Genomic DNA, 54,360 nt, shown 5'->3' with positions numbered 1-54,360 from the left:
GGCATGGGGCACGTGGGCCTCGAGCTCGCGCGCATCCTCGCGCGGCAGGAGCTCGAACTGCACCTCGTCGACTCGCGGGCCGAGATGCTCGCGCCCGAGCGCCTCGGCATGCCCGGCGTCTCGGGTGTGCTCGCCGACGCCGTCGCCGACGTCCGGGCGCACCACGAGCCCGTGCCCGAGGCGGGCCTCGTCGGGCTGCCGCCCGGCGCCCATGTGCTGATCATGACCCACGACCACCTCGAGGACCTCGCGATCACCGACAGCGCACTGCGCCGCGAGGGTCTCGGATCGATCGGACTCATCGGATCGAAGTCGAAGTGGGTGAGGTTCCAGGCGAAGCTCACCGAGCTCGGCCACGACGACGCGGCGCTCGCGCGGGTGACGACGCCGATCGGCATCCCCGAGGTGGCGGGCAAGGCGCCCGCGACGATCGCGGTGAGCGTGGCGGCCCGCATCCTGCAGCTCATCGAGGAGGCGCAGCCGGCCGAGGTCGACGATACCGACGCGCGCGCCGACGCGCGCGCCGACGCGGGGGCCGACGCGGCCGCAGGCGCCGACGCGGCCCGGGTCGCCGATGCCGACAAGGCGGAGGCCGATGTCGCCGACGCGGCCGAGGCCGATGTCGCCGTCGCGGCCGACGACCCTCGGGTTCCGGGCGCGGGATCCGCGGCATGACCGCGCCGACGCGCTCGGTCATCGTCACGGGAGCCGGCACGGGCATCGGGCGGGCGACCGCCCGGGCCCTGCTCGCCGCAGGCTTCTGCGTCACGCTCGCGGGGCGGCGCAGCGCTCCGCTCGAGGAGGCCGCCGCGACGGGCGACGACGGCACGAGGCATGCAGATGCGCTCGTCGTGCCGTGCGACGTCACCGACGCAGCCGAGGTCGACGCACTCGTCGCCGCCCATGTCGAGCGTTTCGGGCGGCTCGACGTGCTCGTGAACAACGCGGGCGTGCCCGGCCCCGTCGCCGACGTCGGCGAGCTGCGGCCCGACGACTGGGCGGCCGTCGTCGCCGTGAACCTGACGGGTGCGGTGCTGTGCGCCGGGGCGGCGTTCCGGCAGATGGCTGCCCAGCACCCGAGCGGCGGACGCATCATCGACAACGGGTCGATCTCGGCGCAGTCGCCGCGTCCGAGGTCGGTCGCCTATACGACCACGAAGCATGCGATCGCCGGACTCACGAAGTCGATCGAACTCGACGGCCGGCCGTACGGCATCAGCTGCACGCAGCTCGACGTCGGCAATGCTCGCACCGAGCTGCTCGACGGGTTCGTCGGCGAGGGTGCGCTGCAGGCCGACGGGCGCCGCGTCGTAGAACCGACCATGGACGTTGCGATCGTCGCCGGCCTCATCGTGCAGCTCGCCTCGCTGCCCTCAGAGGTGAGCGTGCCGCAGCTGACGGCGACCGCCGCGGGCATGCCGTTCATCGGCCGCGGCTGAACACCCCGTCGACGCCGGCGACCGTCGTCGCCGATCAGGGCGCGTCCATTCCACGGCGATGGGGTCATGGGGCCATGGGCCATGGGCCATGGGGCCATGGGGCCATGGGTCGCGCACGTTGTGGTCATGCGGTCGTCAACCGCCCGCTCTAGTGCAGGTCGCTCCGACTGCCGGCATCATGACCGCTCCCCCGCCTCCGGCATCGCGACCGCTCCCCCGCCCTCGGCATCGCGACCGCTCCCCGCCCCGGCTCTCCACCCACACAGCCTGTCGACAAGTGAACTTGTCGACAACCGACGTGTGCACTTGTCGACTTGTCGACATCCAACGTGTGCACATGTCGACTTGTGCACGTCCCTCCCGAGCGCGTATGCCCGACGGTGCCATCCAGAACGCATCGGAGCTGCACTCGATGCCCAGACCCGCGCGTCGACTGCACCCTCGATTGGTGCGGTCGACGTCCTCGTCACAGCGCGTGAGCGACATCACGACGGCCGCGGCGCGGAGCGGAGCCGGACGGCGGCGCTGCATGGCGGCGCAGCGGCGCAGCGGCGCAGCGGCCCAGCAGCCCAGCGACCCAGCAGCCCAGCGACCCAGCAGCCCAGCGACCCAGCAGCCCAGCGACCCAGCAGCCCAGCGACCTTGCGGCTACCCCGGGCGCATCAAGCTGCTGGCGCCTCCGGGCGGCGGCGGAGCGCGAGCGGCAGCGTCGCGAGCGAGATCGCGGCTGCCACCAGGAACGCGACGCTGAACGAGCTGCCGGTCGCGATGAGGCCGACGATGATCGCGCCGATGCCGCTGCCGGCGTCGAAGCCGATGTTCCACACGGCACTCGCGAACACCGACTGACTCGGCGGCACGACGGCGAATGCCTCACCCATCGTGAGGTTCTGCAGCGCGCCGTAGCTCACGCCGACGAAGGCGAGCCCGACGAGGAGCGGCACGGTCGAGGCATCCGCACCCGATGCCGCTGCGTCGCCCGTGCCCGCCGTCCCGGCACCCGCACCGATCGCGGCCCACGCGACGAGTCCGAGTCCGACCGTCGTCACCACGACGAACGGCCAGAGCAGCCGGTGCGTGCCGAAGCGGTCGGCCAGTCCGCCGACGAGCCAGCGGGTGAGCGCCGCCATCGCCGTGAGCAGGGCGAGCCCGATGGTGACCGTGACGGCGTCGCCGGTGAGCTGCGGGGTGAAGGTGATGAGCGCGCCACCCGCGAGCGTCACCCCGAGCAGCACGCCGACGGGCGCCGCGAGCGCGCGCAGCGCCGCCCACCGACCGGGTGCGGCGTGCACGTGCCCCGCCGCCTCGGCCTCGGCCGCCTGCTCGGCGTGCCTCACGTGCAGGCGTCGCGCGAGTCGCACGGCGGGTACGATGCCGACGAGCGGCAGCGCGCCGGCGACGAACACCCACTGGTATCCGAAGGCCTCGGCGACCCAAGGGGCGAGCGGCAGCAGCACGAGCTGGGGGCCTGCGATGGCGAGCCCGAACGCCCCGATCGCGCGGCCGCGCCGGGCGGGCTCGACGAGATCGGCGACCGCGCCCGATCCGGCGACGGTGAGCACGGCGAAGCCGGCCCCGCGCACCGCGGCGATCGCGAGCACCAGCCCGAGCTCGTTCGACGCGAGGTGGGCGAGCGACGGCGCGCCGAGCAGCACGAGCCCGGCGACGAGCACCGGGCCCCAGCCGAGGCGGCGCAGTGCGCCGGGCACGAAGGTCTGGAACAGCACGGTCGAGAGCATGAACACGCCGGTGACGAGTCCGGCGCCGGCGGCGTCCGCCCCGCCCGTGACCGCCCACTGCGGAGCGACGGGGAGCAGCACGGCATAGCCCGAGAACCCCGCGGCGACCATCGTCAGCAGCGCCGGCATGCCGGGTGCGCGCCAGACCGATCCCGTCACGTGCGTTCCTCTTCCTCTTGTCGACGATCGCGGGGTTGCCTCAGCCGATCGCCCGCCGGGCGCGATCGCCCGCGCCGCGCCCCGACGCACCGCGACGGCCTGACCCGTCGCACACGAGGTGCGCACGGGTCAGGCCGTCGACGCGGTGCCGGCTGCGTCTAGCCTGCCAGCATCGCCTCGATGGGGCCGCGCACGAAGTAGAGCGCGAAGCCCGCCGAGACCACCCACATGAGCCAGTGCACCTTGTTGGCGCGGCCCGAGAGGGCGTTGACGAGGGTCCAGGCGATGAAGCCGACGCCGATGCCGTTCGCGATCGAGTAGGTGAGCGGCATCGTCACGATCGTGAGGAACGCCGGCAGCGCGACCGCGAAGTTCGAGAACTTGATCTCCTTGATCTGCCCCATCATCATCGCGCCCACGACGACGAGGGCGGCCGAACCGACCTCGATCGGCACCACGAGGGTGAGCGGGGTGAGGAACATCGAGAGCAGGAAGAGCACGCCGACGACGAGCGACGCGACACCCGATCGGGCGCCCTCCCCGATGCCCGAGGCGCTGTCGACGTAGACGGTGTTCGACGACGTCGACGTCGCTCCTCCCGCGACCGCACCGAGGCCCTCGACGACGAACGCCGAGCGCAGGCGGGGGAACGTGCCGTCCTTGTAGGCGAGGCCGGCGTTCTTCGCGAGGCCGGTCATCGTGCCCATCGCGTCGAAGAAGTTCGAGAACACGAGGGTGAAGATGAGCATCGTCGCGCTCAGCGCCCCGATGCGGCCGAAGGCGCCGAAGAGGTCGAACTGCCCGACGAGGCCGAAGTCGGGAACCGTGACCCACGACGTCGGAAGCTCGGGGATCGTCATGTGCCAGCCGTTCGGATCCTCGTACGACGGGCCGAGGTTCAGGATGGCCTGCGCGATGATCGCGACGATCGTCGTCGCGACGATACCGATGAGGATGCCTCCGGGCACGCGCCGCGCGACCAGGATGCCGATCGTGATGAGGCCGAGCAGGAAGATGAGCGTCGGCACCGAGGTGATCGAGCCGGCGTCGCCGAGCTGCACGGGCGGGCCGCCCGGGGTGCGGTTGACGAAGCCCGAGTCGACGAAGCCGATGAACGCGATGAAGAGGCCGATGCCGACCGTGATCGCCGCCTTGAGCGCCTGCGGTACGGCCTTGAAGATCGCGGTGCGGGCGCCGGTGGCCCCGAGCAGCACGATGATGATGCCGTTGATCACGACGAGGCCCATCGCCTCGGGCCAGGTGACCTGTCCGACGACCGAGACCGCGAGGAACGAGTTGATGCCGAGTCCGGCCGCGATCGCGAACGGGAGTCGGGCGAAGACGCCGAACAGGATCGTCATGACGCCCGCGGTGAGGCCGGTGGCTGCGCCGACCATCGCGGGGTTCAGCACGTTGCCGTCGACGTCGGGCACGTTGCCGAGGATGAGCGGGTTGAGGATCACGATGTACGCCATCGTGACGAAGGTCACGATGCCGCCGCGGAACTCGCGGGCGAGCGTCGAGCCGCGCGCCGTGATCTCGAAGAACCGGTCGAAGGCGTTCTTGGGTGCGGCGTCGACGGTGGTCGTCGCACCGGTGGGCAGCGGGTTCGGGATGCTCGCGACCGCGAAGGTGTCGAGTGGCGGTTCGGTCGGGTCGGGGGTTTGGGAATCTGCGGTCCCGGCGGTGCCGTCGGACTGCGTCACGGCGGCGTCGTCGCCGGCGCGGGTGGTCGAATCCATGAGAGGGCTTCCTTGCTGTTCATCGCCGGCGCGGTGGACTCCCCGGGGTACCGGGTGGATCTCCGTTGATCCGACTCATGGGCGGCCGCTCGTTCAGCAGGGTTCCTGCGGCGGCCGGGTTCGAAGCTAGCAGCCGGGCAGGCGTGCGTCCAGACCTTTTCGGAATCCCGTTTCCACATTGTGGACATATGGATTGCGTTCCCGCAGATGCGGCGATATTCTCCTCATCATGACGCAGTATCGGATCAGCGAAGCCGCCGAGCTCCTCGGTGTGAGCGACGACACGGTGCGCCGATGGGTGCACGACGGCCTGTTGACCTCCGCGAAGGACGAGGCCGGCCTTCAGGTGGTGCCCGGCGCCGAGCTCGCCGAACGCGCGAAGGCGGTCGCCGCGACCGTGGCCGACCGCAGCCATGTGCGCCGCAGCGCGCGCAACCGGTTCGTCGGCCTCGTGACCGACGTGCAGATCGACGGCCTCATGGCCCAGGTCGAGCTGCAGTGCGGCCCGCACCGGGTGGTCTCGCTCATGTCGGCCGAGGCCGCGCGCGAGCTGCGCCTCGAGGTCGGCTCACGCGGCGTAGCCGTGGTCAAGGCGACCACGGTCATCATCGAGACCGAGAAGGATGCCTCGCCGTGACCCGCCTCCGCCGCTTCGCCGTGCCCGCCGTGATCGGCCTCGCCGCGCTCGCCCTCACCGCGTGCACCTCGGCCGACACCGCCGACGATGCGACGGCGGCCGCGACATCCTCGCCGGCTGAGCCGGAGGGCGACCTGACCATCTTCGCCGCCGCGTCACTCAGCGGGGCCTTCGACGAGCTCGCCGCGCAGTTCGAGGCGGCCCATCCGTCGGTCGACGTGGCGCCGATCACGTACGACGGCTCCTCGGTGCTCGCGACGCAGCTCATCGAGGGCGCGCACGCCGACGTGTTCGCCTCGGCCGACGAGAAGAACATGACGAAGGTCACCGGCGCACAGCTCGCCGGCGAGCCCGTCGACTTCGCGACCAACGTGCTCGAGATCGCGGTGGCCCCGGGCAACCCGCTCGGCATCGACGGGCTCGACGACCTCGCCGACGGCGCCACGACGTCCGCCGACGGCACCCCGCTCACCGTCGTGCTCTGCGCTCCCGAGGTGCCGTGCGGCAGCGCGGCGCAGACGCTCGTCGACGCCGCCGGCATCACGATCACGCCCGCGAGCGAGGAGCAGAACGTCTCGGCGGTGCTCACGAAGGTCAAGTCGGGCGAGGCCGACGCGGGCCTCGTCTACGTCACCGACGTGCAGGCCGCGGGCGACGCGGTCGCGGGCGTCGAGATCGACGACGCGGCTGCCGCGACCAACGTCTACCCGCTCGCGGCACTCACCGACGCCCCGAATCCCGACGCCGCTGCCGCGTTCGTCGAGTTCGTCGCGTCCGACGAGGGGCAGCTGGTGCTCGCGTCGTTCGGCTTCGGGGCGCCGTGACCCCGGCTGCGGCATCCCGCCCCGTGACCCCACCCGCGCGCCGGGAAGCGCACCGTGTCACGGTGGGCTTCCCGCTGTGGCTCTACGCGCCCGCCGCCGTCGGCGCGGGCGTGCTCGTGCTGCCGTTCGCGGCGCTGTTCGCGCGGCTCGACTGGCCCGGCGTGCCCGCGGCGATCACGTCGCCCGAGGCCCTCCAGGCCCTCGGCCTCTCGCTCGCGACGGCGTCGATCGCGACGATCGCGTGCGTCGTGCTCGGCGTGCCGTTGGCACTCGTCATCGCCCGCTCGGGGCCCGCGGTCGCCGCGGTGCTGCGCACGCTCACCACGCTGCCGCTCGTGCTGCCGCCCCTCGTCGGCGGCATCGCGCTGCTCTCGCTGCTCGGTCGCCAGGGGCTCTTCGGCGACGCGCTCGCCGTGCTGGGCCTCCGCATCCCGTTCACGACGACGGCCGTCGTCATCGCCCAGACCTTCGTCGCCCTGCCGTTCCTCGTGATCTCGGTCGAGGGGTCGCTGCGCACGGCGGGCACCCGCTACGAGCTCGTCGCGGCGGGACTCGGCGCGAGCCCGTTCACGGTGTTCCGCCGCATCACGCTGCCCCTCGTCGCTCCAGGGCTCGTCGCCGGCGTCGTGCTGTGCTTCGCACGGGCGCTCGGCGAGTTCGGCGCGACCGCGCTCTTCGCGGGCAACGCGGCCGGCACGACGCGCACGATGCCGCTCGCGATCTACACGGCGTTCAACGGCGCGGGCGTCGCGGAGGACACGGCCATCGCGCTCTCGCTCATGCTGATCCTCGTCGCCATCGGGGTGCTGCTGCTGATGCGCGGCTGGCGGGCGGACGCACCGCGATGAGCGCGCCGACTCCCCCTCGCACGGGCGCTCCGCGATCGGGCGATTCGATCGCGGCGACACCCGCAGGCGCCCTCGACGTCGACGTCCGCGTCGAGGCCGGCTCGTTCGTACTCGGCGCCCGACTCGTCGTCGAACCCGGCGACGTGCTCGCCGTGCTCGGTCCGAACGGCTCGGGCAAGTCGACGCTGCTCGGCACGATCGCCGGCCATGTCGTGCCGTCGCACGGCCATGTCCGCCTCGGGGCACGCGCGCTCACCGACCTCCCCGCCGACGACGGCGCAGACGGCCGGCGGCGCATCGCGCTGCCGCCCGCCGACCGCTGCGTCGGCCTGCTCGGCCAGCACGCCCTGGTCTTCCCGCACCTGAGCGCCCGCGAGAACATCGCGTTCGGGCCGCGCGCCCGGGGGGTTCCCGCCCGCACCGCTCGCGCCGCGGCCGACGACTGGCTCGCGCGCGTCGGCCTCGACGGACTCGGCGACCGCCGCCCGTCCGAGCTCTCGGGCGGGCAGCAGCAGCGCGTCGCCCTCGCGCGCACCCTCGCCGCCGAGCCCGACGTGCTGCTGCTCGACGAGCCGTTCGCCGCGCTCGATGTCGAGGCCGCCGCGTCGATGCGGCGGCTGGTCGCCGATGAGCTCGCCCGACTCGAGGCGCCCGCGGTGCTCGTGACGCACGACCCGCTCGACGCGATCGTGCTCGCCCGGCGCGCCGCCATCCTGCACGACGGCGCGATCGTCGACGAGGGACCGACGGGTGAGGTGCTCGGCCACCCGCGCACGCCGTTCATCGCGGCGCTCGCCGGGGTCAACCTCGTGACGGGCGTGGCCGCCACGGCCGACCGAATCGTGGCCGACGGGCTCGAACTGCGCGGCGTCGGTGCGTTGCGCCCCGGCTCGCCGGCTTCGGCGGTGTTCAGTCCGGCTGCCGTGCACGTCGGCCCCGAGGCATCCGTGAACCCAGCCGAGCCGAACCGATGGCTGGGCACCGTCTCGCTCGTCGAACCCGCCCCCGGCGGCGTGCGCATCCACGTCGCCGAGCACCCGGGGCTCGCGGTCGACGTGCCGTCGTCGCGGGCCGTCGCACTCGACCTCGGCACCGGATCGCGCCTCGCGTTCGCGGTCGCCGAGGCCGACGTCTCGCTGCGCGCCGAACGGTGACGCCGTTTGCGGAGGCGGCCCGCGGCGGTGTTACCGTAGTGGCCACCACGAGGGGGTGACCATGACGACGACCGTTCCGACGCGCGACGACGCGACGACGCGCACCCGCGCGCGCCGTCTTCCGTCGACCGGCCTGGTCGTCGACCGCCTCGCCCGGCCGATGCGCGACCTGCGCATCTCGATCACCGATCGCTGCAACTTCCGGTGCGTGTACTGCATGCCGAAGGCCGTGTTCGGGCGCGACTACGCGTTCCTCGATCGCGACGAGCTGCTGACCTTCGAGGAGATCACGCGCATCGCGCGGGTCGCGGCAGCGAACGGGGTCGAGAAGCTGCGCCTCACGGGCGGTGAACCGCTGCTGCGGCGCGGCGTCGACGGGCTCGTCGCGATGCTCGCGGAGCTGCGCACCCCCGACGGGCGGCCGCTCGAGATCGCCCTCACGACGAACGGCTCGGCGCTCGCAGTGAAGGCCGCGTCGCTCAAAGCGGCGGGGCTCACGCGCGTCACGGTGTCGCTCGACTCGCTCGACGACGCGCGCTTCCAGGCGATGAACGACGTGCGGTTCCCGGTGTCGCGCGTGCTCGACGGCATCGACGCCGCGCACGCGGCCGGGCTCGGCCCGATCAAGCTCAACATGGTCGTCAAGCGCGGCCTCAACGACGACGAGATCGTGCGGATGGCCAGGCATTTCAAGGGAACTCCGTACACCCTGCGCTTCATCGAGTACATGGACGTCGGCACCTCGAACGGCTGGTCGCTCGACGAGGTCGTGCCGTCGGCCGAGATCGTCGAGCGCATCGGCGCCGAGATGCCGCTCGAGCCGCTCGGCGCGACCGCACCCGGCGAGACGGCGACGCGCTGGCGCTACGCCGACGGCGGCGGCGAGATCGGCCTCATCTCGAGCGTGACGAACGCGTTCTGCGGCACGTGCAACCGGGCGCGCATCTCGACCGAGGGCAAGCTCTTCACGTGCCTGTTCGCCGACGAGGGGCACGACCTGCGGGCGCTGCTGCGCGGCGGCATCGACGACGAGGGACTCTCACGCGCGATGGCCGGCATCTGGGGCGCGCGCGACGACCGCTATAGCGAGATCCGCTCGACGCTCACGCCCGAGCTGCGGGCGTCGCGGCACAAGGTCGAAATGAGCTACATCGGGGGTTGAGACGAGGCTCCTACAGCCCGACCCACTCCGAGACGCCGTCGGCGAAGTGCTGCCGCTTCCAGATCGGCACAGTGCGCTTGATCTCCTCGACGAGCCGCTCGCACGCGTCGAACGCCTCGGCCCGGTGCGCCGCCGCGGTCGCCGCGTAGAGCGCGACATCGCCGATCTTCAGCTCGCCCACCCGGTGCACCGCGGCGATCGCGAGCCCCGTCTCGTCGGCGACCCGCTCGACGCACTCGGCGAGGAACCGCTCGGCCTCGGGGTGCGCACGGTAGTCGAGCGATCGCACGCCGCGGCCGCCGTCATGGTCGCGCACGACGCCGCAGAACAGCACGATCGCGCCGCTCTCGTCGGCCTCGACGGCAGCACGCACCGCCTGCTCGTCGATGGGCTCCGCCGTGATCGCGGCCAGGGTCGTGCTCATGCGTCTCGCTTCCGACTCGTCGGCACCGTCATCGGCGCACGAACTCCGAGGCGACGGCGGCGAAGCCGTCGATGCCGCCGGCGAGGTACGTCACGTCGACGTGGCCCCGTTCGGCGAGCGCCCGCACCGCGCGGCGCGAGCGGACGTCCCGTTCACAGTAGACGACGATCGCGCCGTCGCCCTCTGCCGGGTCGGAACCCATCAGCAGGTCGCCGAGCGGCACGAGCTCGGATCCCTCGATGCGGCGCAGCTCGGCCTCGGCCGGCTCGCGCACGTCGACGAGCCGCATGGAAGCGCCCTCGCGCAGGCGCCGCAGCAGCTCGGCGGCCGAGATGCGCGGGTCCGCGACATCCTGCATCGATCGAGCGGCGCCGTCCTGAGCCTGTCGAGGGGATGCCTCGGACCCGGCGCCGACCGCCGGCTCGAGTCCGCAGAACAGCTCGTAATCGATGAGCGAGGTGATCTCGGGCGCGTCGGCGATCGCCTCGTACGTGAGTTCGCGGCTGCGACCGGTGAGCGCATCGATGGTGGTGACCCGGCCGAGCAGCGGGGTGCCGACACCCGTCACGAGCTTCACGACCTCGCCCGCCATGAGCGCACCGACCGTCACGCACAGCGACGGCAGCACGCCGCCGAGCTCGCACGACAGCACCTCGTCGGGCGGCGGCGGCACCGGGAACAGGTCGCGGTACGTCGGCCCCTCGCGGTGCCAGGCGACGCTCACCTGCCCGTGGAACCGCAGGATCGACCCCCACACGAGCGGCACGCCCGCGAGGACGGCGGCGTCGTTCGAGAGGTAGCGGGTCGGGAAGTTGTCGCTGCCGTCGACGACGAGGTCGTAGTCGGCGAGGATGTCGCGGAGATTCGCCGCCGTCAACCGCTCGCGATGGCGCACGACGCGGATCTCGGGGTCGGTCGCCGCGACCGTGTCGGCGAGCGAGTCGACCTTCGGCCGGCCGACGTCGGCGAGGCCGTGCCCGAGCTGGCGGTGCAGGTTCGAGAGCTCGACGTCGTCGTCGTCGGCGATGCCGATCGTGCCGACGCCCGTCGCCGCGAGCAGCGGCACGACCGTCGCGCCCAGGCCGCCGGCGCCGATCACCAGCACCCGTGCCGCGGCGAGCCGGCGCTGCGCGAGCTCGCCGAAGCCCGGCAGCATGATCTGCCGGCTGTACCGGGCGATGCGCTCGGGGGTGAGCGGGGGGCCGGGCTCGACGAGCGGCGCCGGTCGGCTTGCAGGGCGACCGTACGCGCCGGGCAGCGTACTCTCGACCGGGCCGCCGTTCGGCTCGACTGCGGCGGACGTCGACGGAGGCATGTCGTCAGTCTAGTTCGTGACCAGAGGAGCGTTTCCGGTGTGCGGAGGTTTGTTTCCACCGACGTGCACACGCGCCCAAAACGACCGGGAAGCCGCGCGGTGCGGCGGGTGTACGGTGCGACGGTGTTGTCCGAACATGGCAGCCTCGGCCTCACCCGAAGATTGAACCGGACTCGGTCCGCACCGTGTTGACCCGGTGCCGTTCCATGCCCGGATACGGGTCCTCGGAGTGTTCCGGATCCTGTGGGCGTTCGACCCGGTTCCTCAGGGCGGTGTACCCGAACCGGTTCGCCGGCAGCGTCACGTCATCCGAGGTCGAGTCGGTGCCGCCCTTGCCGGTGTGCTGCACGGACTCGAGCCGCAGCATCACACCGAACGCGTCATCGACCCCGATGCCCGTCCCCTGCGGGACGAAACTCTGCTTCAACGCCCACGAATCGACCGGCTGGTACCCGGTCCCGTCGTACGTGAACGTCGCCACGCCTGCGAGGCGTGACCGGTCGAAGAACACCGGCGGACGGCCACTACGAGAAGTCGACCGGTAGGAGGGACAGTGGTATTCGCAAGGAGTCGACGTAGAAGGGCGGAGAACCTTCGAACAAAAGCAAAAAGACTGCCTCGTCGTGTTCGATTCGATAGGCATGCGAAAGGACCTTCAGCAAGGTGCCATCACGCAACCTGATCTCCCAAATATCCGGAGCCATCGCAAGTTCACGCGCGTTCTCCAAGTTCATCAGTTGACCCCCAGGATCTTTGCCCCTTGCTCAACAGCCCGTGTGACATTCTGGTCGCCTGAGATCCGCTGTTGGAGGGAACGCGGCATACCAATCCAGGACGCCGTCTCAAAGTCGTACAAGTACTTTTCACGTCCCTGTTGAAAGTGCAGATGGCCGGCTCGCACGCCGGGCGCCGGGTTTTCGACATCAATCCGATAGCCGAGGCCAGGTTTCGTCAATGTTGTGCTTGGCGTCTTGGTCCCTCCCTCCCCAAGCATTCCGGACTTGTCAGTCTCTCGTGACCCGCCCGCGGCATCACGGTTCATGACTTCGACGCGGCTGTCGCTTTGGGCATGCCCAATCAGGCTCGTCCCACTTACGATTGCGATCGCGGCGCCAGCGACGGCGAGTGCAGCAGCGCCAGCCGCTACGGGACACCCGACAACGCTTCCGATACCAGTCACGCACACCGCGCCGCCGCCAGCGGCAAAGTTGATACCTCCGCCCGTCAACGTCAGACCGAGGAGGAGACCCAGTGCTTCAAGCGGGTGCTGTTGCATCGCATTGCTAAACGAAGCCAAGCCGTTGACGATGTCCGCCGTTGTCTCATAGGCGCCGAGCCCCCGCGCAATACCAATCGTCGTGCCCACCACGACCGTCGTATCGATGAGATCGTCGATACTCCAGTCCGAGCCCGGATCGCTGACCGCGGCGGCCTGGTCGTGTTGATGGTCGACCCATTGCTTACCGGTCATCTCGTCAGGTCGCAGACCTGACGGGTCGGACAACGTGACGGGGTTGTTATTCGCGTAGGCGTAGCCGTTCCATTGCTGCGGGTCGGCAAGGTCGAGGATCGGGTCCACCGTGAGGAAGCGGCCGAGGGTTTCGTCGTAGTACCTGGCTCCGAGGAGGGTGTACCCGGTCGAGGCATCCCGGATCTTGCCCAGGAACTGGGTGTCGCCTGGCACGGTGGCCGCACCCGAGTTGCCGCGGACGGCACCGAACGGGTCGGTGTGGAACCGGTCGACCGGGTTCAGGTCGGGCTGCTCCTTGTTCGGAACCGCCGCGACCGGGGTGCAATGCGCATCGTTCACGAGCGACGTGACCCCGCCGAGGCCCCGCCCGGTACGGACAGCGACTGTCTGCCCCGCGAACTGGTAGTACCGGGTCGCGGTCAATGCTGCGCTCTGATCATGACAGCATCCTGCGACGCCCTGAGAAGGCGCGCATCGGCGCGTGCTACCCGATTTCGGGATCCCGGCCATTATCGGCGCCCCGCGTTGTACTCACATGCGATGAGCCCATTTGCGCAGCGCGTCTGCGGTGCTCTGGAGACGTTCGTCCCTCATCGGGAAGGAAGCGAGCGCACGCGTTTCATACGGCTGGAACGCTATCGGCTTCACCGAGGGACCCACGACCACCGCAATGGCGGGACGCGTTCCGTGGAAGAAGTCCGACGAGCTCGCAACGACATCAATAACGCTCTCGGCGGGAAGGCTGACAATCGGCACAGCGTCACCAAAAATCCGATAGAAGTCAAGCCGGTCGGGCAGGATCGACGCGATGAAGAACTCGTCGGAGGCTTTGGAAAGGATGTCCCGATCGAACTGAACATTGAGCGCCTCCGGCAAACTAAGCGCACGTCGACATACGAGCAATTCGGTGTCAAGGCTGCGCTTCAGCTGCCGGTAGCGAAGCACCCGTGGCAGGCCGAAGACGACCAGCAAGACGATGAGAATCCCACCGACTGCAACGACTCCCCACGCCGCAGCCGCGACCGCCTGCCAGCCTCGCGTCGGTGACTCGTCAAACGCTGCGATTATGCGCAGAATCTGTACGATCGCAAAAGGAACCGCGATGAAAAGCGAGAACAGCCAGATTCGGGTCGAGGTCAACCGACCTGGTCGTTTGTGATCAGGTTCGCGCGTCATCATCCAGCTCCGAAGTTCTTCCGCTGCCACCAGTCACCCCAAGACGCGATTCCACCAAGAACGTCGGCGTTCAGCCCCAGGATCGTCAGCGCTTTACCTGACGCCTCCGCAGCCACCGATAGGTGCTTTGGAGATTTGGCGAGTGAACTTCCAAACCCTCCGGCGACCGAGCCTACCGCCCCGATTATGCAGGACGGCGAACTCACCTCCGCAATGCAATCGATCCCAGTACTCGCGAGACCAGCGGCGGTGCCGATCAGAGCCCCCGCGAGTGCGCCGTACTCACCGCCGACCGTTCCTCCGAACCATGCCAAGAGAGGCGTCGCGAGTCCGATCGTCCCCAGCGCAAGACTCAGGTCCTGTCCGGCGTCGCTCGAGGCCCATTGACGAACGTCGGTCCACCAGTTGGCGATGTCGTCGCCAGTCACGTCAATTGGGTCTGATGGATTACCACAATGAGAAAGTGGGCCTTGCCGGCACCGGTACACTTGGGGCGCAGCCCCTCGACGCCGGAGTGGTTTCGATACGCGTCGATTTCGTCGGCGCTACTCGACCGACGAGAGGCATCCCGCGCCGGGGTACCATCGACGCATGCCTCCCGTGACCGTGCGGTACTTCGCGGCGGCCGCAGAGGCGGCCGGCGTCGAAGAGGAGCGCCTCGAGATCGCCGACGGCGCGAACCTCGGCGCCCTCCGCGACGAGCTCGTCGCCCGCTACGGCGTCGCGATGGAGCGGGTACTGCGAAGCGGCTCGTTCCTCGTCGACGGCACCGTGCGCCGCGACCCCGCGCACCCGGTCGGGGCGACGGTCGACATCCTGCCGCCGTTCGCCGGAGGGTGAGAGGGGCGACGTGACTGCGACGACCACGATGACCGCCGACGCGACCGCGGCCGACGTGCTGGCTCGCCTCGCCGAACTGGAAGACCCGAAGATGCGCGCCGTGAACGAGCGGCATGGCGACGACCACGGCGTCAACCTCACGAAGCTGCGCGGCGTGGCGAAGGAGCTCAAGACGCAGCACGAGCTCGCGCTCGAGCTCTGGGCGACCGACGACACCGCGGCGCGGCTCGTCGCGATCCTCGTCGCGAAGCCGAAGTCGTTCGACGCGGCCGAACTCGACGCGATGCTGCGCGAGGCCCGCGCCCCCAAGGTGCGCGACTGGCTCGTGAACTACGTCGTGAAGAAGAGCCCGCATCGCGAGGAGCTACGGCTCGCCTGGCTCGACGACGCCGACCCGCACGTCGCGGCAGCCGGCTGGGCGCTCACCGCTGACGTCGTCGCCAAGCGGCCCGAGCTCTTGGACCTCGACGCACTGCTCGACGAGATCGAACGCGAGATGAAGGGCGCCGCGGCGCCGCTGCAGTGGGAGATGAACACCTGCCTCGCGATGATCGGCATCCACCACGCCGACCGGCGCGATCGGGCGATCGCGATCGGCGAGCGGCTCGAGGTGCTGAAGGACTACCCGACGCCGCCGAACTGCACGTCGCCGTTCGCACCCGCCTGGATCGGCGAGATGGTCCGCCGGCAAGGTGCGACGGCGTAGCGAGCGGGCACCGCACCCGCGCCACCCCGCGACTACACTGCCCACTGGGCGACGACGTACCAGCAGGAGGCCGCATGCGCACCTACGCCGAACACCAGCGCGCCGTGCACGAACTGCTCGATCCGCTGGGCGCGCGACTCGGCGCCGGCGCCGAGGTCGTCGCGGTCGACGACGCGCTCGGCCGCGTGCTCGCCGACGACCTCCTCTCCCCCGCCGACCTGCCCGGCTTCGACAATTCGCAGATGGACGGCTACGCCGTGCGCGCGGTCGACCTCGCCGCAGCGAGCCCCGGTGCTCCGGTGCGCCTTCCGATCGGGCCGACGAGCGCGGCCGGCGACGCGATCTTCGACCTCGCGCCCGGCACCGCGTCGCCGGTCATGACCGGAGCACCGATTCCGCGCGGCGCCGACGCCGTCGTGCAGATCGAGGTCGCCGACCCGCCGGCGTTCATCGGGCTCGGCGGCGGACGGCACGACTCCCCCGCCGGCTCGGTCGTCACGTTCACCGCTCCCGTGGCGCGCGGCCTGTTCGTGCGACCGGCGGGCAGCGATGTCGCCGCGGGCGAGCTGCTGCTGCCGGCGGGGTCACGCCTCGGTCCGGCGCAGCTCGGCGTGATCTCGGCGGCCGGCCTCACGCACGTCGCGGTGCGCCGCCGGCTGCGCGTGCTGCTGCTCTCGACCGGGCACGAGCTGCGCCCGCCGGGGTCGGCGCTGCGGCCCGGGCAGATCCACGATGCGAACACGGCGATGCTCGCCGCCGCCCTCCGCGAGTGCGGCGCGAACGTCGTCGACGCCGTCGCTCCCGACGAGCCCGAGGCGGTGCGAGCGGCGATCGCCCGGGGCATCCACCCCGCCGACGGCGAGCCGGTCGACCTCGTCGTGACGACCGGCGGCGTGAGCGCCGGTGCGTTCGAGGTCGTGCGCGACGCGCTCGAGCCGCTCGGAGTCGAGTTCACGAAGGTCGCGATCCAGCCCGGCGGGCCGCAGGGACTCGGCACCGCGACGCTCGGGCCGGGCGACGCTGCCGGCCGCGCCGCCGCGCCCCGAGACGACCACACCGACGAGGATGCCTCGGCCGAGGCATCCGGCAGCACCGGCGCGGTGAGCGTGCCGGTCGTGTCGTTCCCCGGCAATCCGGTGTCGGCGCTCGTGTCGTTCGAACTGTTCCTGCGACCGGTGCTGCGCCATCTCGAGGGGCTCACGCCCGACCGCAACCGCGCCCGACTGCGCCTCGCGCACGACGTGGTCTCGCCCGCGCGCCGCCATCAGGTGCGTCGCGGCATCATCGACGGCGACGGTGCCGTCGAGGTCGGCGCCCCGAGCTCGCACCTGTTGCACGCCTATGCGAACGCCACCGTGCTCGTGCACCTGCCGATCGGGGTCGATGCGCTTCCCGCCGGCTCCCTCGTCGACGTCTGGAGGATCGATGACTGACACCCCGCCCCGCCTCACGCACCTGCGCGACGACGGATCCGCGCACATGGTCGACGTGACCGACAAGGCGATCACGAAGCGCACCGCGAGCGCGCAGGCGGTGCTCACCACCCGCCCCGAGGTCGTCGCGATGATCGCCGACGGCACCCTGCCGAAGGGCGAGGCGATCGGCACCGCGCGCATCGCCGGCATCATGGCGGCCAAGCAGACCTCGTCGCTCATTCCGCTCTGCCACCCGCTGCCGTTGACGAAGCTCGACGTCGACATCACGGCCGACGGCTCGCAGGTGCGCGTGGTCGCGACGGCGACGACGAAGGGCGTGACGGGCGTCGAGATGGAGGCGCTGACCGCCGCGAGCGTCGCCGCGCTCACGCTCTACGACATGATCAAGGCCGTCGACAACCGCGCGGTGATCACCGACATCATGGTGCTCGCGAAGGAGGGCGGCAAGAGCGGCGACTGGAGCCGGGAATGACCGCGCACGGTGCGACCGCCGATTCGTCGGCCGACGAGGGGATGCCTCGTGCCGCGACCGTGCTCGTCGCGTCGACGCGTGCCGCGGCGGGCGTCTACGAAGACACGACCGGGCCGGTGATCGCGTCGTGGTTCGCCGATCGCGGGTTCGACGTGCTGGGCCCCGTGGTGGTCGCCGACGGCGCCGAGTTCGCCGTTGCGCTCGGCCGGGCGCTCGACGCGTCGCCGTCGGTCATCGTGACGACCGGCGGCACGGGGCTCGCGCCCGCCGACCTCACCCCCGAGGCGACGGCCGCCGTGCTCGACCGCGAACTGCCGGGCTTCATGGAGGAGCTGCGTCGCCGCGGCACCGCGACGACCCCGACCGCACTGCTCACGCGCGGGGTGGCCGGCGTCGCCGGGACGACGTTCGTCGTGAACCTGCCCGGCTCGCGCGGCGGGGTGCGCGACGGGCTCGCGCTGCTCGGCGAGGTGCTCGACCACGTGCTCGACCAGCTCGCGGGCGGCGACCACTCGACTCCGGTCGAATAGCGACGTTCGCCTGTCCGGCGGTCGAGTAGCGACGAAGGAGCGTATCGAGACCTCGTGACCGGGTCTCGAGACGCGTGATCCTTCGTCGCCCGCTACTCGACACCGGAGTGGGCGCGTCAGGCGCGCGGCGCGCGCGGCGGGGTGACGTGCGCCTGGGCGCGCGCGGCGTTGCGTTCGGAGACGCGGGAGATCCACTCGAGGCGCTCTCGCTCGAGCGGCACGGCGAACACCGCCCACAGCACGAGTGCGACCCCGGCACCGACGAGCGCGCCGCCCACCGTGTCGCTCAGCCAGTGCGCACCGAGGTAGGTGCGGCTGATCGCCATGAGCACGGTGTACGCGACACCGAGCACCCAGACCCAGACGCGTGGCACGATGACCCCGATCGCCACCGCGATCGTCGCCGCGTTCGCGACATGCCCCGACGGGAATGAACCGTGGTCGGAGACCACGATCATGTCTTCGGGACGCGCCCTGCTGAACACGCTCTTCAGCACCTGCACGACGCCGGCACTCGCGGCCGAGGCGACGATGAAGTAGAACGCCCCCCATGGGCGGCGCAGCAGGAGCAGCACGATCGCCGTGCCGACGGGCACGATGAACACGCCGACGATGCCGCCGCCGAGCGCGTTCATGAAGTACGCGAAGATGTCGCCCACCGGGCCGCGGAGCGAGAGCATCTCCTCGACCCACTCCTCGTCGACGCCGAACGGCAGGCCGCCGTTGCGCCCCATGATGACGACTCCGAGGAGCGCCGCGGTCGCGATCGCGACGATGCCTCCGATGAGCGGCGCACGCCGCCGGATCGTCCGCACCGAGGCATCCCGTTGCTTCGCCTCGATGGTCTTCGCCGCCTGCATCCCCCAACGCTAACCCGAGGTGGTGGCGGGGCGGCGCAACGGCGCGACCCCGGTCAGTCGGTGAGCGGCGGCACCGTCTTCGGGCGCACGAGCGCCCAGAGGCCGATGATCGCGACCGCCGCGGCGCCCGTCATCACGACCGCCATCGGCAGGGCGCTGCCGACGCCCATGAGGCCGATGAGGGGCGAGATGAGCCCCGCGAGCCCGAAGTTCAGGGCGCCGAGCAGCGACGCCGCCGTGCCCGCCTCGCTGCCGTGCGACGCGAGCGCGAGGATCTGCACCGCAGGGAAGGAGAATCCGCACGCCGTGATGAACAGGAAGAGCGGCACGATCGTGCCCCAGAGCCCCGCACCTGTCACGTCGAGCACGCCGATCGCGATCGCCGAGCCGAAGAGCACCACGGTCGTGACCGCGAGGATCCACTGCGGCGCGACCCGCCCGCGCATGAGCCGCGAGCTCGTCTGCACACCGATGATGATGCCGACCGAGTTGACGCCGAAGAGCAGCCCGTACTGCTGGGCCGTGAACTCGTAGACCTCCTGGAACAGGAACGACGAGGTCGACAGGTAGCCGAACAGGCCCGTGAACACCATGCCGCCGACGAGGGCCGCACCGAGGTAGACGCGGTCGCGGAAGAGCGCCGCGTACCGGTCGCGCATCGTCGAGTGCCCCGACACGTGCCGGCGCGACGGGGGCAGCGTCTCGACGATGAGGAACGCGACGCACAGCACGACGACGACGCCGTAGCCGGCGAGCACCCAGAAGATGCCGCGCCAGTCCATGACCTGCAGCAGCTGCGAGCCGATCACGGGCGCGAGCACCGGCGCGAGGCCGTTCACGAGGGCCAGCCGCGACAGCATCTTCACGAGCGGCTTGCCGCCGAACAGGTCGCGCACCATCGCCATCGCGACGACGCCGCCCGCCGCCGCCCCGAAGCCCTGCAACAGGCGGAACGCCGCGAGCCACGCGATGTCGGGCGCGAGCGCCGCGCCGACCGATGCGGCGATGTGCAGTGCGGTCGAGAGCATGAGCGGAAGCCGCCGCCCGACCTTGTCGCTCCACGGGCCGACGATGAGCTGGCCGAAGCCGAACCCGATCATCGTGCCGGTCAGCGTGATCTGCACCGCGGCGGCCGAGACGCCGAACTCGTCTTGCAGCACCGGGAACGCGGGCAGGTAGAGGTCGACCGTGAACGGCCCGAGCGCCGTGAGCGCGCCGAGCACGAGCACGTAGACCAGCCGCTGACGGCTGGACAGCGCGTCGCCGGGGTGCGTCGAGACGACCGGCGTCGACCGCGTGTCGTCGGGGCGGATGATGGGGATGGGGCTCGTGGCGGACATGCGGTTCCTGGCGTGCTCGAGGCGGGAGGGAGAAAGGCTGGATGCGTCGGCGCACGCCGTCGGACGCCGAACTCGAATCGATTCGAAAGGATTCGAGAAGACACGATTCTACCCGACGCGGGTGCCTCGCCATCAAGCCCGAGACCTCCCCCGCCGCGGAGATCGTGCATCGATCGGCCCGACCGCGCGGTGCCCCACGTCGGTAGGCTGGATCGGTGCCGTTCGATCTCCGAGACATCCCGCTCGATCCGAAGGCCGAGGCCGCGCTCGCGGCGCGCGGCCTCGAGTACCGCGTCGTCCGTCCCGATGAACGCGAGGGCCTCGAGGCGTGGGTCGAGGCAGACCGACGCGGATTCAACGAGGGGCGAGCCGGTGCCGCCGAGTTCGCCCGCGAACTGTCGGTGATCGCCGACCGCCGCGTCACCGCCGTCTACGACCCGACGCTCGACGCGCCCGAGGTTCCCGTCGCCACGACCGCGAGCTGGCCGACCGGGCTCAGCGTGCCTGGCGGCCGCAGCGTCGACAGCTGGGCCGTCGCGTCGGTCACCGTCGCCCCGACGCACCGCCGTCGCGGCATCGCCCGCGCGATGATGGAGGCCGAGCTGCGCAACGCGCAGGCGGCCGGCGCCTCGCTCGCGATGCTCACGGCGTCGGAGGCCACGCTCTACGCCCGCTACGGGTACGCCCCCGCTGCGCGCATCTCGACCGTCGAGGTCGAGCGTCGTCGCGTCGAATGGATCACTCCGGCCGAGCCCGGTCGCGTGCAGTTCGTCGCGCCCGACGTCATGCGCACCGCCGCCGGCGCGATCGCCCGACGCGCCGTCGCCCGCACGCCCGGCGAGATTGACCGCTGGCCGGGCCTGCTCGACCGGGTGCTCGGCACGCATGACCCCGACAGCGAGCGATCGCGCGCCGTTCGGGTCGCCCGCTACGACGACCGCCACGACCAGCCGCAGGGGTTCGTCGTGTACCGGATCCGTCCGCAGCACGACGACCCTGCGGGCGTGCTCGAGTTCGACTTCCTCGCAGCGGCGACCGACGAGGCCGAGCGCGCGCTCTGGCGATTCCTCACCGAGCACGACCTCGTCTCCCGGGTGCGCGGCCGGTTGCGCTCGGTCGACGAGGCGCTGCCCTGGCTCATCGCCGATCGGCGCGCTATCACCGTGAGCGACGTCACCGACCACCTCTGGCTGCGCATCCTCGACCCGGTCGCCGCGCTCGAGGCGCGGCGCTACTCGGGCCCGGGGTCGCTCGTGCTCGACATCGACGACCCGCAGGGGTACGCGGCCGGCCGGTTCGAGATCGAGTTCTCAGCCAAGGGCCACGCCGAGGTGCGACGGGCCGAGTCGAACGGCGGGGATGCCTCGGCTCGCGCCGCGCGCCGGTCGAGGCCCGCACAGGGGTTGGGACTGCGCCTCGGCGTCGCCGAGCTCGGTGCGATCTACCTCGGCGACGTGGCGCCGTCGCTGCTCGCCCGCGCCGGACGCATCGTCGAGACGACGCCCGGCTCGCTGGCGCTGGCCGACCGCGTGTTCGCGTCGCCGCGCACCCCGCATCTCAGCATCTGGTTCTGAGGGTGTCAGCGCCCTCGTTCGTCGGCCGCTCCCGGGCCGGCTCGGGGCCGCCGGCTAGATCGAGTCCTGCCGCGGGAAGACGACCTTCTCCATGATGATGATGAGCGACGCCGCGACCGGAATGGCGACGAGCGCACCGAGCACGCCGCCGAGCGTGCCGCCCGCGACCGCCGCGATCACCACGAGGGCTCCGGGCACCGCGACCGCGCGGTTCATGATTCGGGGGCTCAGCACGTACGCCTCCACCTGCATGTAGATCAGGTAGTAGATCGCCGCGGCGAGCGCGGTGTACGGCCCGGCGGCGAGGCAGACGAGCGAGATGATGACCGCACCCGTGAGGGTTCCGACGAGGGGGACCAGCGAGAAGAGGAAGGCGATGAACGCGAGCAGGATCGGCGCGGGAGCCCCGATGATCGACAGGAAGAAGAGGCTCAGCACGCCGTTGACGGCGGCGAGGCTGACCTGCCCGATGACGTATCGGCCGACCGACCCGGTGATCTCCTCCGACACGTCCCGGTAGCCGGCACGCGACGACGCAGGAACGAACCGCGCCGCGTAGCGCTTCATCGAGTCGAGCGAGGCGAGGAAGTACAGGGTGAGGATCAGCACGATGGTCGCCCCGGTGAAACCGCCCGCGATGCCGGCGCCGACGGCGAGGATTCCGCCGCCGAGCGAGCCGAGGTTCGCCGGATCGGCGAGCCACTCGCCGGCCGACTCGATCGCTCCCTTGATCGCGTCCTCGGACCCGGTGATGCCGTTGAGCCAGATGACGAGGTCGCTGTGCTGGGCGTTCTCGACGATCGCGGGCCAGTTCTCGATGACGTAGGTCGTCTGCTCGACCACGATCGGCACGATCGTCGCGATCAGCCCGACGAACAGGCCGATCACGACGGCGAACACGATGAGGATCGCAGCCCAGCGGGGCAGCCCCCGTCGCTGCATCCAGCTCACGACCGGGTCGAGGCCGAGCGCGAGGAAGAGCGCGAGCGCGACGTAGAGGATGACCGTGCCCAGCTGCCCGACGATGCCGCCGAGCACGAGGGCGAGCAGCACGCCGATCGCGCCGACGAACCCGATGCGGAACGCACGGATCTTCACCTCGGGCGAGCGCGCATCGCCGTCGCTCGTCACCTCGGCCGCGGGCGGTGGCGCCGCCGGCGCACGCTTCGTACGGATTCGCATGGTGCCGACGCTACCGCCGCGCCGAGGCATCCCCCGGGAATGAAACGGATGCCGCGGCGATTGTGATCAACGGGGCGCCGCCGCGCGCCCGGGTGAGGAGTGGCGTGGGCGACGCAGCAGGTGTGGGTTTCCGATCCGAGCGCGGGCCGGTGCTCATCGCGGTCATGCTCGCGACGGGGCTCATCGCGATCGACTCGACCATCCTCGCGACGGCGGTGCCGTCGATCGTGCGCGACATCGGCGGGTTCGCGCAGTTCCCGTGGCTGTTCTCCATCTACCTGCTCGCGCAGGCGGTGTCGGTGCCCGTGTACGCGAAGCTCGCCGACACCGTCGGCCGCAAGCCGATCATGCTCGTCGGCATCGCGCTGTTCCTCGTCGGATCGGTGCTCTGCGGGTTCGCGTGGGACATGACGTCGCTCATCGTGTTCCGCGCGGTGCAGGGCCTCGGCGCCGGCGCCGTGCTGCCGGTCTCGATCACCATCACGGGCGACATCTACACGGTGCGCGAGCGCGCCAAGGTGCAGGGCTACATCGCGAGCGTGTGGGCGGCGTCATCGGTGCTCGGCCCGACCCTCGGCGGGGTGTTCGCCGAGTTCCTGTCGTGGCGCTGGATCTTCTTCATCAACATCCCGCTCTCCCTCATCGCGGCGCTCATGCTCTGGCGGGCCTACCACGAGTCGTTCGAGCGCAAGAAGCATCGCATCGACCTGACCGGCTCGATCGTGCTGACCGTCGGGCTCACGCTCGTGATCCTCGGCGTGCTCGAGGGCGGACAGGCCTGGGCGTGGCTCTCGTGGCAGAGTCTCGTCGCCTTCGGCGTCGGCGCCGTGCTGCTCGTCGCGTTCGTGTTCATCGAACTGCGCGCAGCCGAACCCGTGCTGCCGCTCTGGGTCTTCTCGCGCCGCCTCATCGTGACGACCTCGCTCATCTCGCTCGGCGTCGGCGCCGTGCTCATCGGGCTCACGTCGTACGTGCCGACGTTCCTCGAGATCACGGCCGACGCGACGCCGATCGTCTCGGGACTCGCGGTCGCCGCGCTCACCCTCGGCTGGCCGATCTCGGCGTCGAACTCGGGCCGGCTGTACCTGCGCATCGGGTTCAAGAACACGGCGCTCATCGGCATCACGATCGCGGTGCTCGGCAGCATCGCGCTGTTCGCGGTGTCGTTCGTGCCGAACGTCGTGACCACGGCGATCGCGTGCTTCATCGTCGGCCTCGGCCTGGGGCTCATCGCCTCGCCGACGCTCATCGCCGCCCAGTCGTCGGTGCCGTGGGAGGAGCGCGGCGTCGTGACCGGCGCCAACATGTTCCTGCGGTCGGTCGGCAGTGCCGTCGGCGTCGCGATCTTCGGCGCGATCGCGAACGGCGCGATCGCCCGGTCGGGACTCGGCGACCACTCCCCCGTCGCGATCCAGGCCGCGTCGGCCGCGGTGTTCTTCGCCGTCGCCGTCGCGGCGGTGCTCACGATCATCGCCGCCGTCGCGATGCCGCGCGCCCGCGTCGACGAGATCGAGCACCGCCCCGTGGAGGCCGCCGCCGCGAGCTGAGCCCAGCCGGTCTCAGTCCCAGCGGCCCGCGGGCGGCATGACCTCGCCCTCGAGGGTGCGCACCCAGCGATCGCCGGTCGCGCGGTGCTCGGCGCGAGTCGCGAAGCGGTAGTGGTAGGCCCGCACCCTGATCCAGCGCGGCGGCGCCCCGTCGAACGGGTCGTGCGCGAGCAGCGCGAGCGTCGCAGGATCGGCCGCAAGCAGCCGCTCGAGGAACACCGCGAACCACGGCTCCCACATGCGGCCGAGCGGCAGGAACCACATGAGCCAGTCGAGCCGCAGATGGTAGGGCGCCCACTGGCGCGGCAGCGCGCGCAGGTCGCCCGGCTTGCCCTTGAAGCCGTACTCCCGCCAGGAGGCATCCTCGTCGGGAACCTCGTCGTCGGTGCCCTCGACGACGATCTCGATGCGCCGCGTCGTGACGGTGCCGAACGCGCCGTAGGCGTTCACGAGCATCCACCGGTTGAAGCTCGCGTTCATGAGCTGGCGGTGCGCGAACAGGTTGCGCAGCGGCCACCAGCTGAGCACGACGATCAGCGCGCCCACCGCGAGCACCACGATCGTGAACCAGAGCGGCGAGCCCGAGGCATCCGAACCGAGGTCGGCCGGAATCGCGGGGATCAGCCAGTGCCACACCGGATCGGTGATCGCCGAGGCCGCGAGCACGACCGTGATCCAGTTGAGCCAGGCGAAGTTGCCGGTGACGATGAGCCACAGCTGCGTGAGGATGACGACCACCGCGGCCGCCGAGCCCACCGGCCCCGGCACGAACAGCAGGAACGGCACCACGAGCTGCGCGAAGTGGTTGCCGAGCACCTCGCCCCGATGGAACCACGGCGGCAGCAGGTGCGCCTGCCTGCTGAGCGGGCCGGGCATCGGCTGCGTCTCGTGGTGGTACATGAGCGCGGTGAGGTCGCGCCACTCGCGCCCGCCGCGGATCTTGATCATGCCCGCCCCGAACTCGAGCCGGAAGACGAGCCACCACACCGCGACGATCGTCACGACCGGCGGCGGCACCTCGTCGGAGCCGAGGAACGCGACCGTGAAGAGCGCCTCGCACAGCAGCATCTCCCACCCGAAGCCGTAGAAGGTCTGGCCGACGTTCACGACCGACAGGTACAGCACCCACAGCGCGAGGAACAGCACGAGCGGCAGCCAGGGCGGCCCCAGTTGCGGCAGGCCGGCGACGAGGGATGCCGCGAGCACGATGCCGGTCGCGGCGACGACCACGAGCCGACGATCGGAGTACCCCCAGCGGAAGAGGCTCGGCCCCCGCAGTCGCGCACCGGGCGCACTCGCCCGGCGCAGGAGTTCGGGCACCGGCAGCAGGCCGCGCTCGCCGAGCAGCGGCCGGAACTGGTTCAGCGTCGAGACGAACGCGACCACGGCGAGCGCCGCGACGCCGCGCTGCAGCACCTGGCGGGCGACCTCGTAGTCGTGCGCGTCGAACCAGGCGGTCCAGTCCACATGTCCACGCTACGCCCGGGCCCGTCGGGCGAATAGGAGCGGAACCGCCTCGAGACTTCAGAGCCCTTCATGCGCCGATGCCGAACCGCTCCTTGAGCGCGAGCTTCGCCGCGTACCACCCGTTCATGCCGTGCACGGCCGGCCCCGGCGGGGTCGCGCTCGAGCACAGGTACACCCCCTCGACGGGTGTGCGCCATGGCGCCGTCGACACCACGGGCCGCTTGACGAGCTGTGCGAGCGTGAGCTCCCCCGAGTAGATGTCGCCGCCGACGTAGTTCGCGTTGTACGCGCCGACCTCGGCCGCCGAGCTCGCGGCCGACGCGAGCACGACGTCGCGGAACCCCGGTGCGAACCGCTCGACGGCGGCGGTCACGAGCTCGGTCGCGTCGAGCGTCGACCCGGCCGGCACGTGCGTGTACGCCCAGAGCACGTGCTTGCCGGCGGGTGCGCGGGTCGCGTCGACCACGCTCGGCTGGCAGACGAGCACGTAGGGATGCCTCGGCGCCCCGCCGTGCCCCGACACCTGCAGGCTCACCCCGGGTTGCAGGCCTCGCGCGACCGCGTTCTCGGCGAGCGCGATCTCGCGCCGGCTGCCGCCGACGTGCACGGTCGGCGCGAGCCCCACGGCGGGGTTCGCCCACGGTACCGGCCCGTCGAGCGCGAAGTCGACCTTCGCGATGCCCGAACCGTAGCGGTAGCGGCGGAGTGCCCGTTCGTAGCGGCCCGGCAGGTCGGCCGAGAACAGCAGCTCGGGCGACGTGTCGAGCAGCACCGCCCGCGAGCCCGAGACCTCGTCGAGCGCGCGAACGGGCGCGTCGGTCACGATCTCGGCGCCGCGCTCGCGCAGCTCGGCGACGAGCGCGTCGGCGATCGCCTGGGACCCGCCGACGGGCAGTCCCCACCCGACACCGTGGCCGTGCATCGCGAGCAGGAGCCCGGCGCCGGCCGAGGCGAGCGAGGGCATCGCGCCCGCGGCATGCGCGACGACCCCGGTGAGCAGCGCGGGGGCGACGTCGCCCCTGAAGCGCGAGTGCCACGCGGCCGTGCCCTGTTCGAGCGCACGCAGCCCGAACCGCACGGCGGCGATCGGGTCGCGCGGCACCTGCAGCAGCTGCGAACCGGTGAACGCGACGACCCCACGCTGGCGGGCGAGCAGCGGTGCGACGAGGCGGCGCCACGCCGGACCGTCGACGCCGAGCCCGTCGGCCGTGCGGTCGAGGTCGCGCCAGGCGATGCCGGCCCGCCCGCCGGGCAGCGGATGGGCGTACGAGACCTCGGGCACGACCCACTCGGGGGCATGCGGGCCGTCGATGAGGCCGAGCTTGTGGAAGACAGGCGAGGCGAGCCCGGCGGGGTGCACGGCCGAGCACACGTCATGCCGGAACCCGGGCAGGGTGAGTTCGGCGGTGCGCACCCCGCCGCCGAGCGTCGGGGCGGCCTCGAGCACGCGAACCGAGAGGCCGGCCCGGGCGGCGACGACCGCGGCGACGAGGCCGTTCGGCCCCGAGCCCACGACGGTGAGGTCGGCCACGGTCAGAACTCGCGCTGGTAGACCCAGGGCAGGCGGTCCATCAGCAGCCGGTGCCGGTGGCCCCTCGCGCCCGACACCTCGTCGTCCTCCTGCCAGAGCACCATGCGCCGGGCGTCGTCGCGACGCGCCACGTACTCGAGCACGTCGCCCGAGGCGAAGGCGGTGAGCGCGTGGTCGACCGAGTCGACGCCCGCGAGGCCGTGCAACGTGACCCACGTCGGCGGCCAGAGCGTGAGCTCGCCCGCCGCGTGCCGCTCGAGCGCGTCGGCCGGCCGCAGCCAGTCGACCGCGACGACCTCGTCTGCGGCGAGCCGGAACTCGCCGTCGGGCACGCGCACCGCGAAGAACGTGGTGGTGAGCTGCTTGGGCGCCCCCTTCGGCGGCGTCCACCGCGAGAACGGCACGAGCTCGTCGGCGGCGAGCACGAGACCCACCTCCTCGGCGACCTCTCGCACCGCGGCACGCCGGGCGGCGTCGATGCCGTCGCGCGGCGTGCCGTGCAGGTCGCCGTCGTCGACGGCACCGCCGGGGAACACCCAGGCGCCCGCGAACGAGCCGCGATCGCTCGGCCGTTCGGCGAGGAGCACCTCGACGCCGAGCTCGCCGTCCCTCAGCAGCACGACGGTGGCGGCGGAGCCGGTGGCGGGCGGGGCGGCGACGGAGACGGAGGTGGAGGTGGACCGGGACTCGGGCACGGTGTCCATCCCTTCAGCCTAAGCCGGTGGCCGCGGCCGGGCCAGACCTCGTGCGCCGAGGCCGCCGCTACACTGCCGACATGCAGGAGCCCGCCGACCACCCGCACGTCGACCCTGCGGGGCCGTCGCGATTCGCGCGCGCCGTGCTGGCGCCGAACCCCGGCCCGATGACGCTCGACGGCACGAACAGCTACGTGCTGCAGGCGCCCGGCGCGCGCACGAGCGTCGTCGTCGACCCGGGGCCCGCCGATGCCGGCCACCTCGCCCGCCTCGCCGCCGCTCCCGTCGAACTCGTGCTCATCACCCATCATCACGCCGACCACACCGAGGCGATCGACGCGTTCGCCCGGCTGACCGGGGCTCCGGTGCGCGCGATCGACCCGACGTTCTGCCGCGACGCCGCCCCCCTCGCCGACGGCGAGCGCATCGTCGCCGCCGGCCTGGCGCTCGAAGTCGTCGCCACCCCCGGTCACACGCGCGACTCGGTGTGCTTCGCACTGCTCGGCGAAGCCGGTGCGAGCGCCGGAGCCGCCGCCGACGCAGACCCGCCGCGCGCGGTGCTCACGGGCGACACCGTCCTCGGCCGGGGCACGACGATCATCGCCGATCCCGACGGGGCGCTCGGCCCGTACCTCGGTTCGCTCGAGCGCCTGCGCGCGATCGGCACCCCCGGCCCGGTCGCGGTCCTGCCGGGCCACGGCCCCGAGCTGCCCGACCTCGCCGCGATCTGCGACGCGTATCTCGCCCACCGCGCCGAGCGACTCGACCAGGTGCGCGCCGCGCTCGCCCGGCTCGGCGCGGATGCGACGGTCGGCGAGGTCACCGATCTCGTCTACGCCGACACGGATGCCTCGGTGCGGGGTGCGGCCGAGGCATCCATGCGCGCCCAGTTGGCGTACCTGCGCGACCTGGCCTGACGCCCCCTCCGACGCCGAATCGCCCGGCTCCGCGGGGAACCGGGCGATTCGATCGATACGGCGAGGTGCGGAGGTCAGGCCGCGACGGCGAAGCCGCCGGTCCAGCCGATCTTCTCCTGCACGGCGAGCGTGAGCTGGAGGAAGCCGATCGACTCGAGCTCGCGGGCTCGCTTCAGGGCACCGGCGTCGATCGCCTTGACGCCGCCGGCGCGCACGACGTCGATGAGGGCCTGCTTGGCCACCGCGTCGTCGCCCGCGACGAGCACCGTCGTCTCCTCGTCGCCCACGGTCTTCGAGGCGAGGGTCGCGGCGAAGTTCGTGTTGAACGCCTTGAGCACGCGCGACTCGGGCAGCAGCTCGGCGAGCTCGGCGGCCTTCGAGCTGTCGGAAGCGGGAACCAGCGAGTCGAACGTCTCGAAGTCCAGCGGGTTGGTGATGTCGACGACGATCTTGCCGGCGAGCTCGGCGCGACGCGCCTCGGCGATCTCGGCGATCGCGAAGTGGGGCACGGCGAGCACGACGATGTCGCCCGTGACCGGCTGCGAGAGATCGCGGCCGAGCACTTCGACGCGGTTGCCGCCTGCGGCGACGATGCCCCCGATGGCCTGGCCCATGTTGCCGTTCCCGATGATGCTGACGGTCGTCATTGTCTTTCCTCCCCGCGCCTCGTCGACGCGATTACTTGTTTCGACAACCATCACTCTAGGGCAAATAAGTTGTCTCGTCAACTATTGCGGTAGACTGGCCGCATGACCGACGACACGAAGTGGCTCAACGCCGAGGAATCGGCGGCGTGGGTGCGCCTCATCGCCGTCGCCGAGCTCCTGCCCGGCGCGCTCGACGCGCAGCTGCTGCGCGACGCCGGGCTCACCCACTTCGAGTACGTCGCGCTCATGGCGCTCGCCGACGCCCCCTCGCGCACGATGCGCATGACCGAGCTCGCCTCCCGCACGAATGCGACACTGCCGAGGTTGTCGCACGTCGCCCGCCGGCTCGAGGAGCGCGGCCTGATCCGCCGCTTCCCGTGTCCCGAAGACCGTCGCGCCACGAACGCGACCATCACCGAGGCCGGGCTCGACCTCATGGCCGAGGCGGCGCCCGGGCACGTCGATACCGTGCGCGCCAACGTGTTCGACGCGCTCACGGCCGAGCAGCTCGAGCAGCTCTACGTCATCGCCGGCGCCGTGCTCGCGAAGCTCGACCCCGACGAGCGGCTCACCGCGACGTCGTGCCAGTTCAGCGAGGGCCCGGTCGTCCGCACCCTCGCGGGGTAGTGGCCTCGATTCGCTGAGGCCTCCCGAGCTCGTCGGGAGTGCGCCCTGCCGGCTTCACCCGCCTGGGCGCCGGTGCCGCGGAGACTCCGCGTAGATCCCGCACGCGGGGTCAGCCGGTCCCCCGCATGGACTCCGGTCCCGCGTACGGGCATTGCCGATCCCTCCCTTGACCGCCCGTCCGTGGCGTGGGAATCGTCGATCCCTCCTTTCAGCGCCGGCCCGTCGCGTGGGGCGCCGGTTCCGTGCGTGGGCGCCGGTTCCACGCGTCGGCGCCGGTTCCACGCGTCGGCATCGGTTCCACGCGTCGGCGTCGATCCTGCGTGGACATCGCTCTGGGGAACGAGGACACAAGTCCACAACTCCACACCCCTGCAGGACACAAGTCCACAACTCCACACCCCTGCAGGACACAAGTCCACAACTCCACACCCCTGCAGGACACAAGTCCACAACTCCACACGTCTTCCCAATGAGGCCCCGCCACCTGGCGGGCCAGCGAGGAACGAGGAGCGAGGAGCGCGGAGCGAGGAGCGCGGAACGAGGAGCGCGGAACGAGGAACGCGGAACGACCAGCGCGGAACGCGGAACGACCAGCGCGGAACGCGCAGGGAGGAAGGAGCAGCGATAAGCGCGGAGTGAGGAGCGTGTCGCGAGGAGCGCGCCGCGCCTCGCTCCTGAGCTCGAGAGCTCTCCTGAGCTCGAGAGCCGAGGAGCAAGTGGATTCTCTCCGCCGAGAGCAGCACTGCTCTCAGCAGCATCCGCCCCACCGTGCGCCGACGCCGCGCAGGCTGGGTTCATGAGCGAACAAACCCCGGCGATCCAGCCGATCGACGCCGAGCTCACCGCCCGGCTCTTCCATGAACGCATCATCGTGCTCGGCGACGAGCTCGACCAGCAGGGCGGCAACCGCCTCTGCGCGCAGCTCGTCACCCTCGCCGGCGACGACCCCCGTCGCGACATCCGGTTCTGGATCAACTCGCCCGGGGGCTCGGTGTCGGCCATGCTGGCGATCGCCGACCTCATGCGCTCGATCCCGAACGACGTCGCGACGATCGCCTACGGCATCGCGGCGAGCGCCGGCCAGTTCCTGCTGAGCGCCGGTACCCCGGGCAAGCGCTTCGCCCTGCCGCATGCGCGCATCCTCATGCACCAGGGCTCGGCCGGCATCGGCGGCACGGCGGTCGACGTCGAGCTGCAGGCCGACGACCTGCGGTACACCCGGGACACCGTGCTCGGCATCACCGCGGAGAACACCGGCCAGCCCATCGCGAAGATCGCCGAGGACTCGCTGCGCGACCGCTGGTACACGGCCGACGAGGCGGTCGACTACGGCTTCATCGACCGCGTCGTCGACGGCTTCGACGAGATGTTCCCGAGGGCTGTGCGGCCCCAGACCGGATTGCGAGTGCCCGCATGACCAGCTACACGATCCCCTACGTCGTCGAACGCCGGGGCAACAGCGAGCGCTCGCTCGACGTCTACAGCCGCCTGCTCTCTGAGCGCATCGTCTACCTCGGCACCGAGATCGACGACGGCGTCGCGAACGTGCTCATCGCGCAGTTCCTGCACCTCGCGTCGGAGTCGAACGACACCCCGATCAGCCTCTACCTCAACTCCCCCGGCGGTTCGCCCGGCGCGGCGCTCGCGGTCTACGACACGATGCAGCACATCCGGCCGGATGTCGCGACGACGTGCGTCGGCCAGGCGGGCGGGCCGGCGGCGGTGCTGCTCGCCGGCGGGGCGAAGGGGCAGCGTGCGATCCTGCCGCACGGCCGGGTCGTGCTGCACCAGCCCTCGACGCAGGGCCGCGGCACGATCCCCGACCTCATCATCCACGCCGACGAGGTCGTGCGAGTGCGCGCCGAGCTCGAGGCGGCCCTCGCCGCCGACACCGGGCACGACGTGGCGACCCTGCGGCACGACACCGACCGCGACCTCATCCTGCCCGCCGCGGCGGCCGTCGAGTACGGGCTCGCCGACCACGTGCTGACGGCACGGGTGCCGGTCGGAGCCGGCGCGGCCGCCTACGCGGCGAGCAGGTAGACGCCGCCGCGCGGCGCGGCGACGGTCGCGCCGCCGTCGGCGATCGCGCCCGAGGCCTCGTCGAGGTCGAGCACCAGCACGGTGCCGACGTCGACGGCGGGATGCCTCGCCGGCGCGTCGGCGCGGAACGCGAGCGCGCGCTCGTGGTCGAGGCGCTCGCGCCGCTCGGCCTCGAGCTGTTCCGCCTCGTGGCGGGCGCCGAGCACCTCGCCCACCCGGTGCGCGACCTCGAAGAGCTCGAGCCCGAGCGCCTCGGCGACGGCGCCGAGCACCTCGCTCGACGGCTCTTTGCGGCCGCGCTCGATCTCGGAGAGATACTGCGGTGAGACGCCGGCCGAGGCCGCCACCTCGGTGAGGATCCGCTCCTGGGCGAGCCGCTCGCCTCGCAGTACCTCGCCGAGCACGTCGCGCCAGAGCGGCTTCGACCTGCGCGGGACCGTTGGGAACTCGACGACCTTGCCCATGCCCCGAGGCTAACCGCGGCCGGTACCCGACGACAGGGCGATCCGCTCACAGCAGAACGGGCCGCTTGAGGCCATGCAGGCGACGCGGGACCCGAACCCGCGCCGCCTGCGCCTCACCGCCTCAGGTGCGAGGCGGTGTCCTCATCGGCGGACTCCGCCGATGTTGATCTCGGCCGCCCCGCCGAAGGCATTACCGGCCACCGAGTTCAGGCCGACGAGCTTCACGTAGCGACCGGTCGCAGCCTCGAACGCGACGCGCTGCGGTCCGAGATCGCCCGTGAACGATCCAGTCGCCACCGGCTCGCCCCAGGTCGACCCGTCGGTCGAGACGTACACCTGGTAGTCCTTCATCCGGCCGTTCACCGCGTTCTGGCGGGTCAGGTACTCCAGGCCGGTCACGTCGTAGTCCGCACCGAGGTCGATGGTGATGTGGTGCGGGTACGGTCGCGCACCGTCGCGGTAGGCGGTGTGCCAGAACGTGTACGGGTCGCCGTCGATCGCGTTCGTCGCGGGCGTGTGCTCGGAGACCGTCTCCTCACTCGAGACGTCGGCGATGGACAGCAGGGACTGGTCGATGAGGTCGGGCATCGGCGGGATGGTCGGAACCGCGAGCGTCTCGGTCACCCTTCCGGCTCCGTCGCCGCCCCCGTACTCCACCGTCGCGGAGAAGACTCGGAGCGCGTAGCCCGGGCGCTTCTCGGGGACTCGGATCTGGAAGGCGGCCGACTCCTCGTCGCCCGGCGCGATCCGCCCGAGGTCGTCGTCGACGGTGACGACCTGCCAGCCGATCGGGCCGGCGAACGAGACGGCGACTTTGCTCATCGCCTTCGCCGAGTCGTTCTGCACGGTCACCTCGACGTCGACGATCGCCGGGCCCTCCAGGCTGATCTCCGAGATCGAGACAGCGATCTCGGGCTCGGCGGGCGCCTCCTCGTCACCGGCGGCGGCCTTCGGAGCTGCCGCCTCGCTGGGATCGGCCGACGCCGCGGGCTCGGATGACTCGGGCGCGACGGCTTCGGTCGTCGGAGCCACCCTCACCGGGGTCTGGGATGCCGGGGCTTCGGCCGACGGCACGACCGGAGGCTCCGGAACCGGGGCGGGGCTCGGGGCCGGCACCGGCGCCGAGTTGCTCGTCGCCGTCGGCTCCTGCGCCTCGTCCGGGGTGCTGCCGAAGGCGGGCTGGGCCGCGAGCGCGAGCGTCGAGGCGAGTGCGAGCGCGGCGATCGCGCCGCGCCGAACGGTCTTCGATGACATGTCTGATCCTCTCGTCGGCGTCAGGCGACCGCGGGCATCGTGGTGCGGACGGAATCGAGCCCGAGGCGGAGCTTCTTCCAGTCGCCCCTGGTGAAGTCGGGCACTTCGACGGAACGACCCTTGTTCTCGAGTGACTTCACGCTGAGCGGCACGGGCGCGCACCATGCGGCGGAGTCGTAGACGTCGATGTCGGGCACCTGCCCGGTGCGCATGAGCTGCACGATGCGCCACTGGAGGATGTAATCCATGCCGCCGTGGCCGCCGCCGGCCGCCGGCCCTTCGAGGTCCTTCCAGAGCCAGTGGTCGTACTCCGTGCGCAGGGCGCTCGCGCCGCGCCAGGTGTCGCCGCTGTGCACCGGTTCGACGTAGATGCGAGCACCGGTCGTATCGCCGCCCGCGTAGTCCTCGAAGATGCCGCGACTGCCCTCGATCGTGTTGATCCTGCTGTAGGGGCGTGGCTGGCTGACGTTGTGCTCAGCCCGGATCATGCGTCCGTTCGCCGTGCTGATCATGCAGGTCACGAGGTCGCCGTTGATGTACTCCTCCTTCCACGAGCGGTGGTCGCGCGGCACGAAGCGCTCGCGATAGTCGGCGAGGCCCCGCGGAGCACTGGAGGTCGCGGTGAGTGTCGTGAACCGGTCGCCGCGGTTGATGTCCATGGCCGCGGCGATGGGCGCGAGCCCGTGCATCGGATAGAAGCTCGCCACGCTCTTGGTGTGCCAGATGCGGCGCCAGTCGTCGGTGTAGTAGCCGTCGCTGAACAGCAGCGAGCGCAGGTCGTGCAGGTAGCCGCCGTGCCCGCTCGTGATCTCGCCGAAGACGCCGTCGTGCGCCATCTTCAGCATCGCGAGCTCATTGCGGCCGTAGGAGCAGTTCTCCATGAGGAAGAGATGCTTGCGCGTCTTCTCGCTTGTGTCGACCAGGTCCCAGAGCTCGTCGAGCTCGGTCGCGATCGGCAGCTCGACACCGGCGTGGGCGCCGGCGAGGAGCGCCGCCCTGCCCTGCTGGAAGTGGAACTCCCACGGCGTCGCGATGTAGACGAGGTCGAGCTCCTCGGTGTCGAGCATCTTCTGGAACGACGTATCGGAGCCGCCGTACTCGCGAGGACGCGCCTTGCCTGCGGCGGCGACGCGGTCGGCGGCTCGGGTCGCCCGGTCGGCCCTGATGTCGCAGACCGCGACGACCTGCGCACCCGGCACGGCGACCCAGCTGCCGAGCATGCCCATGCCCCGGTTGCCGAGGCCGATGAGGCCGATCTTCACGACTTCGACGGCCTCGAACGGCTGGTTCGCCATCGAGCTGGCGCCGGAGGCGCGCATCGGCGCGGCGGCGTGCGCGGACCCGGAGGCCGCGGCCGTCGCGATCGCGACGCCGGCGAGCGCGCCGCCGATGAGGTTGCGGCGAGTGAAGCCCGTCGGCACCGATTCGAGCTCGGCCGCCGTGCCGATTCGCTCGCGCGGGCTGGTCAAGAAACGCATCATTGCACTCCTGAGAACGGTGTGTGGTCACTTGCCCAGCACACTCTCGCGAGTGAGCGATGCATGTCAAGAGTTGACTCGAAACTGACTCAAACAATCACAAACGCGCAATCCGTCTGCGCGCGTCTCGACCCCGGCACAGCAGAACGGGCCGCTCCGCATGCGCGGAACGGCCCGTTCGGCAGGTGGTCTCAGGCGACTTCGTAGGTGAGGCAGTCGGCGTCGTCGTGGCCGGCGCCGATGCGCACTGCGGCTGCGGTGCATTCGAGCTTCGAGTTGTGGATGCACTCCGAGCGCTGGCATGCTCCGACGTGCGTGAGCACCTTGTCGAGCCCGCCCTTGGAGCCGAGCGGGATGAAGGTGACGCACTCGGCGTCGCCGGGCGAGCCGGCGATCGTGACGGCTGCCGCGTGGCAGTGCGAGTGGTCGTTGTAGGAGCAACCGGCCACCGAACACTCGGCGACCGCGGGCATCTCGTCGAGCGTCATGCTCATGGTGACCTCCTGAGGCGGTTGCGACTCTGCTGTGTTCGGATGGTAGCCCCGCCACCCGCTCGACCGCAGCACCTGCGGGCCGATTTTCCGCAGATCAGTCGGACTTTCTTCTGAGGATTGCCTTACCTATCAGCTCCGAACGGGCGGCGATCCGGCGATGTTCAGGCGGGCGCGTTGTCGGGATCGATCGTCTCGATCGTGTCCTCCTCGACCGGGTTGTCTGCCTCGACGTCGTTGGCGTCGGTGCCGCGCTCGGGTCCGTCGGGCGCCTCGGCGGGTTCGCCCTCGCGATCGAGCCGCTCTTCTGCGCCGGTCGTGTCGTCGGGGTCGCGCGGGGTCGGCCCCGGTCGTCGCTCGTCGGTCATGATGCCGCCTCCGCTCGTCGAGTTCACGTCGTCGATTCGAGCCTGCGCGGCTGCGAGGCATCCGTCAACGGCTTGACGGATGCACCGCGCGGGTTCAGTACTCGAGCACGTGGCTGTGGTGCGTGTTGGCGACCACGTAGCCGAGCCCCTCGTAGAGCCCGAGCGCCCCGGTCGGGCTCTCGGCGTCGACGTCGAGGATGGACTGGTCGAGCCCCTCGTCGCGGCATGCTTCGAGATGCCGGGCCAGCAGTCCCTGCGCGATGCCGCGCCCGCGCCGCTCGCGGACCACCCCGACGAGCTGCACGTACGACGAGCTGAAGCCCTGGCCCGCCCAGTCTCCCTCGTTGCGGAGCGCGAGCACGAACCCGACGACGCGGTCGCCGGCCGCGCCGTGCTCGACGGCGACGAACGAGAGCGACGGCGCGAACTGCTCGCCGCCGACGATACGGCTCCACGTCTCCGGTGCGGTCGACTGGCTGCCCCAGTGGTCGGCGAAGGCCTCGTTGCGGGCGAGGCGGGTCGACTCGGTCCACTCGGCCGCCCACGGCACGAGATCGACGTCGTCGGTACGCGGCGCGATCGACTCGATCGGAAGCGAGACGTCGCGGCCGAGCGTGAAGAAGTGACGGCGCTGCGGCAGGCCGGCCCGTTCGAGCAGCGCGCCCGCATCGGGTGCCCGTTCCTCGGCGTAGGCGATGATCCAACCCGGCAGCGCGTCGTCGAACGCTGCGAGTCGTTCGCGCGCCCGCTCGAGCTGCCAGCCGAGCAGCGCCCGGCCGATCCCGCGGGCGCGCGCCTCCGGGCGCACGGCGCCGAACGCGATCGCGCGGACGAGCGTCTCTCGTCCGGTCGGCACGACGACGGAGCCCGAGGCGAGGATGCGCCCGCCACGGTCGATACCGAGCATGGTGTCGCGAGCAGGGTCGATGTGCGAGACCTCGAACGCCTCCATCACCTCGTCGCGCGTCTCGATCCACTCGGGGTGGTCGGCCCTCGCGACGTCGGCGTGGAACGCGAGCAGTTCGTCGACGTCGCCCACCGTTGCGGGGCGCCAGGTGTCGATGTCGGGGTGAGCCGGCCGTTGCGGCTCGGGCGAGGGGCCGACACGACGCGACAGCGGAAGCTCAGAGGCGGACATGCCCAGATCCTCGCACGAACCGCGGCCGACGCTGGAGTTCCGGTCGCCTGCGGGAGCAGAATGGGTGCCACTGGACTCGGAGGTGGGCGATGTCGGTCGAACAGATGCTGTGGTCGGTGCTCGGAGCGATTGCGGTGGTCGGCGGAATCGGGTTGCTCGCCGCGCTCTGGGCGCTCGTGCGCCGGCCGCGCCAGCAGTAGTCGCGCGGTCGTCACCGGCGCCGCGCTCAGCGGACGGCTTCGGCGATCGGCGTCGCGCCGGCATTGAAGCGGATCGTGCGACGAATCGTCGCGGGCTCGAGGAGCACGGCGGCCGCGACCGCTGCGACGTCGGCCCGGTCGACGGTCAGGCTCTCGGACGCCTCGGCGTCGATGCCGCCCGTGCCGTCGCCGTCGGTGAGCCGGCTCGGCCCGAGGATGGTCCAGTCGAGCGTCGTCGTCGCGAGGTGCTCGTCGGCCGCGGCCTTCGCCTCCGCGTAGGCGTGGAAGGAGTCGCCCGCGGGCACCGAGTGATCGGGCGACCGAAAGTACGAGACCATCACGTACCTGCGCACACCGGCGGCGTCGGCCGCGGCCATCGAGTGCAGCGCGGCGTCGCGATCGACCGCGTACGTGCGCCGCGGATCGCCGCCGCCCGCACCCGCCGACCAGACGACGGCGTCGTGCCCGCGCAGCAGCGCGGTCAGGCCGTCGACGTCGAGGGCCTCGATGTCGGCCACGACGGGCGTCGCGCCGGTCGCTGCGACGTCGTCGGCGTGCTCCGGGTTGCGGATGACGGCGTCGACCTCGTCGCCGCGCTCGGCGAGCAGGCGTTCGAGGTGCAGGGCGACCTTGCCGTGACCGCCGATGAGTACGATGCGTGCCATGGGCGACTCCTTCGCGTGTCCCGATCCACGCTACCCGTCGGGTGCGACCGTGCAAGGTGCGCGATCATGCCGGTGACGAGTGCGGGGCTGCTGCTGCATCGCGACCTCGGTGCGGGTGTCGAGGTCTTCATCGCGCACATGGGCGGCCCGTTCTGGGCGCGCAAGCACGAAGGCGCGTGGACGGTGCCGAAGGGCGAGTACGAGGCCGTGGCCGAGCACCCGCTGCTCGCCGCCCGGCGCGAGTTCGGCGAGGAGATCGGCGTCGCGCCACCCGAGCTCGACTACGCCGACCTCGGCGAGTTCCGCTACGCATCGGGCAAGCTGATCCGCGTGTTCACGGGCGAGGCTCCCGACTTCGACGTCGCCGTCGTCGCGAGCAACACGTTCGAGCTCGAGTGGCCGCCCCGCTCGGGCCGCGTGCAGGCGTTCCCCGAGGTCGATGACGCGCGCTGGGTGGCGATCGACGAGGCACGGACGCTCGTGACCAAAGGGCAGGTGCAGGTGCTCGCCGCGCTCGAGACGCGGCTCGCGGCGTCGCCGCCCCGGTCGGTCGAGTAGGCGCGCGGCGTCGTCTCGAGACCGTGGACGCTTCGGGGCGGGTGTCGCGAGACGCGCGTCGTACTACCCGACCGACCGGTGCACCTCGTCGCACCACTCGGGCACGACTTCGCTCGCGGGCCCGTGCCGTACGGCGTCGAACAGCGGGGTGATCTCGCTCGACGCGAGATTGAGCTCGACCGTCTGCGCACCGTGCTCGGCCGCGGTGACGACGAATCCGGCCGCCGGGTACACGGCGCCCGATGTTCCGATCGCGGCGAACACGTGGCACGCGGCGAGCGCCGCCTCGATCTCGTCGAGGCCGTAGGGCATCTCGCCGAACCAGACGACGTCGGGGCGAAGCATCCGCTCGCCGCACGACGGGCAGGCCGGCCGACCGACGAGGTCGCCGGGCACCGGCGACCGTGTCCCGCATCCGGTGCAACGCGCGAGCGCCAGCTCGCCGTGCATGTGCAGCACCCGCTGCGAGCCCGCCTGCTCGTGCAGGTCGTCGATGTTCTGGGTGACCACGAGCAGGTCGTCGCCGAGCGCCTCCTCGAGGCGGGCGAGCGCCCGGTGCGCCGGGTTCGGCTCGGCGAGCGCGACCGCGTGCCGCCTCGCGTCGTAGAAGCGCTGCACAGTCTCGGGGTCGCGCTCGAAGGCCTCGGGCGTCGCGACGTCCTCGACCCGGTGCCCCTCCCACAGGCCGCCGGCATCGCGGAAGGTGGGCACCCCGCTCTCGGCCGAGATGCCGGCCCCGGTCAGCACGACGACCCGCATGCCTCCATGAGACCACGGGCTGTCGGAATCGCGCACGATCTTGCAGGATGGCCGTATGCCGGCCGATGCGCTCATCGACGAGGCGGGAGCGCTGTACGCGCTCCGCCCCGAGGAGTTCACGGCCGCCCGCAACGCCCGCGCTCGCGAGCTGCGCGACGACGATCGCGAGCTCGCCGACGCCGTGGCGGCGCTGCGGCGCCCCTCCCCCACGGCCTGGCTCGCGAACCAGCTCGTGCGACACCGCGCCGACGAGGTCGAGGCGCTGTTCGAGCTCGGCGACGAGCTGCGCGAGGCGCAGGACGGGTTCGACGCGGCGGCGCTCGCCCGCTTCGCGAAGGAACGGCGCCGACTCGTCTCGGCCCTCGCGCAGGAGGCGGGCGGACTCGCCGAGGAGCTCGGCGCCCCGGTGCGCCAGCCCGTGCTCGACGAACTCGCCCAGACGCTGCAAGCCGGCATGGCGGATGCCTCGGCCGCCGACGCCGTGCGCAGCGGCCGGCTCGTGCGCAGCCTCGAGGCGGTGGGCGTCGACGTGGACCTCGACGGCGCTGTGGCGGGCGGACCGGACGGGGCGAGGCCGGCGAAGCGGTCCGCACGCTCGAAGGGGGCCGGGCGCACCGAGGCCGACGCCGCGCGTGAGCGGGAGGAACGCGAGCAGCAGGAGCGCCGGGAACGCGAGCGCGCGGCATCAGCCGCCGAGGAGCACGCCGCCGAGGCATCCGCCGCCCTCGACGACCTCGAGAGCGAACTCGCGGCGCTCGACGAGCGCATCGACGCCGACGCCGCCCGGCGCGACGAGCTCGACGAGGAGCTGCGCGGTCTCGAGGAGCGTCTCGCCGAGGGCGGTCGTGAGCGGCGGAGGCTCGCGCGCGATCGCGACCGGGCGGCGCGGGTCGCCGAGTCGGCACGTGACGAGGCCGCCGCGGCGCGCGACGCGCTCGACTAGCCTTTCGGCATGCACGAGGCCGCCCACTCAGAACTCCATCCCGACACCCTCGCCGTCGTCGCCGGTCGCCCCGCGCACGCGCCTGACGCGCCGATGAACGTGCCGGTGCACCTGACCTCGACGTACGTCGCCGGCGGCGACCTCGAGTACGGGCGCTACGGCAACCCGAGCTGGACGGCGTTCGAGGACGTCCTCGGCGCGCTCGAGGGCGGGCGGTGCGTGTCGTTCTCCTCCGGCATGGCCGCGATCTCGGCCGTGCTCGACCTCGTCGAGCCGGGTGGGCTCGTCGTGGCGCCGCGGCACTCGTACACGGGCACCGTCGCCGTGCTCGAGGAACGCGCGGGCCTGGGGCGCCTGCGTGTCGAGTTCGTCGACATCGCCGACACGGCTGCGGTGGCCGCGGCGAGCGAGGGCGCGGCGCTCGTGTGGTTCGAGACGCCGACGAACCCGGCCCTCGAGGTCGCGGACATCGCCGCGATCTCGGCCGCCGCGCACCTGCACGGGGCGCTCGTCGCCGTCGACAACACGTTCGCGACGCCCCTGCTCCAGCGTCCGCTCGCGCTCGGCGCCGACCTCGTCGTGCACTCGGCGACGAAGTACCTCTCGGGCCACAGCGACGTGCTGATGGGGGCCGTGGTGACCGCGTCCGACGAGCGCGCCGACTCGATCCTGCAGCGGCGCACGCTCGCCGGGGCCGTCCCCGCGCCGCTCGAGGCGTTCCTCGCGCTGCGCGGGATGCGGACGCTCGCCGTGCGACTCGAGCGCGCGCAGGCGAACGCGCAGGAGCTCGTGCGTCGCCTCGACGGCCACGCCGCGCTCGAGGAGGTGCGCTACCCGGGTTTCGGCGCGGTCGTCTCGATCGTCGTGCGCGGCGGCGCCGCGCCGGCCGATGCGCTCGTCGGGCGCACGAGACTGTGGGTGCACGCGACGAGCCTCGGCGGGGTCGAGTCGACGTTCGAGCGTCGCCGGCGCTGGCCGGCCGAGCAGCCCACCATTCCCGACGGGCTCGTGCGGCTGTCGGTCGGCATCGAACAGGTCGACGACCTCTGGCGCGACCTCGCGGGCGCGCTCGACGCGATCGCCTAGAGCCGCTCGAGCAGCCAGTCCATCGCGTCGGGCACCGTGTCGAGCACGGAGACGTGCCCGTCGTCGAGGCGCATCCACAGCGAGGCGTTCGGCAGGCGGCCGAGCATCCACGCCGCATGCGTGCGCGGCACGATGCGATCGCCCTCGCCCTGCACGAGCAGCACGGGCGCCGCCACCCGCTCGAGTTCGAAACCCCACGGCTTCGCGAAGGCGACATCGTCGTCGACGAGCCCGTCGGGGCCGTCGCGCCCGGCTCGAGCCGAATCGGAACCGAGATCGGCCCACGTCCCCTCGAGCGCGGCGAGGTCGACCGGCAGGAAGACGTCGGGGTCGAACTCGTCGGTCTCGGCGAACGCCGCCCGGGCGGCCCGGCCCGCGCGGGCGGCGCGGAGCGCCCCGGGCGCCCGCATGCCGCCGAACCAGTCGAAGGCCTCGGTGTACGGCGCGACGCCGGCGAGCGTGACGACGCCGATCACGCGATCGGGTGCGAGCGCAGCCCCGGCGAGGGCGTGCGGGCCGCCACCCGAGGCGCCCATGGCGGCGAAGCCCTCGACGCCGAGCGCGTCGGCGACCGCGACCGCGTCGGTTGCGGCCGATGCGACGTCGCGCCCCGGGTTCGGCGTAGAGCCCCCGTAGCCCGGCCGTCCGTACGAGATGAGCCGGATGCCTCGCGCCGTCGCCGCTGCGAGCACCGCGCCGAGCGGCGCCCCGGTCTGGGGCGAGCCGTGGTGCCACATGAGGGTGAGTCTCGCCGAGGCATCCGCCCCCGAGTCGTAGGCATGCAGGACGCGCCCGTCGTCGAGCCCGACCTCGTGTTCGGTGACCATGCGCGTCATGTCGTCAACGACCGTCGGCCCGCACCGGAGGCAGTTCGACGGAGACGACGTCGCCGACCTGCTCGTCGCCGGCGACCGCGGCGGGTTCGAGGGTGGCGGTGAGGCCCGACGAGATGCTGACCTTCACGGGCAGTCCCCCGCACCCGGACGACCAGTCGGTCTCGCTCAGGATGATCAGGCACGTGGTCCGCTCCTGCGGGTCCTCGGCAGCGTAGTAGACGGTGCCGATGGAGTCTTCCCCGACCCGACGGACCGTGTCGCGATCGATCGTGTCCTGGAAGTCCACGAACGCGGGCGGCAGGTCGCTCGACCGCTGTTCGCGGTCGAACACGGGCAGGTCGTTCACCGAGGGCGTGCATCCGGCGAGCACCGCGAGCGCCGACAGCACCGCGGCCGCCCCGGCGCATCGGCGGGCGGCATCTCGCGTACGCACCCGCCACGGATCGGACATGCGACCTCGCTTCGACTCGCCGGCACCTGTCGCGCGAGTCTTGCAGGATCCGACGGCGTGCGCAATGGCTCGGGAGGGGCCGAGGCGCACGCCTAGGCTGGGCGGGTGATCGGCGGATTCCTCTCGGGCGTGCGGATGCTCGCGCGCGGCTTCGCGTTCTGGTCGAAGCGGCCGGGCATCATGTTCCTCGGCCTGATTCCCGCCGCGATCGTGTTCGTCGTGGTCGTCGCCGGGCTCGTCGGCCTCGGATTCGGACTGCCGTCCATCACCGACTGGCTCACGCCGTTCGCCGACGACTGGGTCGACCCCTGGCCGGGCATCGTGCGGGGCGTGCTCGGCACGGTCGTCTTCGCGGCCGCCGTGGTGCTGGCCGCGGTCACGTTCACGGCCGTCACGCTCGCGGTCGGCGACCCGTTCTACGAACGCATCTGGCGCGCGGTCGAGACCGACCTCGGCGGCCCCGTTCCCGAGCAGGGCGCGGGGTTCTGGCGCGCGGTCGGCGACTCCCTCGCGCTCATCGGGTTCGGCGCGCTCATCGCGATCGGCGTCGGGCTCGTGGGCTTCGTGCCGCTCGTCGGCGCGGTCGTCGGCCCGGTGCTGGGCGTCGTGCTCTCCGGACGGCTGCTCGCCGCCGAGCTCGTGTCGCGCGCCTTCGCGGCGCGGGACCTGCACGGGGCCGACCGCCGCAGGCTGCTGCGCGGGCATCGCGGGGCCATGTTCGGCTTCGGCGTCGCGACCCAGCTCTGCTTCATGGTGCCGCTCGGGGCGGTGTTCACGATGCCGGCCGCGGTGGCCGGGTCGACGATGCTCGCGCGGGCGGCGCTCGACGGGGTTACGTCGTCGTTCGATCCGGCGCACGCCCCTCGAACATGAGGATCGGCACGGGGCCGAACGGCAGCGACTTCGCACGCATCCGTCGCACGTCGGTGCCGATGAACCCCGCGTCGAGGAGCGCTCGCTCGGTCTCGCGATCCCAATGGCAGCCGTGGCACCACCGCTTGGAGATCGGCGTCGCGACGCGCTGCACCGCCCGCTTCAGCGTTCGGGGCGGCGCGGCGACGTGGTCGACGAAGACCACCAGGCCGCCGGGCACGAGCACCCGTCGCACCTCGGCGAGCGCGGCGGCCTGATCGGCCACCGAGCAGAGCACGTAGGTGCCGACGACGGCGTCGACCGAGTGGTCGGGCAGCGGAATCGCCTCGGCGACCGCGCCGAGCGGCTCGGCGGTGTGACGCCACTCGCGCGCCCGCGTCGCGAGCTCCGCGCGACGGTCGGCGTCGGGCTCCAAGCCGATCCACTCGACATCGAGGTCGAACGCCCCGAAGTTCTCGCCCTCGCCCGCACCGATCTCGAGCACGCGCCCGCGCACGCGGCCGAGCAGTTCGCGCTCGAGGTCGTCGATCGCGTCGCGATCGACCGGTCGGGCTGAGGTCATTCCGGCACGCTACCGCGCTTCGGCGACGCTGTCATCGACCTCGCGAAGCGGGGGATGCCTCGGGGAGTCAGCGATCGAGACCGGCGGTGCGCGTCGCCGCGGCGATGAACGAGGGACGGACTCGCTCCCACCCGTCGAGGTAGCCGCCGACCATCGCCGCGTCGCGCAGCAGCACGAGCTGACCGGCCGTCGCCCCTGGGTCGTCGGCCTCGGCCGCGCCGAGCACCTTCTCGAGTTCGGACCGGAACCACTCGCGGTGCTCGGCGACGGCGCGCCGCACGCCGCTCTCGGGGTCGGGGTACTCGGCTGCGGCGTTGATGAACGGGCAACCGCGCGTGTGATGCCGTGCGACGTCGTCGGCGAGCCCCTCGATCACGAGTCCGACGAGCTGCCCCGGCTCGGCTCCCGACGCCTCCGCCGCGTCGAACGCTCCTCGGATGTTCGCGTCCTCGACGCCGAGGTAGGCCTCGACGAGATCCTCCTTGCTCGGGAAGTGACGGTAGAACGTCGCGCGGGTGACGCCCGCCTCGGCGATGATGCGGTCGACGCCGACCGCGTGGATGCCCTCGCGGTAGAAGAGCTCCGACGCGGTCTGCAGCAGTCGTTCGCGCGCTGCGGAGGCGCCCGTGGAAGTGGTTCGTGCGGCCATATCAAAGATGATAGAACGATCTTTCTCTTTTTGCTTGACATCCGTTCCGCCGTGGGCGTACATTCTGGGAATACAAAGAGATAGAACGATCGTTCTACTTCACAGATCACGAAGCGGTCACCGATCGCCCACCAGAAGGAGCAGGAACCATGAACACCACCGGCGCGAACAACAGCAAGGCCACCATCGTGCTCGTCCACGGACTCTGGATGACCCCGAAGAGCTGGGACACCTGGGCCGAGTACTTCCGGGCCCGCGGCCACGAGGTCATCGTCCCGGGGTGGCCCGGCATCGACGACCGCGACGTCGCCGACATCCGCTCGAACCCCGAGGCGCTGAAGGGCATCGGCCTGAAGCAGATCGCCGACCACTACGAGCGCATCATCCGCACCCTCCCCGAGAAGCCGATCATCATGGGCCACTCCTTCGGCGGCGTGATCACCCAGATGCTCGCCGACCGCGGCCTCGGCGCCGCCTACGTGGGCGTCGAGCCCGGGCAGACCGCCGGCATCACGACGCTGCCCCCGTCGACCCTGCGCACGGGCTTCCCGATCCTCGCGAACCCGTTCGACCGCAACGGCGCGAAGCCCCTCTCGAAGGCTCACTTCCACTTCACCTTCGGCAACGACCTCGCCCGCGAGGCATCCGACCGCCTGTGGGAGGAGTTCGCGGTGAACTCGTACAACCGCGTCTTCTTCGAGGGCGTCGCCTCGACGATCAACGAGAAGGGCGGCGTGACCCACGTCGACTACGCGAAGCCCGACCGCGCCCCGCTGCTCGTCATCACCGGCGAGATCGACCACGTCGTGCCGCCGGCGATCGGCCGGGCGATCGTCAAGAAGTACACGCAGACCGGCAGCCCGTCGGTCGTGGAGTACCGCGAGTTCGCGGGCCGCACGCACCGCATCGTCAGCCAGGACGGCTGGGAGGAGGTCGCCGAGTTCGCGCTGAACTGGGCGACCGAGCACGCGCAGGCGACGCAGGGGCAGGTCGCCTGACCGAACAGCCCGCACGTCGCGCGGAAGGCGCGGACCCGCATGGGTCCGCGCCTTCGCCGTATTCGACGACGCTCGCACCGACGGTGCCTGCAACGTGTTCAGGCCGCGGAGCGCAGCCCCGCGAAGAACTCCCGGATGTCTCCGACGACGAGCTCGGGCACCTCGAGCGCCGCGAAGTGCCCGCCGCGGTCGAAGCGACTCCAGTGCACGATGTTCGAGTTGTCGCGCTCGGCGAAGACCCTGATCGTCTGGAAGTCGTCGGCGAACACGGCGACCCCGGTGGGCGCCGCGTTCACGGCGGGGGTCTCCCCCGCCGCGGCCGCCGCTGCAGCCGCACGGGCGTCCTCGAGGTACATGCGGCTCATTCCCGCTGCGGCGTTCGCGAACCAGTTGACGCTGACCTCGGTGAGGATCGCGTCGAGCGGCACGAGCGACGTGCCGTTGCCGAAGGAGTTGAAGAGCTCGCTGTAGGCGAGCAGCCCGACCGGCGAGTCGCTGAGCCCGACCGCGACGGTCTGCGGACGGCTCGCATTCATGGTGTTGTAGCCGCCGACCGACTGGAACCACTGCATGTGCTCGAGGCCCGCGTAGTCCTGCGGCTCGAGCCGTTCGAACTCGGCGGGGTCGCCCGAGGGGAACGAGAAGAGCTGCAGCACGTGGAGCCCGAGGAAGCCGTCTGGGTTCAGCAGGCCGAGCTCGCGGGCGACGAGCGCGCCGTTGTCGGAGCCGTGGATGCCGTACTCGTCGTACCCGAGCCGGCGCATGAGCTCGTCGTAGGCGCGGGCCACGCGGGCAGTGGTCCAACCGGCCCCGACCGGGTTCGAGGAGCCGAAGCCCGGGGCGTCGGGCACCACGACGTCGAACGCGTCCTCGGCGCGGCCGCCGTGCGCGACCGGGTCGACGAGCGGACCGATGAGGTCGAGGTAGTCGACCGACGAGCCGGGGTAGGTGTGCGCGAGCAGCAGCGGCGTCGCGCCCGGGTGCGGCGAGCGCACGTGGATGAAGTGGATCGGCTGCTCGTCGACCTCGGTGATGAAGTGCGGCACCGCGTTGATGCGGGCCTCGACGGCGCGCCAGTCGAGTTCGCGCCAGCGGTCCACGGCCTCGCGGAGATAGGAGTTCGGCGTGCCGGCATCCCAGTCGTCGACCGGGGCGGGCTGGGGCAGCCGGGTGCGCGCGAGGCGCTCGCGCAGGTCGTCGAGTTCGGCCTCGGCGACCTCGATGCGGAAGGGGCGGATGGCGGTGGAAGCGCTGGTCGTGTTCATGTCTTCGACGGTACGGTCGATATAGGCATGATTCGTTCCTAATCCGGAAGGAAGATCGACGCGATGACCGACACCGCCGCGCGCCTCCTCGCCCTGCTCTCGCTGCTGCAGTCTCGCCCCGACTGGAGCGGGTCCGAGCTCGCCCGGCGCCTCGACGTCACGCCGCGCACCATCCGCAACGACATCGATCGCCTCCGCGAGCTCGGCTACCCCGTCGACGCGACCCGCGGCGCGGCCGGCGGCTACCGGCTCGGCGCCGGCGGCAAGCTGCCGCCGCTGCTGCTCGACGACGAGGAGGCGATCGCGGTCGCGGTCGGCCTGCGCGCCGCCACCGGCGTCGCCGGCATCGAGGAATCGAGCGGGCGGGCGCTCGCGAAGCTCGAGCAGGTGCTGCCCGCCAGGCTGCGGCCGACCGTCGCCGCCCTGCACGGAACGGTCGATCGCGCCCCCGAGAACACGGGGACCGACGCCCCCGACCCCGAGGTCGACCCCGCAGTGCTGCAGGCCGTCGCCGCCGCGATCCGCGACGTCGAGTGGCTCCGCTTCGACTTCAAGGGCGAACCCGTGCTCGTCGAGCCCTATCGGCTGCTGAGCTGGCAGCGACGCTGGCACCTGATCGCACGCGACCCGCGCAGCAGCGAGTGGGGCACCTACCGGGTCGACTGGATCGAGCCCCGCATGCCGACCCGGCGGCGATTCGATCCGCAGCCGGTGCCGGGCGGCGACCCGACGGCCTTCGCGATGCGCACGATCGCGACGACGGGCTGGAACGTGCACGCCCGTCTGCACATCGCCGCGTCCGCCGAGGCCGTGCTCGATCGCATCAATCCCGCGGTCGGCGCCGTCGAACCGGTCGACGACGGCACCTCGGTCCTGATGACGGGTGCCGACAGCCTCGAGACCATCGCGGCGTACATCGGCATGCTCGGCATGGACTTCACGGTCGAGTCGCCCGCCGAACTCCGTTCGGTGCTGCGCACCTACTCCGAGCGGTACGCCCGAGCCGCTTCCGGTTGAATCGCCGGGGCATCGGGCTCGTGCTCACCCGAGTCCGACGCGGTCGGGCACCGCGGCGGCGACCGTGGGCAGCCAGGTGCCGACCTCCGGCCACGCCCGCGCGGCGGGCAACCGGCGCAGCAGCTGCGCGAGCGAGGCGTCGGCATCGGGCCACGGGATGACGCGACTGGGCGACGCGCTCGCGAGCACGCCGAGCCACCAGTGCTTCCACGTGACCGGCAGGTTCTCGGGGTGGATCACGACGTAGTAGTCGGGCACGCTGAGATCGTGCCGCCCTGCCGCCTCGAGCGCCCGGGCGATCTCGAGCTCGAGCACGCCGTAGGTCGAGAGGTCGTCGAAGAACTCCACCCAGGCCGCGGCGACGTGCGCGAGCGGGTCGTGGTCGTGCACGACGTACGGGGCATCGGAACCCGACGACCAACGGGCGACCTCGGCGTCGGAGGCATCGGGCAGCGATGCGGCCCGCACGTTCGCGAACCTCTCGAGCGCGTGGATGGCACTCGCCGTCTCATCTCCGACGACGACCAGCGTGGTGCTGGACGGAGCCTCCATCTTCGCAGTCTACGACCGCGGCGACCCGGCCGCTCAGCGGGCGCGCCAGTACCCGCAGAACGACACGTTCCGCTTCGGCACGCCGCGCTCGTTCACGAGGTGGCGGCGGGCGCCGGTCGCCAGCTTGGACTCGCCTGCGGCGAACGCGTAGACCCTGCCGTCGGGGAACGGCAACTCGCGCAGGTGCTCGAGGGCGGTGCGCCCGGCGGGCGCTTCGGGCCGGCGGATGACCCAGTGCACATCGAAGCCGGCCGGCGCATCGACGTGCTGGAAGTCGTCGGCGTCGGGGATCTCGACGATGGCGTGACCCCGGGTGTCGTGCGGAAGGTCGCGCAGGATGCCGAGCACCGCGGGCAGGGCGCTCTCGTCGCCGACGAGCAGCGTCCAGTCGGACTCGACCGGCTGGAAGCCGCAACCCTGGTCGATGAGCGCGACCCGCGCACCGACCGGCAGGTCGTTCGCCCAGGGCCCGGCCACACCGGCCTCGCCGTGCACGACGAAGTCGATGTCGATCTCCCCCGTCTCGGCGCGGAACTCGCGCACGGTGTAGTTGCGGATGACGGGTCGCGTCGCCTTCGGCAGCGTCAGGTAGCGGAGATAGCCGGCCATGTCGTACGTCTCGGCGAGGTTGTCGAAGCGGGTGTCGCCGGCGGTCGGCACCGCGAGCCGGAACCACTGGTCGAATCCGAGGTGGCGCCAGTCGGCGATCCCATCGCCCGCGACGGTCAGGCGCACGAAGTGCGGCGAGATTCGCGCCGCACTCACGACCTCGGCCTCGACGACGCCGCTCGATGCGTGCGTGATCGCGATGTTGCTGACTGCCACAGGGCCCTCCATGCTACTTAGGTAAACCTAACCTAACTGATGCGATCCGATCGCGCATCCCGCTCGACACGCCCCGACGGCCGGGCCTTCGAAAGGAAACCTGAAAAACTCGCGCGACCTGCGTCATGATTCGCCGCCGCCACCGTCTCTCTGTTCGAGTGGGATCATCGTGCGCCTGCACGACGCCGACTCATCCCCCGTCTGCAACACAGAGAGCCCGAGACGTGAAGCCCCAACGAATCCGACGCGCCCTCCGCACGGGCGCGACCATCGCAGCCGCCGGAAGCCTGGCCCTGATCGGCGCCGTGGCACTCGCCACCGCGGCGCCCGCCGCGCCTGCCAACGCCGCCGAACCGCTGCCGCTCTGCCCGCCCGACGGCGAAGCCCCGCCGATCGGCTCGGTGCCCACGTACACCGACTCGAATGTCGCGGTCTACGCCGGAGGCGACTTCCACGCGACCTCGAGCGCGGCCGAATCCGAGGGGCTCCTGCTCGTGCGCGGCAACGCGACCTTCGACAAGACGAGCGGCGGCGTGTTCAACGTCGGCGTGGTCGGCGCGGGCTCGGGCATCGTGCCGGCGGGCGGCGAGACCATGCTCGCGGTCGGCGGCGACCTCGTCGTCGGCGCGACGACGACGCTCGACGTCGGCGCGAACATCACCGGTGGCGGCGCCGTGAAGGTCGGCGGCACCTCGACCGGCACCGTCGTCACGAACGGCGGCGGCATCCAGACCGGCCTCGGCCAGGCCGCCGCGATGGACCCGAACGCCGACTTCCACACCGTCGTCGCCGACGCCTCGGCCGATCTCGCGGGCCACCCTGCCACCGGCACCACGCTCGTCTCGGGCAACCAGGTCGAGTTCGTCGGCACGCCCGGCGACGACCCGCAGGTCTTCACGCTCGACACCGGTGCGATCTCGGCGATCACCGAGATCACGTTCACCTCGGTGCCCACGGATGCGCCGATCGTCATCAACGTCACCGGCGGCGACGACGTGGCGTTCGCGCCGAACTACTTCGCGATCGACGGGGTGCGCGTCGACGACCTCACGAGCGCCGAGTTCGGCAACGCCGCATCGCGCATCCTCTGGAACTTCACCGACACGACGACGCTGCTCGTCGGCGGCACGAGCCAGGTCATGGGCTCGATCCTCGCGCCGAACGCCGACGCCGAGATCACAGCCTCGACCAACGGTCGCGTGCACGTCGGCGGCGACCTCACCACCCGCGGCGCGGGCAACGAGCTGCACAACTACCCCTGGACCGGCGGCGGCCCGCTCGGCTGCCAGAAGGTCGGCGGCTTCTCGGCCGCGAAGACCGTGTCCGGCCCCGAAGCCGGCGACGTGCCCGCCGAGACCGAGTTCACGCTCGCGTACTCGTACGACCTCGACGGCGAGACCGTCACCGACCAGCTCACCCTCCTCGCCGACGGCACGGTCGTCGACGGCCCGCAGGACCTGCCGGTCGGCACGATCGTCGACTTTGAGGAGGTCGACCTGCCCGCCGTCCCCGGTGTCGAATGGGGCACCCCGACGATCAGTCCCGAACAGGTCACGATCGCCGAGGGCGCGAACACGCTCGTGAGCGTCACGAACCGCGCCGGAGCCGACGTCGTCACGACGGCCGGCGGCTTCTCGGCCTCGAAGGAGATCGAGGGCGACGCGGCGGGCGATGTTCCCGCCGGCACGACCTTCACGCTCGCGTACTCGTACGACCTCGGCGGCGAGACCGTCGACGGAGCACTCTCGCTGCCGGCCGACGGCACGGTCGTGGACGGACCGCAGGACCTGCCCGTCGGCACGGTCGTCACGTTCGAAGAGGTCGACCTGCCCGCGATCGACGGCATCGAGTGGGGCACGCCCGAGCTCAGCGCTTCGACCGTCACGATCGCCGACGGCGAGAACGTCGAGGTCACGGTGACGAACACCGCCGCCGCGGTGACGCCGACGCCGTCGCCCGGGCCCGGCCCGTCGCCGAGCCCGTCGCCCTCCAGCCCGGCGACTCCGGGTGACGGCGACCTCGCCGAGACGGGCTTCGACGGCCTCGCGCCGCTGATCGCCGGCGGGCTCGCCCTGCTGGTCGGTGCCGCACTGTTCGTGGCCGCCCGCCGCCGGAAGGCCTGAGCAACGGGGTTCCGGCCCTGATCGAACGAGGATGCCTCGTGCCGCACCTGCGGCACGAGGCATCCTCGTTCTCGGGGTGGCGCCGCGCACGCTCTGCTCATCGCCGCTCGTCGCGCAGACGAGCAAGTCGACCTCTTCGGGCAGCGCGATCTGCGAGGTCTTCACGATCGGCCCCGAGGCGACCGCGTTGTCGACGTCGGAGCAGATCTCGAAGTGGATGTGCGGCCGGCGCCCCGAATAGCAGGCGGGGTAGATGGAGGTGGACCGCACGGTACCCGTCTCGTCGGTCGCCTGCACGCCGCGCAGGTAGTTCTCGTGCTCGACGCCCGGGGAGCACAACGAGTAGTTCCCGGCGCGATCGCCGTGCCAGAGGTAGACGCGGGCTCCGACGAGGGCAGCGTCGTGAGCCCGATGCCGCCGAAGATGCCGAGCGCGCGACGGCGATCGACGAGGGTGCGGATGTCGTGGACGAGGCCCCGGTGGTCCTCGTCGATCTCGTTGCCGTCGGCGTCGACCCAGCGGCGGTCGGCCTCGCGGGCGGTGTTCGTCGATCGGGCGTCGGTTCGGTCGGTCATGGCTGGCTCCTCACGTCGGCAGCGAGCATTGACCGGATGCCTCGCCTCGGGCTGTGCGACCGCTACGCCTCTGCCATGAGTGCGCGCACCGCCCGCTCGAGGAGGGGTCGCGCGTCGAGCACCGGGTCGACGGTGAGCCGGTGCAGGACCAGTCCGTCGCCGAGCGCCATGACGGTCTTCGTCGCGGTCGCCGGGTGCGGCATGCCGAAGCCGACCAGGAAGGCTTCCGTCCAGCGTTCGAACTCGAGTCGCTGCCGGCGCAGCGGGGCGCCGAGCTCGGGGTCGCTGCCGAGCTCGAGCCACAGCGAGTACCGCGCTCGGGTTCTCGCGGCGAGCGGTCCGGTCTGCAGGTCGAAGATCTGGCAGAGCCCCTCGACGAACTCGTCGGGGCTGCGGGGGGCCGGCGCGCCGGAGGAGTCGAAGTCGGCGCGCTCCTGCTCGGCGAGGTGGTCGACGCAGCCGGCGAGGAGCGACCTGCGGGTGCGAAACCAGTTCGAGGTGCTGCCGGCGGGGAGCCCGGCGGCCGCATCGACCCTGGCGTGGGTAAGCGCGCGCACCCCCTCGGTGCCGAGCAGCTCGATCGCCGCATCGAGGGCACGATCTCGGGTCGTGGGCATGTACACCTCGCTCGTTCGGGTCTACTATGAACATAGTCCTACTACGAACGTAGTAGCGCCGCGACGAAGGAGTCGTCATGGACGAGCACGCACGCCACACGCTCGAGGCCCGAGCACCCACCTGGGCGCCGCCGCTGCCCGACGCGCCCGGCTTCGAGCATCTGGTCGTCGAGACGCCCGGACTGCGCAGCCACGTGGCGACGATCGGCGAGGGCGAACCCGTCGTGCTGCTGCACGGATTCCCCGAACACTGGTGGATGTGGCGGGAGGTCGCGCCACGGCTCGCCGCCGCCGGCTATCGGGCCGTCTGCCCCGACCTGCGCGGCACGGGCTGGACCGAGGCGGTCGACCCGCGCATCGGGCCCGAGACGTACCTCGACGACCTGATCGCCCTCCTCGACGCGCTCGCCCTCGAACGATCGCGGTTCCTCGCCCACGACATGGGCGCGATCCCGGCCGCTCAGCTCGCGTACCGGCATCCCGAGCGCGTTCGCTCCCTCGTGCAGCTCTCGGTGCCGCCGTTCTTCATGGGGTTCAGCCCGAAGCTCGCGCCGGGGTTCCGGCACATGCCGCGGCTCCTCGCGCACCGCCCGGGCCGCTCGCTCGACTGGCTCTACGACGAGGGCCACATCGCGCACCCGCCGTCGGCTGCGACGGTCGCGGCGCACCTGGCGCCCGCGTCGCGCCCCGAGGTCGACGGCGCCGTCCGCCGGATCTTCGGCGGCATGGCGATACCGATGTCGCTGCGGTTCGCACGCGGCGAGTACCGCCGACAGCGGCTGCACCCCCCGACGCTCGTCGTGTTCGGCCGCCTCGACCACCCCTGGGACGAGTCGCTCATCAGGCGACTGTGCCGCGACGCCGACCGGTACGCCGACGACTTCGGGCTCGCGTTCGTCGACGACGCCGCGCACTTCATCGTCGACGATGCGCCCGACGCGGTCGCCGAGCTCGCGCTCGACCACTTCGGGCGCACGACCGAGCCGTCCCCACGCACCGAGTAGCCGGAGGTCATCATGGACGCATCCGTTCCCCGCACCGTCCCCGCCGACGCGTCGACCTGGTCGCCGCCGTTGCCTGCGGCGACCGGCTTCGACCACTTCGTCGTC

59 protein-coding genes (2 of these 59 only partly in view) are annotated in these 54,360 nt (G+C 71.7%); 28 read left to right on the top strand and 31 right to left on the bottom strand.

The window, feature by feature from the left end:
• Together xdhC and ACFWGP_RS06190 are read left to right on the top strand one after the other, a co-directional pair.
• A protein-coding gene (gene xdhC / locus ACFWGP_RS06195; RefSeq protein WP_376930391.1) for a xanthine dehydrogenase accessory protein XdhC crosses the window boundary here: on the top strand, positions 1-675 show its 3' portion. The gene continues 336 nt to the left of window position 1, outside the view; the window shows 675 of its 1,011 coding nt (coding positions 337-1,011); its start codon lies beyond the left edge, outside the window; the stop codon is at positions 673-675.
• The gene (locus tag ACFWGP_RS06190) at positions 672-1,439 is read left to right on the top strand and encodes an SDR family oxidoreductase (protein ID WP_275506455.1); all 768 of its coding nucleotides are present in this window, start codon (positions 672-674) and stop codon (positions 1,437-1,439) included. The genes xdhC and ACFWGP_RS06190 overlap by 4 nt, the downstream gene beginning before the upstream one ends.
• A 662-nt stretch (positions 1,440-2,101) precedes the next feature.
• Here the strand turns inward: ACFWGP_RS06190 and ACFWGP_RS06185 are convergent.
• Positions 2,102-3,337: an MFS transporter gene (locus tag ACFWGP_RS06185; RefSeq protein WP_376930390.1), complete on the bottom strand. Its 1,236-nt coding sequence runs from the start codon at positions 3,335-3,337 to the stop codon at positions 2,102-2,104.
• A 158-nt stretch (positions 3,338-3,495) separates the two neighbouring features.
• On the bottom strand, positions 3,496-5,079 hold the full coding sequence (locus ACFWGP_RS06180; protein ID WP_231431798.1) for an NCS2 family permease: 1,584 nt from the start codon (positions 5,077-5,079) through the stop codon (positions 3,496-3,498).
• 229 nt (positions 5,080-5,308) lie between these two features.
• Between ACFWGP_RS06180 and ACFWGP_RS06175 the strand changes: the two genes are divergently transcribed.
• The 5 genes from ACFWGP_RS06175 (at position 5,309) to moaA (ending at position 9,704) form a co-directional block, all read left to right on the top strand.
• Positions 5,309-5,716: a molybdopterin-binding protein gene (locus ACFWGP_RS06175; RefSeq protein WP_231431799.1), complete on the top strand. Its 408-nt coding sequence runs from the start codon at positions 5,309-5,311 to the stop codon at positions 5,714-5,716.
• Positions 5,713-6,540 (top strand): molybdate ABC transporter substrate-binding protein, encoded by an 828-nt coding sequence (gene modA, locus ACFWGP_RS06170; protein WP_376930389.1) that lies wholly within the window; start codon positions 5,713-5,715, stop codon positions 6,538-6,540. The genes ACFWGP_RS06175 and modA overlap by 4 nt, the downstream gene beginning before the upstream one ends.
• Positions 6,541-6,602: 62 nt before the next feature.
• Complete coding sequence (locus ACFWGP_RS06165) at positions 6,603-7,388, top strand: ABC transporter permease (protein ID WP_231431801.1); 786 nt, start codon at positions 6,603-6,605, stop codon at positions 7,386-7,388.
• A complete protein-coding gene (locus ACFWGP_RS06160; RefSeq protein ID WP_376930388.1) occupies positions 7,385-8,542 on the top strand; it encodes a sulfate/molybdate ABC transporter ATP-binding protein in 1,158 nt (385 codons plus the stop codon). Before ACFWGP_RS06165 ends, ACFWGP_RS06160 begins: the two co-directional genes overlap by 4 nt.
• 61 nt (positions 8,543-8,603) lie before the next feature.
• The gene (gene moaA, locus ACFWGP_RS06155; protein WP_376930387.1) at positions 8,604-9,704 is read left to right on the top strand and encodes a GTP 3',8-cyclase MoaA; all 1,101 of its coding nucleotides are present in this window, start codon (positions 8,604-8,606) and stop codon (positions 9,702-9,704) included.
• Between the two features lie 10 nt (positions 9,705-9,714).
• On the opposite strand, the gene ACFWGP_RS06150 is transcribed toward moaA, so the two are convergent.
• The 6 genes from ACFWGP_RS06150 to ACFWGP_RS06125 form a co-directional block, all read right to left on the bottom strand.
• Positions 9,715-10,128 (bottom strand): molybdenum cofactor biosynthesis protein MoaE, encoded by a 414-nt coding sequence (locus ACFWGP_RS06150; protein WP_231431803.1) that lies wholly within the window; start codon positions 10,126-10,128, stop codon positions 9,715-9,717.
• Between the two features lie 28 nt (positions 10,129-10,156).
• Positions 10,157-11,443 (bottom strand): ThiF family adenylyltransferase, encoded by a 1,287-nt coding sequence (locus tag ACFWGP_RS06145; protein ID WP_376930386.1) that lies wholly within the window; start codon positions 11,441-11,443, stop codon positions 10,157-10,159.
• A gap of 151 nt (positions 11,444-11,594) precedes the next feature.
• Positions 11,595-12,086: a hypothetical protein gene (locus ACFWGP_RS06140; protein WP_376930385.1), complete on the bottom strand. Its 492-nt coding sequence runs from the start codon at positions 12,084-12,086 to the stop codon at positions 11,595-11,597.
• A 90-nt stretch (positions 12,087-12,176) separates the two neighbouring features.
• The gene (locus tag ACFWGP_RS06135; protein ID WP_376930384.1) at positions 12,177-13,337 is read right to left on the bottom strand and encodes an RHS repeat-associated core domain-containing protein; all 1,161 of its coding nucleotides are present in this window, start codon (positions 13,335-13,337) and stop codon (positions 12,177-12,179) included.
• 108 nt (positions 13,338-13,445) lie between these two features.
• Positions 13,446-14,093 (bottom strand): hypothetical protein, encoded by a 648-nt coding sequence (locus tag ACFWGP_RS06130; protein ID WP_376930383.1) that lies wholly within the window; start codon positions 14,091-14,093, stop codon positions 13,446-13,448.
• Positions 14,090-14,518: a hypothetical protein gene (locus tag ACFWGP_RS06125; RefSeq protein ID WP_376930382.1), complete on the bottom strand. Its 429-nt coding sequence runs from the start codon at positions 14,516-14,518 to the stop codon at positions 14,090-14,092. The genes ACFWGP_RS06130 and ACFWGP_RS06125 overlap by 4 nt, the downstream gene beginning before the upstream one ends.
• Before the next feature lie 163 nt (positions 14,519-14,681).
• Between ACFWGP_RS06125 and ACFWGP_RS06120 the strand changes: the two genes are divergently transcribed.
• The 5 genes from ACFWGP_RS06120 to ACFWGP_RS06100 all read left to right on the top strand — a co-directional run bounded on the left by ACFWGP_RS06120 (position 14,682) and on the right by ACFWGP_RS06100 (position 18,074).
• Complete coding sequence (locus tag ACFWGP_RS06120) at positions 14,682-14,930, top strand: MoaD/ThiS family protein (RefSeq protein ID WP_231431805.1); 249 nt, start codon at positions 14,682-14,684, stop codon at positions 14,928-14,930.
• 28 nt (positions 14,931-14,958) lie between these two features.
• Positions 14,959-15,636, top strand: coding sequence for a DNA alkylation repair protein (locus tag ACFWGP_RS06115; protein WP_376930433.1), 678 nt, complete (start codon positions 14,959-14,961; stop codon positions 15,634-15,636).
• Between the two features lie 74 nt (positions 15,637-15,710).
• Positions 15,711-17,069, top strand: coding sequence for a molybdopterin molybdotransferase MoeA (locus ACFWGP_RS06110; RefSeq protein ID WP_376930381.1), 1,359 nt, complete (start codon positions 15,711-15,713; stop codon positions 17,067-17,069).
• Complete coding sequence (moaC, locus tag ACFWGP_RS06105; RefSeq protein WP_275506447.1) at positions 17,062-17,544, top strand: cyclic pyranopterin monophosphate synthase MoaC; 483 nt, start codon at positions 17,062-17,064, stop codon at positions 17,542-17,544. The genes ACFWGP_RS06110 and moaC overlap by 8 nt, the downstream gene beginning before the upstream one ends.
• Positions 17,541-18,074, top strand: a complete 534-nt coding sequence (locus ACFWGP_RS06100) for a molybdenum cofactor biosynthesis protein B (RefSeq protein ID WP_275506446.1) — start codon at positions 17,541-17,543, stop codon at positions 18,072-18,074. The genes moaC and ACFWGP_RS06100 overlap by 4 nt, the downstream gene beginning before the upstream one ends.
• Positions 18,075-18,190: 116 nt before the next feature.
• Here ACFWGP_RS06100 and ACFWGP_RS06095 read toward each other — a convergent pair whose 3' ends face one another.
• Together ACFWGP_RS06095 and ACFWGP_RS06090 are read right to left on the bottom strand one after the other, a co-directional pair.
• Complete coding sequence (locus ACFWGP_RS06095; protein ID WP_376930380.1) at positions 18,191-18,934, bottom strand: phosphatase PAP2 family protein; 744 nt, start codon at positions 18,932-18,934, stop codon at positions 18,191-18,193.
• Between the two features lie 53 nt (positions 18,935-18,987).
• Complete coding sequence (locus ACFWGP_RS06090) at positions 18,988-20,274, bottom strand: multidrug effflux MFS transporter (RefSeq protein WP_275506444.1); 1,287 nt, start codon at positions 20,272-20,274, stop codon at positions 18,988-18,990.
• 215 nt (positions 20,275-20,489) lie between these two features.
• On the opposite strand from ACFWGP_RS06090, the gene ACFWGP_RS06085 reads away from it, so the two are divergent.
• Positions 20,490-21,848, top strand: a complete 1,359-nt coding sequence (locus ACFWGP_RS06085; protein ID WP_231431811.1) for a GNAT family N-acetyltransferase — start codon at positions 20,490-20,492, stop codon at positions 21,846-21,848.
• A gap of 54 nt (positions 21,849-21,902) precedes the next feature.
• Here ACFWGP_RS06085 and ACFWGP_RS06080 read toward each other — a convergent pair whose 3' ends face one another.
• The gene (locus ACFWGP_RS06080; RefSeq protein ID WP_231431812.1) at positions 21,903-23,030 is read right to left on the bottom strand and encodes an AI-2E family transporter; all 1,128 of its coding nucleotides are present in this window, start codon (positions 23,028-23,030) and stop codon (positions 21,903-21,905) included.
• A 164-nt stretch (positions 23,031-23,194) separates the two neighbouring features.
• Between ACFWGP_RS06080 and ACFWGP_RS06075 the strand changes: the two genes are divergently transcribed.
• Positions 23,195-24,577 (top strand): MDR family MFS transporter, encoded by a 1,383-nt coding sequence (locus tag ACFWGP_RS06075; protein ID WP_231432381.1) that lies wholly within the window; start codon positions 23,195-23,197, stop codon positions 24,575-24,577.
• 12 nt (positions 24,578-24,589) lie between these two features.
• Here the strand turns inward: ACFWGP_RS06075 and ACFWGP_RS06070 are convergent, their stop codons facing one another.
• From ACFWGP_RS06070 to ACFWGP_RS06060, 3 genes are all read right to left on the bottom strand, one after another.
• On the bottom strand, positions 24,590-26,044 hold the full coding sequence (locus tag ACFWGP_RS06070; RefSeq protein ID WP_275506442.1) for a lipase maturation factor family protein: 1,455 nt from the start codon (positions 26,042-26,044) through the stop codon (positions 24,590-24,592).
• A 67-nt stretch (positions 26,045-26,111) separates the two neighbouring features.
• Positions 26,112-27,575, bottom strand: coding sequence for a phytoene desaturase family protein (locus ACFWGP_RS06065; RefSeq protein ID WP_376930379.1), 1,464 nt, complete (start codon positions 27,573-27,575; stop codon positions 26,112-26,114).
• Positions 27,576-27,577: 2 nt separating this feature from the next.
• A complete protein-coding gene (locus ACFWGP_RS06060; RefSeq protein WP_231431815.1) occupies positions 27,578-28,279 on the bottom strand; it encodes an NUDIX hydrolase in 702 nt (233 codons plus the stop codon).
• Between the two features lie 71 nt (positions 28,280-28,350).
• Between ACFWGP_RS06060 and ACFWGP_RS06055 the strand changes: the two genes are divergently transcribed.
• Positions 28,351-29,187 carry an MBL fold metallo-hydrolase gene (locus ACFWGP_RS06055; RefSeq protein WP_376930378.1) on the top strand — a complete coding sequence of 279 codons (837 nt, stop codon included), beginning with the start codon at positions 28,351-28,353 and terminating at the stop codon, positions 29,185-29,187.
• Positions 29,188-29,261: 74 nt separating this feature from the next.
• Here the strand turns inward: ACFWGP_RS06055 and ACFWGP_RS06050 are convergent, their stop codons facing one another.
• Positions 29,262-29,834, bottom strand: a complete 573-nt coding sequence (locus ACFWGP_RS06050; protein WP_376930377.1) for an NADPH-dependent F420 reductase — start codon at positions 29,832-29,834, stop codon at positions 29,262-29,264.
• 102 nt (positions 29,835-29,936) lie between these two features.
• On the opposite strand from ACFWGP_RS06050, the gene ACFWGP_RS06045 reads away from it, so the two are divergent.
• From ACFWGP_RS06045 to ACFWGP_RS06035, 3 genes are all read left to right on the top strand, one after another.
• Positions 29,937-30,461 carry a MarR family winged helix-turn-helix transcriptional regulator gene (locus ACFWGP_RS06045; protein WP_231431818.1) on the top strand — a complete coding sequence of 175 codons (525 nt, stop codon included), beginning with the start codon at positions 29,937-29,939 and terminating at the stop codon, positions 30,459-30,461.
• 796 nt (positions 30,462-31,257) lie between these two features.
• The gene (locus tag ACFWGP_RS06040; protein WP_275506439.1) at positions 31,258-31,878 is read left to right on the top strand and encodes a ClpP family protease; all 621 of its coding nucleotides are present in this window, start codon (positions 31,258-31,260) and stop codon (positions 31,876-31,878) included.
• Entirely contained in the window at positions 31,875-32,504 is a 630-nt protein-coding gene (locus tag ACFWGP_RS06035) for a ClpP family protease (protein WP_231431820.1), read from the top strand. Before ACFWGP_RS06040 ends, ACFWGP_RS06035 begins: the two co-directional genes overlap by 4 nt.
• On the opposite strand, the gene ACFWGP_RS06030 is transcribed toward ACFWGP_RS06035, so the two are convergent.
• From ACFWGP_RS06030 to ACFWGP_RS06000, 7 genes are all read right to left on the bottom strand, one after another.
• Entirely contained in the window at positions 32,486-32,968 is a 483-nt protein-coding gene (locus ACFWGP_RS06030; protein ID WP_275506437.1) for a helix-turn-helix domain-containing protein, read from the bottom strand. The genes ACFWGP_RS06035 and ACFWGP_RS06030 overlap by 19 nt on opposite strands.
• 141 nt (positions 32,969-33,109) lie before the next feature.
• The gene (locus ACFWGP_RS06025; RefSeq protein ID WP_376930376.1) at positions 33,110-34,222 is read right to left on the bottom strand and encodes a discoidin domain-containing protein; all 1,113 of its coding nucleotides are present in this window, start codon (positions 34,220-34,222) and stop codon (positions 33,110-33,112) included.
• A gap of 20 nt (positions 34,223-34,242) precedes the next feature.
• A complete protein-coding gene (locus ACFWGP_RS06020; RefSeq protein WP_376930375.1) occupies positions 34,243-35,691 on the bottom strand; it encodes a Gfo/Idh/MocA family protein in 1,449 nt (482 codons plus the stop codon).
• Between the two features lie 200 nt (positions 35,692-35,891).
• Positions 35,892-36,194, bottom strand: coding sequence for a DUF1540 domain-containing protein (locus tag ACFWGP_RS06015; RefSeq protein ID WP_231431821.1), 303 nt, complete (start codon positions 36,192-36,194; stop codon positions 35,892-35,894).
• Between the two features lie 161 nt (positions 36,195-36,355).
• The gene (locus ACFWGP_RS06010; RefSeq protein ID WP_231431822.1) at positions 36,356-36,586 is read right to left on the bottom strand and encodes a hypothetical protein; all 231 of its coding nucleotides are present in this window, start codon (positions 36,584-36,586) and stop codon (positions 36,356-36,358) included.
• Positions 36,587-36,653: 67 nt separating this feature from the next.
• Positions 36,654-37,697, bottom strand: a complete 1,044-nt coding sequence (locus ACFWGP_RS06005; protein WP_376930374.1) for a GNAT family N-acetyltransferase — start codon at positions 37,695-37,697, stop codon at positions 36,654-36,656.
• A gap of 226 nt (positions 37,698-37,923) precedes the next feature.
• Positions 37,924-38,562, bottom strand: coding sequence for an NAD(P)H-binding protein (locus tag ACFWGP_RS06000; protein ID WP_376930373.1), 639 nt, complete (start codon positions 38,560-38,562; stop codon positions 37,924-37,926).
• A 66-nt stretch (positions 38,563-38,628) separates the two neighbouring features.
• Here ACFWGP_RS06000 and ACFWGP_RS05995 point away from each other — a divergent pair, with 66 nt between their 5' ends.
• Positions 38,629-39,120: an NUDIX domain-containing protein gene (locus ACFWGP_RS05995; protein WP_231431825.1), complete on the top strand. Its 492-nt coding sequence runs from the start codon at positions 38,629-38,631 to the stop codon at positions 39,118-39,120.
• Between the two features lie 63 nt (positions 39,121-39,183).
• On the opposite strand, the gene ACFWGP_RS05990 is transcribed toward ACFWGP_RS05995, so the two are convergent.
• Positions 39,184-39,879: an NAD-dependent deacylase gene (locus ACFWGP_RS05990; protein WP_231431826.1), complete on the bottom strand. Its 696-nt coding sequence runs from the start codon at positions 39,877-39,879 to the stop codon at positions 39,184-39,186.
• A gap of 55 nt (positions 39,880-39,934) precedes the next feature.
• Here ACFWGP_RS05990 and ACFWGP_RS05985 point away from each other — a divergent pair, with 55 nt between their 5' ends.
• Both ACFWGP_RS05985 and ACFWGP_RS05980 read left to right on the top strand, forming a co-directional pair.
• The gene (locus ACFWGP_RS05985) at positions 39,935-40,822 is read left to right on the top strand and encodes a transposase (protein ID WP_376930372.1); all 888 of its coding nucleotides are present in this window, start codon (positions 39,935-39,937) and stop codon (positions 40,820-40,822) included.
• Positions 40,823-40,831: 9 nt separating this feature from the next.
• Positions 40,832-41,908: a trans-sulfuration enzyme family protein gene (locus ACFWGP_RS05980; RefSeq protein WP_376930371.1), complete on the top strand. Its 1,077-nt coding sequence runs from the start codon at positions 40,832-40,834 to the stop codon at positions 41,906-41,908.
• On the opposite strand, the gene ACFWGP_RS05975 is transcribed toward ACFWGP_RS05980, so the two are convergent.
• The gene (locus tag ACFWGP_RS05975; protein WP_275506432.1) at positions 41,905-42,735 is read right to left on the bottom strand and encodes an alpha/beta fold hydrolase; all 831 of its coding nucleotides are present in this window, start codon (positions 42,733-42,735) and stop codon (positions 41,905-41,907) included. The genes ACFWGP_RS05980 and ACFWGP_RS05975 overlap by 4 nt on opposite strands.
• 13 nt (positions 42,736-42,748) lie before the next feature.
• A complete protein-coding gene (locus tag ACFWGP_RS05970) occupies positions 42,749-43,195 on the bottom strand; it encodes a hypothetical protein (RefSeq protein ID WP_376930370.1) in 447 nt (148 codons plus the stop codon).
• A 105-nt stretch (positions 43,196-43,300) separates the two neighbouring features.
• Between ACFWGP_RS05970 and ACFWGP_RS05965 the strand changes: the two genes are divergently transcribed.
• Positions 43,301-44,068 carry an EI24 domain-containing protein gene (locus ACFWGP_RS05965; protein WP_376930369.1) on the top strand — a complete coding sequence of 256 codons (768 nt, stop codon included), beginning with the start codon at positions 43,301-43,303 and terminating at the stop codon, positions 44,066-44,068.
• On the opposite strand, the gene ACFWGP_RS05960 is transcribed toward ACFWGP_RS05965, so the two are convergent.
• Complete coding sequence (locus tag ACFWGP_RS05960) at positions 44,028-44,630, bottom strand: class I SAM-dependent methyltransferase (protein WP_231431832.1); 603 nt, start codon at positions 44,628-44,630, stop codon at positions 44,028-44,030. The genes ACFWGP_RS05965 and ACFWGP_RS05960 overlap by 41 nt on opposite strands.
• 67 nt (positions 44,631-44,697) lie before the next feature.
• Positions 44,698-45,279, bottom strand: a complete 582-nt coding sequence (locus tag ACFWGP_RS05955) for a TetR/AcrR family transcriptional regulator (protein WP_231431833.1) — start codon at positions 45,277-45,279, stop codon at positions 44,698-44,700.
• 149 nt (positions 45,280-45,428) lie between these two features.
• Between ACFWGP_RS05955 and ACFWGP_RS05950 the strand changes: the two genes are divergently transcribed.
• Positions 45,429-46,277: an alpha/beta hydrolase gene (locus ACFWGP_RS05950; protein ID WP_376930368.1), complete on the top strand. Its 849-nt coding sequence runs from the start codon at positions 45,429-45,431 to the stop codon at positions 46,275-46,277.
• A 98-nt stretch (positions 46,278-46,375) separates the two neighbouring features.
• On the opposite strand, the gene ACFWGP_RS05945 is transcribed toward ACFWGP_RS05950, so the two are convergent.
• Positions 46,376-47,542 carry an epoxide hydrolase family protein gene (locus ACFWGP_RS05945; RefSeq protein ID WP_376930367.1) on the bottom strand — a complete coding sequence of 389 codons (1,167 nt, stop codon included), beginning with the start codon at positions 47,540-47,542 and terminating at the stop codon, positions 46,376-46,378.
• Between the two features lie 63 nt (positions 47,543-47,605).
• Here ACFWGP_RS05945 and ACFWGP_RS05940 point away from each other — a divergent pair, with 63 nt between their 5' ends.
• Positions 47,606-48,559 carry a helix-turn-helix transcriptional regulator gene (locus ACFWGP_RS05940; protein WP_376930366.1) on the top strand — a complete coding sequence of 318 codons (954 nt, stop codon included), beginning with the start codon at positions 47,606-47,608 and terminating at the stop codon, positions 48,557-48,559.
• Positions 48,560-48,583: 24 nt separating this feature from the next.
• On the opposite strand, the gene ACFWGP_RS05935 is transcribed toward ACFWGP_RS05940, so the two are convergent.
• Positions 48,584-49,111, bottom strand: a complete 528-nt coding sequence (locus ACFWGP_RS05935) for a hypothetical protein (RefSeq protein ID WP_231431838.1) — start codon at positions 49,109-49,111, stop codon at positions 48,584-48,586.
• Between the two features lie 33 nt (positions 49,112-49,144).
• Positions 49,145-49,936: a siderophore-interacting protein gene (locus ACFWGP_RS05930; RefSeq protein WP_376930365.1), complete on the bottom strand. Its 792-nt coding sequence runs from the start codon at positions 49,934-49,936 to the stop codon at positions 49,145-49,147.
• Between the two features lie 224 nt (positions 49,937-50,160).
• Here ACFWGP_RS05930 and ACFWGP_RS05925 point away from each other — a divergent pair, with 224 nt between their 5' ends.
• Both ACFWGP_RS05925 and ACFWGP_RS05920 read left to right on the top strand, forming a co-directional pair.
• Positions 50,161-52,059 (top strand): choice-of-anchor A family protein, encoded by a 1,899-nt coding sequence (locus ACFWGP_RS05925; protein ID WP_376930364.1) that lies wholly within the window; start codon positions 50,161-50,163, stop codon positions 52,057-52,059.
• Between the two features lie 31 nt (positions 52,060-52,090).
• A complete protein-coding gene (locus ACFWGP_RS05920) occupies positions 52,091-52,300 on the top strand; it encodes a hypothetical protein (protein WP_376930363.1) in 210 nt (69 codons plus the stop codon).
• A 396-nt stretch (positions 52,301-52,696) separates the two neighbouring features.
• Here ACFWGP_RS05920 and ACFWGP_RS05915 read toward each other — a convergent pair whose 3' ends face one another.
• Positions 52,697-53,251: a TetR/AcrR family transcriptional regulator gene (locus ACFWGP_RS05915; protein WP_275506425.1), complete on the bottom strand. Its 555-nt coding sequence runs from the start codon at positions 53,249-53,251 to the stop codon at positions 52,697-52,699.
• A gap of 77 nt (positions 53,252-53,328) precedes the next feature.
• Here ACFWGP_RS05915 and ACFWGP_RS05910 point away from each other — a divergent pair, with 77 nt between their 5' ends.
• Both ACFWGP_RS05910 and ACFWGP_RS05905 read left to right on the top strand, forming a co-directional pair.
• Complete coding sequence (locus ACFWGP_RS05910; protein WP_376930362.1) at positions 53,329-54,255, top strand: alpha/beta fold hydrolase; 927 nt, start codon at positions 53,329-53,331, stop codon at positions 54,253-54,255.
• A gap of 12 nt (positions 54,256-54,267) precedes the next feature.
• A protein-coding gene (locus tag ACFWGP_RS05905) for an alpha/beta fold hydrolase (protein ID WP_376930361.1) crosses the window boundary here: on the top strand, positions 54,268-54,360 show its 5' portion. It continues 813 nt past the right edge of the window; 93 of the gene's 906 nt are visible here — the first part of the coding sequence; its start codon is at positions 54,268-54,270; the stop codon falls past the right edge of the window.

The organism is Agromyces sp. NPDC127015 (genome assembly GCF_042725165.1).
GTDB classification, from domain to species: Bacteria; Actinomycetota; Actinomycetes; order Actinomycetales; family Microbacteriaceae; genus Agromyces; species Agromyces chromiiresistens.
This window is presented reverse-complemented; position numbering and strand designations above follow the sequence as displayed.

Excerpts from the sequence above, each read along its gene's own strand:
- ACFWGP_RS06190 (WP_275506455.1), top strand. The coding sequence starts at position 672 with ATGACCGCGCCGACGCGCTCGGTCATCGTCACGGGAGCCGGCACGGGC.
- ACFWGP_RS06180 (WP_231431798.1), bottom strand. The coding sequence starts at position 5,079 with ATGGATTCGACCACCCGCGCCGGCGACGACGCCGCCGTGACGCAGTCC.
- ACFWGP_RS06175 (WP_231431799.1), top strand. The coding sequence starts at position 5,309 with ATGACGCAGTATCGGATCAGCGAAGCCGCCGAGCTCCTCGGTGTGAGC.
- ACFWGP_RS06160 (WP_376930388.1), top strand. The coding sequence starts at position 7,385 with ATGAGCGCGCCGACTCCCCCTCGCACGGGCGCTCCGCGATCGGGCGAT.
- moaA (WP_376930387.1), top strand. The coding sequence starts at position 8,604 with ATGACGACGACCGTTCCGACGCGCGACGACGCGACGACGCGCACCCGC.
- ACFWGP_RS06150 (WP_231431803.1), bottom strand. The coding sequence starts at position 10,128 with ATGAGCACGACCCTGGCCGCGATCACGGCGGAGCCCATCGACGAGCAG.
- ACFWGP_RS06145 (WP_376930386.1), bottom strand. The coding sequence starts at position 11,443 with ATGCCTCCGTCGACGTCCGCCGCAGTCGAGCCGAACGGCGGCCCGGTC.
- ACFWGP_RS06140 (WP_376930385.1), bottom strand. The coding sequence starts at position 12,086 with ATGCCTATCGAATCGAACACGACGAGGCAGTCTTTTTGCTTTTGTTCG.
- ACFWGP_RS06130 (WP_376930383.1), bottom strand. The coding sequence starts at position 14,093 with ATGATGACGCGCGAACCTGATCACAAACGACCAGGTCGGTTGACCTCG.
- ACFWGP_RS06120 (WP_231431805.1), top strand. The coding sequence starts at position 14,682 with ATGCCTCCCGTGACCGTGCGGTACTTCGCGGCGGCCGCAGAGGCGGCC.
- ACFWGP_RS06115 (WP_376930433.1), top strand. The coding sequence starts at position 14,959 with ATGACCGCCGACGCGACCGCGGCCGACGTGCTGGCTCGCCTCGCCGAA.
- ACFWGP_RS06110 (WP_376930381.1), top strand. The coding sequence starts at position 15,711 with ATGCGCACCTACGCCGAACACCAGCGCGCCGTGCACGAACTGCTCGAT.
- moaC (WP_275506447.1), top strand. The coding sequence starts at position 17,062 with ATGACTGACACCCCGCCCCGCCTCACGCACCTGCGCGACGACGGATCC.
- ACFWGP_RS06100 (WP_275506446.1), top strand. The coding sequence starts at position 17,541 with ATGACCGCGCACGGTGCGACCGCCGATTCGTCGGCCGACGAGGGGATG.
- ACFWGP_RS06095 (WP_376930380.1), bottom strand. The coding sequence starts at position 18,934 with ATGCAGGCGGCGAAGACCATCGAGGCGAAGCAACGGGATGCCTCGGTG.
- ACFWGP_RS06090 (WP_275506444.1), bottom strand. The coding sequence starts at position 20,274 with ATGTCCGCCACGAGCCCCATCCCCATCATCCGCCCCGACGACACGCGG.
- ACFWGP_RS06080 (WP_231431812.1), bottom strand. The coding sequence starts at position 23,030 with ATGCGAATCCGTACGAAGCGTGCGCCGGCGGCGCCACCGCCCGCGGCC.
- ACFWGP_RS06075 (WP_231432381.1), top strand. The coding sequence starts at position 23,195 with ATGCTCGCGACGGGGCTCATCGCGATCGACTCGACCATCCTCGCGACG.
- ACFWGP_RS06060 (WP_231431815.1), bottom strand. The coding sequence starts at position 28,279 with ATGGACACCGTGCCCGAGTCCCGGTCCACCTCCACCTCCGTCTCCGTC.
- ACFWGP_RS06055 (WP_376930378.1), top strand. The coding sequence starts at position 28,351 with ATGCAGGAGCCCGCCGACCACCCGCACGTCGACCCTGCGGGGCCGTCG.
- ACFWGP_RS06050 (WP_376930377.1), bottom strand. The coding sequence starts at position 29,834 with ATGACGACCGTCAGCATCATCGGGAACGGCAACATGGGCCAGGCCATC.
- ACFWGP_RS06045 (WP_231431818.1), top strand. The coding sequence starts at position 29,937 with ATGACCGACGACACGAAGTGGCTCAACGCCGAGGAATCGGCGGCGTGG.
- ACFWGP_RS06040 (WP_275506439.1), top strand. The coding sequence starts at position 31,258 with ATGAGCGAACAAACCCCGGCGATCCAGCCGATCGACGCCGAGCTCACC.
- ACFWGP_RS06035 (WP_231431820.1), top strand. The coding sequence starts at position 31,875 with ATGACCAGCTACACGATCCCCTACGTCGTCGAACGCCGGGGCAACAGC.
- ACFWGP_RS06030 (WP_275506437.1), bottom strand. The coding sequence starts at position 32,968 with ATGGGCAAGGTCGTCGAGTTCCCAACGGTCCCGCGCAGGTCGAAGCCG.
- ACFWGP_RS06025 (WP_376930376.1), bottom strand. The coding sequence starts at position 34,222 with ATGTCATCGAAGACCGTTCGGCGCGGCGCGATCGCCGCGCTCGCACTC.
- ACFWGP_RS06015 (WP_231431821.1), bottom strand. The coding sequence starts at position 36,194 with ATGAGCATGACGCTCGACGAGATGCCCGCGGTCGCCGAGTGTTCGGTG.
- ACFWGP_RS06005 (WP_376930374.1), bottom strand. The coding sequence starts at position 37,697 with ATGTCCGCCTCTGAGCTTCCGCTGTCGCGTCGTGTCGGCCCCTCGCCC.
- ACFWGP_RS06000 (WP_376930373.1), bottom strand. The coding sequence starts at position 38,562 with ATGGCACGCATCGTACTCATCGGCGGTCACGGCAAGGTCGCCCTGCAC.
- ACFWGP_RS05995 (WP_231431825.1), top strand. The coding sequence starts at position 38,629 with ATGCCGGTGACGAGTGCGGGGCTGCTGCTGCATCGCGACCTCGGTGCG.
- ACFWGP_RS05990 (WP_231431826.1), bottom strand. The coding sequence starts at position 39,879 with ATGCGGGTCGTCGTGCTGACCGGGGCCGGCATCTCGGCCGAGAGCGGG.
- ACFWGP_RS05985 (WP_376930372.1), top strand. The coding sequence starts at position 39,935 with ATGCCGGCCGATGCGCTCATCGACGAGGCGGGAGCGCTGTACGCGCTC.
- ACFWGP_RS05980 (WP_376930371.1), top strand. The coding sequence starts at position 40,832 with ATGCACGAGGCCGCCCACTCAGAACTCCATCCCGACACCCTCGCCGTC.
- ACFWGP_RS05975 (WP_275506432.1), bottom strand. The coding sequence starts at position 42,735 with ATGGTCACCGAACACGAGGTCGGGCTCGACGACGGGCGCGTCCTGCAT.
- ACFWGP_RS05970 (WP_376930370.1), bottom strand. The coding sequence starts at position 43,195 with ATGTCCGATCCGTGGCGGGTGCGTACGCGAGATGCCGCCCGCCGATGC.
- ACFWGP_RS05960 (WP_231431832.1), bottom strand. The coding sequence starts at position 44,630 with ATGACCTCAGCCCGACCGGTCGATCGCGACGCGATCGACGACCTCGAG.
- ACFWGP_RS05955 (WP_231431833.1), bottom strand. The coding sequence starts at position 45,279 with ATGGCCGCACGAACCACTTCCACGGGCGCCTCCGCAGCGCGCGAACGA.
- ACFWGP_RS05950 (WP_376930368.1), top strand. The coding sequence starts at position 45,429 with ATGAACACCACCGGCGCGAACAACAGCAAGGCCACCATCGTGCTCGTC.
- ACFWGP_RS05945 (WP_376930367.1), bottom strand. The coding sequence starts at position 47,542 with ATGAACACGACCAGCGCTTCCACCGCCATCCGCCCCTTCCGCATCGAG.
- ACFWGP_RS05940 (WP_376930366.1), top strand. The coding sequence starts at position 47,606 with ATGACCGACACCGCCGCGCGCCTCCTCGCCCTGCTCTCGCTGCTGCAG.
- ACFWGP_RS05935 (WP_231431838.1), bottom strand. The coding sequence starts at position 49,111 with ATGGAGGCTCCGTCCAGCACCACGCTGGTCGTCGTCGGAGATGAGACG.
- ACFWGP_RS05920 (WP_376930363.1), top strand. The coding sequence starts at position 52,091 with ATGCCTCGTGCCGCACCTGCGGCACGAGGCATCCTCGTTCTCGGGGTG.
- ACFWGP_RS05915 (WP_275506425.1), bottom strand. The coding sequence starts at position 53,251 with ATGCCCACGACCCGAGATCGTGCCCTCGATGCGGCGATCGAGCTGCTC.
- ACFWGP_RS05910 (WP_376930362.1), top strand. The coding sequence starts at position 53,329 with ATGGACGAGCACGCACGCCACACGCTCGAGGCCCGAGCACCCACCTGG.